Annotated in this window: 54 protein-coding genes and 1 pseudogene (1 of these 55 running past the window's edge); 22 read left to right on the top strand and 33 right to left on the bottom strand. The window is 62.1% G+C overall.

What is annotated here, in order from left to right:
- Positions 1-25 precede the first annotated feature (25 nt).
- The 3 genes and pseudogenes from tusA to AB5Y80_RS05020 all read left to right on the top strand — a co-directional run.
- A complete protein-coding gene (tusA, locus tag AB5Y80_RS05010; protein WP_010672408.1) occupies positions 26-271 on the top strand; it encodes a sulfurtransferase TusA in 246 nt (81 codons plus the stop codon).
- A gap of 18 nt (positions 272-289) precedes the next feature.
- Positions 290-637 carry a RidA family protein gene (locus AB5Y80_RS05015; RefSeq protein WP_270830326.1) on the top strand — a complete coding sequence of 116 codons (348 nt, stop codon included), beginning with the start codon at positions 290-292 and terminating at the stop codon, positions 635-637.
- 28 nt (positions 638-665) lie between these two features.
- Positions 666-755: pseudogene (locus AB5Y80_RS05020) on the top strand (endoribonuclease L-PSP); the annotation flags it as partial.
- A 138-nt stretch (positions 756-893) separates the two neighbouring features.
- Here the strand turns inward: AB5Y80_RS05020 and AB5Y80_RS05025 are convergent.
- Positions 894-1,550 (bottom strand): OmpA family lipoprotein, encoded by a 657-nt coding sequence (locus tag AB5Y80_RS05025; RefSeq protein ID WP_010672405.1) that lies wholly within the window; start codon positions 1,548-1,550, stop codon positions 894-896.
- A 163-nt stretch (positions 1,551-1,713) separates the two neighbouring features.
- Complete coding sequence (locus tag AB5Y80_RS05030) at positions 1,714-1,956, bottom strand: hypothetical protein (RefSeq protein ID WP_041212021.1); 243 nt, start codon at positions 1,954-1,956, stop codon at positions 1,714-1,716.
- A 424-nt stretch (positions 1,957-2,380) separates the two neighbouring features.
- On the opposite strand from AB5Y80_RS05030, the gene AB5Y80_RS05035 reads away from it, so the two are divergent.
- Complete coding sequence (locus AB5Y80_RS05035; RefSeq protein ID WP_368172589.1) at positions 2,381-2,941, top strand: cysteine hydrolase family protein; 561 nt, start codon at positions 2,381-2,383, stop codon at positions 2,939-2,941.
- 55 nt (positions 2,942-2,996) lie between these two features.
- On the opposite strand, the gene AB5Y80_RS05040 is transcribed toward AB5Y80_RS05035, so the two are convergent.
- A complete protein-coding gene (locus tag AB5Y80_RS05040) occupies positions 2,997-3,575 on the bottom strand; it encodes a DNA-3-methyladenine glycosylase I (RefSeq protein ID WP_053288901.1) in 579 nt (192 codons plus the stop codon).
- A 187-nt stretch (positions 3,576-3,762) separates the two neighbouring features.
- Here AB5Y80_RS05040 and glyQ point away from each other — a divergent pair, with 187 nt between their 5' ends.
- Together glyQ and glyS are read left to right on the top strand one after the other, a co-directional pair.
- Complete coding sequence (gene glyQ / locus AB5Y80_RS05045) at positions 3,763-4,686, top strand: glycine--tRNA ligase subunit alpha (protein WP_041212022.1); 924 nt, start codon at positions 3,763-3,765, stop codon at positions 4,684-4,686.
- Positions 4,687-4,695: 9 nt separating this feature from the next.
- A complete protein-coding gene (glyS, locus tag AB5Y80_RS05050) occupies positions 4,696-6,765 on the top strand; it encodes a glycine--tRNA ligase subunit beta (protein ID WP_323882400.1) in 2,070 nt (689 codons plus the stop codon).
- Between the two features lie 147 nt (positions 6,766-6,912).
- On the opposite strand, the gene AB5Y80_RS05055 is transcribed toward glyS, so the two are convergent.
- A complete protein-coding gene (locus tag AB5Y80_RS05055; protein WP_152545692.1) occupies positions 6,913-8,175 on the bottom strand; it encodes a hypothetical protein in 1,263 nt (420 codons plus the stop codon).
- 371 nt (positions 8,176-8,546) lie between these two features.
- On the opposite strand from AB5Y80_RS05055, the gene AB5Y80_RS05060 reads away from it, so the two are divergent.
- The 3 genes from AB5Y80_RS05060 to AB5Y80_RS05070 all read left to right on the top strand — a co-directional run bounded on the left by AB5Y80_RS05060 (position 8,547) and on the right by AB5Y80_RS05070 (position 10,993).
- Positions 8,547-9,311, top strand: coding sequence for an EAL domain-containing protein (locus AB5Y80_RS05060; protein ID WP_201889091.1), 765 nt, complete (start codon positions 8,547-8,549; stop codon positions 9,309-9,311).
- Between the two features lie 165 nt (positions 9,312-9,476).
- Positions 9,477-10,250, top strand: coding sequence for a hypothetical protein (locus tag AB5Y80_RS05065; RefSeq protein ID WP_219596321.1), 774 nt, complete (start codon positions 9,477-9,479; stop codon positions 10,248-10,250).
- A 338-nt stretch (positions 10,251-10,588) separates the two neighbouring features.
- Positions 10,589-10,993: a hypothetical protein gene (locus AB5Y80_RS05070; RefSeq protein WP_010672394.1), complete on the top strand. Its 405-nt coding sequence runs from the start codon at positions 10,589-10,591 to the stop codon at positions 10,991-10,993.
- Positions 10,994-11,086: 93 nt separating this feature from the next.
- Here the strand turns inward: AB5Y80_RS05070 and AB5Y80_RS05075 are convergent, their stop codons facing one another.
- The 8 genes from AB5Y80_RS05075 to norV form a co-directional block, all read right to left on the bottom strand.
- Positions 11,087-12,307 (bottom strand): aromatic amino acid transporter, encoded by a 1,221-nt coding sequence (locus AB5Y80_RS05075; RefSeq protein WP_368172590.1) that lies wholly within the window; start codon positions 12,305-12,307, stop codon positions 11,087-11,089.
- 198 nt (positions 12,308-12,505) lie between these two features.
- Positions 12,506-13,720: an aromatic amino acid transporter gene (locus AB5Y80_RS05080; RefSeq protein ID WP_039041009.1), complete on the bottom strand. Its 1,215-nt coding sequence runs from the start codon at positions 13,718-13,720 to the stop codon at positions 12,506-12,508.
- Positions 13,721-13,790: 70 nt separating this feature from the next.
- A complete protein-coding gene (gene tnaA / locus AB5Y80_RS05085; protein ID WP_368172591.1) occupies positions 13,791-15,257 on the bottom strand; it encodes a tryptophanase in 1,467 nt (488 codons plus the stop codon).
- Positions 15,258-15,460: 203 nt separating this feature from the next.
- Positions 15,461-15,544, bottom strand: coding sequence for a tryptophanase leader peptide (tnaC, locus tag AB5Y80_RS05090; RefSeq protein ID WP_069652909.1), 84 nt, complete (start codon positions 15,542-15,544; stop codon positions 15,461-15,463).
- Between the two features lie 176 nt (positions 15,545-15,720).
- On the bottom strand, positions 15,721-16,938 hold the full coding sequence (locus AB5Y80_RS05095; RefSeq protein ID WP_368172592.1) for a 4Fe-4S binding protein: 1,218 nt from the start codon (positions 16,936-16,938) through the stop codon (positions 15,721-15,723).
- Between the two features lie 122 nt (positions 16,939-17,060).
- On the bottom strand, positions 17,061-17,399 hold the full coding sequence (locus AB5Y80_RS05100) for a DUF1971 domain-containing protein (protein ID WP_368172593.1): 339 nt from the start codon (positions 17,397-17,399) through the stop codon (positions 17,061-17,063).
- A gap of 51 nt (positions 17,400-17,450) precedes the next feature.
- Positions 17,451-18,617: an NADH:flavorubredoxin reductase NorW gene (gene norW / locus AB5Y80_RS05105; protein WP_368172594.1), complete on the bottom strand. Its 1,167-nt coding sequence runs from the start codon at positions 18,615-18,617 to the stop codon at positions 17,451-17,453.
- Positions 18,614-20,098: an anaerobic nitric oxide reductase flavorubredoxin gene (gene norV / locus AB5Y80_RS05110; protein ID WP_368172595.1), complete on the bottom strand. Its 1,485-nt coding sequence runs from the start codon at positions 20,096-20,098 to the stop codon at positions 18,614-18,616. The genes norW and norV overlap by 4 nt, the downstream gene beginning before the upstream one ends.
- Before the next feature lie 170 nt (positions 20,099-20,268).
- Here norV and norR point away from each other — a divergent pair, with 170 nt between their 5' ends.
- Positions 20,269-21,795, top strand: a complete 1,527-nt coding sequence (gene norR / locus AB5Y80_RS05115; RefSeq protein WP_368172596.1) for a nitric oxide reductase transcriptional regulator NorR — start codon at positions 20,269-20,271, stop codon at positions 21,793-21,795.
- An 83-nt stretch (positions 21,796-21,878) separates the two neighbouring features.
- Here the strand turns inward: norR and AB5Y80_RS05120 are convergent, their stop codons facing one another.
- Positions 21,879-22,883: a substrate-binding domain-containing protein gene (locus AB5Y80_RS05120; RefSeq protein WP_042017407.1), complete on the bottom strand. Its 1,005-nt coding sequence runs from the start codon at positions 22,881-22,883 to the stop codon at positions 21,879-21,881.
- A gap of 435 nt (positions 22,884-23,318) precedes the next feature.
- Here AB5Y80_RS05120 and AB5Y80_RS05125 point away from each other — a divergent pair, with 435 nt between their 5' ends.
- From AB5Y80_RS05125 to AB5Y80_RS05150, 6 genes are all read left to right on the top strand, one after another.
- Positions 23,319-24,440, top strand: coding sequence for a branched-chain amino acid ABC transporter substrate-binding protein (locus tag AB5Y80_RS05125; RefSeq protein ID WP_039041003.1), 1,122 nt, complete (start codon positions 23,319-23,321; stop codon positions 24,438-24,440).
- Positions 24,441-24,506: 66 nt separating this feature from the next.
- Positions 24,507-25,433: a high-affinity branched-chain amino acid ABC transporter permease LivH gene (livH, locus tag AB5Y80_RS05130; protein WP_119197145.1), complete on the top strand. Its 927-nt coding sequence runs from the start codon at positions 24,507-24,509 to the stop codon at positions 25,431-25,433.
- Between the two features lie 82 nt (positions 25,434-25,515).
- Complete coding sequence (locus tag AB5Y80_RS05135; protein ID WP_039041002.1) at positions 25,516-26,784, top strand: high-affinity branched-chain amino acid ABC transporter permease LivM; 1,269 nt, start codon at positions 25,516-25,518, stop codon at positions 26,782-26,784.
- Positions 26,781-27,554, top strand: a complete 774-nt coding sequence (gene livG, locus AB5Y80_RS05140) for a high-affinity branched-chain amino acid ABC transporter ATP-binding protein LivG (RefSeq protein ID WP_368172597.1) — start codon at positions 26,781-26,783, stop codon at positions 27,552-27,554. The genes AB5Y80_RS05135 and livG overlap by 4 nt, the downstream gene beginning before the upstream one ends.
- A gap of 10 nt (positions 27,555-27,564) precedes the next feature.
- Positions 27,565-28,266 carry an ABC transporter ATP-binding protein gene (locus tag AB5Y80_RS05145; RefSeq protein WP_010672380.1) on the top strand — a complete coding sequence of 234 codons (702 nt, stop codon included), beginning with the start codon at positions 27,565-27,567 and terminating at the stop codon, positions 28,264-28,266.
- A gap of 82 nt (positions 28,267-28,348) precedes the next feature.
- Positions 28,349-29,194 carry an AraC family transcriptional regulator gene (locus tag AB5Y80_RS05150; RefSeq protein WP_041214153.1) on the top strand — a complete coding sequence of 282 codons (846 nt, stop codon included), beginning with the start codon at positions 28,349-28,351 and terminating at the stop codon, positions 29,192-29,194.
- Here the strand turns inward: AB5Y80_RS05150 and AB5Y80_RS05155 are convergent.
- Entirely contained in the window at positions 29,173-29,766 is a 594-nt protein-coding gene (locus tag AB5Y80_RS05155) for a LysE family translocator (RefSeq protein ID WP_223920168.1), read from the bottom strand. The two genes, AB5Y80_RS05150 and AB5Y80_RS05155, sit on opposite strands and share 22 nt — an antisense overlap.
- Before the next feature lie 163 nt (positions 29,767-29,929).
- Here AB5Y80_RS05155 and glpE point away from each other — a divergent pair, with 163 nt between their 5' ends.
- Together glpE and glpG are read left to right on the top strand one after the other, a co-directional pair.
- Positions 29,930-30,253: a thiosulfate sulfurtransferase GlpE gene (gene glpE, locus AB5Y80_RS05160; protein ID WP_124244180.1), complete on the top strand. Its 324-nt coding sequence runs from the start codon at positions 29,930-29,932 to the stop codon at positions 30,251-30,253.
- A gap of 29 nt (positions 30,254-30,282) precedes the next feature.
- Complete coding sequence (glpG, locus tag AB5Y80_RS05165; protein ID WP_049636383.1) at positions 30,283-31,116, top strand: rhomboid family intramembrane serine protease GlpG; 834 nt, start codon at positions 30,283-30,285, stop codon at positions 31,114-31,116.
- 410 nt (positions 31,117-31,526) lie between these two features.
- Here the strand turns inward: glpG and AB5Y80_RS05170 are convergent, their stop codons facing one another.
- Positions 31,527-33,950, bottom strand: a complete 2,424-nt coding sequence (locus AB5Y80_RS05170) for a VolA/Pla-1 family phospholipase (protein WP_323921207.1) — start codon at positions 33,948-33,950, stop codon at positions 31,527-31,529.
- Positions 33,951-34,251: 301 nt separating this feature from the next.
- On the opposite strand from AB5Y80_RS05170, the gene AB5Y80_RS05175 reads away from it, so the two are divergent.
- A complete protein-coding gene (locus AB5Y80_RS05175; protein ID WP_010672374.1) occupies positions 34,252-34,509 on the top strand; it encodes an accessory factor UbiK family protein in 258 nt (85 codons plus the stop codon).
- Positions 34,510-34,648: 139 nt separating this feature from the next.
- Here the strand turns inward: AB5Y80_RS05175 and fre are convergent, their stop codons facing one another.
- From fre to trxA, 5 genes are all read right to left on the bottom strand, one after another.
- The gene (gene fre, locus AB5Y80_RS05180; protein ID WP_010672373.1) at positions 34,649-35,347 is read right to left on the bottom strand and encodes an NAD(P)H-flavin reductase; all 699 of its coding nucleotides are present in this window, start codon (positions 35,345-35,347) and stop codon (positions 34,649-34,651) included.
- Positions 35,348-35,502: 155 nt separating this feature from the next.
- A complete protein-coding gene (ubiD, locus tag AB5Y80_RS05185) occupies positions 35,503-36,972 on the bottom strand; it encodes a 4-hydroxy-3-polyprenylbenzoate decarboxylase (protein ID WP_010672372.1) in 1,470 nt (489 codons plus the stop codon).
- 33 nt (positions 36,973-37,005) lie between these two features.
- A complete protein-coding gene (locus tag AB5Y80_RS05190) occupies positions 37,006-38,013 on the bottom strand; it encodes a hypothetical protein (protein WP_010672371.1) in 1,008 nt (335 codons plus the stop codon).
- Between the two features lie 106 nt (positions 38,014-38,119).
- A complete protein-coding gene (rho, locus tag AB5Y80_RS05195; protein WP_010672370.1) occupies positions 38,120-39,385 on the bottom strand; it encodes a transcription termination factor Rho in 1,266 nt (421 codons plus the stop codon).
- Positions 39,386-39,592: 207 nt separating this feature from the next.
- Positions 39,593-39,919, bottom strand: a complete 327-nt coding sequence (gene trxA, locus AB5Y80_RS05200) for a thioredoxin TrxA (RefSeq protein ID WP_010672369.1) — start codon at positions 39,917-39,919, stop codon at positions 39,593-39,595.
- Between the two features lie 113 nt (positions 39,920-40,032).
- On the opposite strand from trxA, the gene rhlB reads away from it, so the two are divergent.
- Genes rhlB through AB5Y80_RS05215 form a run of 3 tightly spaced genes read left to right on the top strand, consistent with a single transcriptional unit; the run spans position 40,033 to position 43,099 of the window.
- Positions 40,033-41,322, top strand: a complete 1,290-nt coding sequence (gene rhlB, locus AB5Y80_RS05205) for an ATP-dependent RNA helicase RhlB (RefSeq protein WP_029313424.1) — start codon at positions 40,033-40,035, stop codon at positions 41,320-41,322.
- Between the two features lie 13 nt (positions 41,323-41,335).
- On the top strand, positions 41,336-42,826 hold the full coding sequence (gppA, locus tag AB5Y80_RS05210) for a guanosine-5'-triphosphate,3'-diphosphate diphosphatase (RefSeq protein WP_042017418.1): 1,491 nt from the start codon (positions 41,336-41,338) through the stop codon (positions 42,824-42,826).
- Positions 42,827-42,838: 12 nt separating this feature from the next.
- Positions 42,839-43,099: a Rho-binding antiterminator gene (locus tag AB5Y80_RS05215; protein ID WP_041214156.1), complete on the top strand. Its 261-nt coding sequence runs from the start codon at positions 42,839-42,841 to the stop codon at positions 43,097-43,099.
- Positions 43,100-43,169: 70 nt separating this feature from the next.
- Here the strand turns inward: AB5Y80_RS05215 and AB5Y80_RS05220 are convergent, their stop codons facing one another.
- From AB5Y80_RS05220 to AB5Y80_RS05280, 13 genes are all read right to left on the bottom strand, one after another.
- On the bottom strand, positions 43,170-43,919 hold the full coding sequence (locus tag AB5Y80_RS05220; RefSeq protein ID WP_104453203.1) for a class I SAM-dependent methyltransferase: 750 nt from the start codon (positions 43,917-43,919) through the stop codon (positions 43,170-43,172).
- 60 nt (positions 43,920-43,979) lie between these two features.
- Positions 43,980-46,547: a bifunctional diguanylate cyclase/phosphodiesterase gene (locus AB5Y80_RS05225; RefSeq protein WP_039041083.1), complete on the bottom strand. Its 2,568-nt coding sequence runs from the start codon at positions 46,545-46,547 to the stop codon at positions 43,980-43,982.
- A gap of 233 nt (positions 46,548-46,780) precedes the next feature.
- Positions 46,781-48,823, bottom strand: a complete 2,043-nt coding sequence (gene prlC, locus AB5Y80_RS05230) for an oligopeptidase A (protein WP_182935036.1) — start codon at positions 48,821-48,823, stop codon at positions 46,781-46,783.
- A 221-nt stretch (positions 48,824-49,044) separates the two neighbouring features.
- Positions 49,045-50,064: a porphobilinogen synthase gene (gene hemB, locus AB5Y80_RS05235; protein ID WP_039041081.1), complete on the bottom strand. Its 1,020-nt coding sequence runs from the start codon at positions 50,062-50,064 to the stop codon at positions 49,045-49,047.
- A gap of 3 nt (positions 50,065-50,067) precedes the next feature.
- Positions 50,068-50,853, bottom strand: a complete 786-nt coding sequence (locus AB5Y80_RS05240; RefSeq protein WP_368172598.1) for a TatD family hydrolase — start codon at positions 50,851-50,853, stop codon at positions 50,068-50,070.
- Between the two features lie 111 nt (positions 50,854-50,964).
- The gene (tatC, locus tag AB5Y80_RS05245; protein ID WP_010672360.1) at positions 50,965-51,717 is read right to left on the bottom strand and encodes a twin-arginine translocase subunit TatC; all 753 of its coding nucleotides are present in this window, start codon (positions 51,715-51,717) and stop codon (positions 50,965-50,967) included.
- Positions 51,714-52,172 (bottom strand): Sec-independent protein translocase protein TatB, encoded by a 459-nt coding sequence (gene tatB, locus AB5Y80_RS05250; protein ID WP_010672359.1) that lies wholly within the window; start codon positions 52,170-52,172, stop codon positions 51,714-51,716. Before tatB ends, tatC begins: the two co-directional genes overlap by 4 nt.
- A 3-nt stretch (positions 52,173-52,175) precedes the next feature.
- A complete protein-coding gene (gene tatA, locus AB5Y80_RS05255) occupies positions 52,176-52,424 on the bottom strand; it encodes a Sec-independent protein translocase subunit TatA (RefSeq protein ID WP_239052720.1) in 249 nt (82 codons plus the stop codon).
- A 39-nt stretch (positions 52,425-52,463) separates the two neighbouring features.
- Positions 52,464-54,104, bottom strand: coding sequence for a ubiquinone biosynthesis regulatory protein kinase UbiB (gene ubiB, locus AB5Y80_RS05260; RefSeq protein WP_010672357.1), 1,641 nt, complete (start codon positions 54,102-54,104; stop codon positions 52,464-52,466).
- Positions 54,104-54,712: an SCP2 domain-containing protein gene (locus tag AB5Y80_RS05265; protein ID WP_029313421.1), complete on the bottom strand. Its 609-nt coding sequence runs from the start codon at positions 54,710-54,712 to the stop codon at positions 54,104-54,106. The genes ubiB and AB5Y80_RS05265 overlap by 1 nt, the downstream gene beginning before the upstream one ends.
- 8 nt (positions 54,713-54,720) lie before the next feature.
- The gene (gene ubiE, locus AB5Y80_RS05270) at positions 54,721-55,473 is read right to left on the bottom strand and encodes a bifunctional demethylmenaquinone methyltransferase/2-methoxy-6-polyprenyl-1,4-benzoquinol methylase UbiE (protein ID WP_039041078.1); all 753 of its coding nucleotides are present in this window, start codon (positions 55,471-55,473) and stop codon (positions 54,721-54,723) included.
- A 65-nt stretch (positions 55,474-55,538) separates the two neighbouring features.
- A complete protein-coding gene (crcB, locus tag AB5Y80_RS05275; protein ID WP_010672354.1) occupies positions 55,539-55,916 on the bottom strand; it encodes a fluoride efflux transporter CrcB in 378 nt (125 codons plus the stop codon).
- Positions 55,917-56,003: 87 nt separating this feature from the next.
- A protein-coding gene (locus AB5Y80_RS05280) for a cytosine deaminase (protein WP_368172599.1) crosses the window boundary here: on the bottom strand, positions 56,004-56,105 show its 3' end. 1,164 nt of this gene lie beyond the right edge of the window; only the last 102 of its 1,266 coding nucleotides appear in the window; the start codon falls outside the window, past its right edge; its stop codon occupies positions 56,004-56,006.

Genomic DNA, 56,105 nt, shown 5'->3' on the forward strand with positions numbered 1-56,105 from the left:
AGGTGCGGCTGAAGGTTGATTATTCATGAGTACTGTATTCTGCAATGCGACCCACGAGCTGGACGCAATCGGGCTTCGTTGCCCCGAACCCGTGATGATGGTTCGCAAGAAAGTGCGGCTGATGGCGGATGGGGAGACCCTGCTGGTCAGCGCCGACGACCCCTCCACCACCCGCGACATTCCCAGCTTCTGCCGCTTCATGGACCATACCCTGGTCGCCAGCGAGACTGAGCAGGCCCCTTACCGCTACCTGATCCGCAAGGGTCAATAGCCCTGTACCGGAGCAAACATGACAACCATTACCCGTATCGGGACCACCCAGCGCTGGTCTGATGTGGTCATCCACAACGGCACCCTCTACGTGGTGGAAGTGCCCGCCACCGAGACCGCCGACATCCACCAGCAGACCCGTGAAGTGCTCGAAAGCCTGCAGCGTCTGCTGGAAGCCAACGGCTCCGGCGTCGACAAGATCCTGATGGCCAACATCTATCTCAAGGACATTGAAGACATCGCCGCCTTCAACGCGCAGTGGGATGCCTGGATCCCGGCAGGCACCGCCCCCGTTCGCGCCTGCGTGCAGGCTCGTCTCGCCCACGAAGGCTACAAGGTAGAAGTGCAGCTCACAGCCGCTGTCTAAACAAAGCGGGATGCCTGGCTCCCCTGATGCCGACACAGCCCCGGTCCGCGCCTGCGTACAGGCCCGCCTCGCCCACGAAGGCTACAAGGTGGAAGTGCAGCTGACCGCGGCTATCTAAGAGGCGGTTATCCCCTCATCCCCGACCCTTCTCCCGCAAGGGGAGAAGGGGGCAAGGAGCAAAGGGCACGCACCGGCGCCAATAGAAAGGCCCCGCCATCGCTGGCGGGGCCTTTTTCATGACTGCAACGCAGGCCGCTTAGGCGGTCGGGGTCAGGGTGATGGTCACCCGACGGTTCTGGGCCTTGCCTTCGGCGGTGCTGTTGCTGGCCACCGGCTGATCCGGGCCCACACCACTGATGGCGATGCGGCTGCCGGACACGCCCTGGCCGATCAGCTGGGCGGCGACGGCATCGGCGCGATCCCGGGAGAGCTTCATGTTCAGCTCGCGGGAGCCGGTGCTGTCGGTGTGGCCAACCACGTTCAGACGGGTCTTGTCGAACTCGGCAACCACCAGGGCCACGCCGGACAGGGTGTTGGCACCGGCGGCTTTCAGCTGGGCGCTGGAGCTGTCGAAGGTGACGTTGTTCGGCATGTTGAGGATCAGCTGATCACCGTTGCGGGTCACGCTGACGCCGGTGCCTTGCAGCTTCTCGCGCAGCTTGGCTTCCTGCACATCCATGTAGTAACCGATACCGCCACCCAGGGCCGCACCGGCGGCGACGCCAGTCAGGATGCCCTTTTTGCGGTCGCCCTTGCTGGAGGAGAGCGCCCCCACGGCTGCGCCGGTCGCCGCACCCGCCAACGCGCCCCAGGCGCCCTTGGAGGTCTGGGATTCACCGGTATAGGGGTTGGTGGTACAGCCAGTGATGGCGACGGTCAGGGCAAGTGCAGGAACCAGTTTCTTGAAATGCATGAAAAAACCTCTGAAAAAGAACGACTCTAGCCGATGGCCGCGCATTCTAACCCAGAGAGGCGCCAGAGTGTGACGCGCCCATTGCGAAGATGGGCAGGGGGGCAACACGCCCCCCTGCCCCTAGCGACTTACCCGGTGCAGGCCCTCTTCGGACGGGCCCGCATCAATATTTGATATCCCGGGCCTTGTCTCGCCCCTCCTGCTTGTTGTCACGATGCTCCTGGCGGCAGTCGGCATTGCCCACCAGCCCCTCACGACACTCCTGTTTCGCGTCACGGGACTCCTGACGGGTATCCTGACGCACATCGCGGGCGTCACGGCGCTCCTGGGCCTGCTTGGTGGCCTGTGCAGGCAGGGCGGCCAGCAAGGCGGTGGCGGCAAGCAGCGCCAATACGGACTTCTTCATGATGGCTCCTTCGCCAGACAACCTGAACCGGTCCGGCGTCTTTCAATGATAGGGGAGGGGCAAGATCCCGGTAGCGCAGACTCGGCCCTCGGGGGCGTCGTTTGTGCAGCCTCGGACCTTCTTGCACAGGGCCGGCTTCCCCTCATGTTTGCCCTGACGAGCAACGTCATCCCCAGAGTGCAGCCGATCAGGCCGGGGAAGAGAGGGCGAACGGCGCTCAGTGACACGAGACTCCCTCGTGATGGCGCTCCCGATGGTGAACCCGTGTGACTGTATCCCGGCTGTACCAAGGGGCGAAAAGGCCCCTGGCCCGGCGTAACGGAACATGCTCCCGGAGTCTGGAGTGGTTGCCCCCCAGATGCGGGGTTGTCTCATTAGAGCCCATGGCCCCAGAGTGGGTGACATTTCTCACGGAGCCATGACCATGTCGTCCCTTTCCCGCCCCGCGCTGCTCATCATCGACATCCAGGTGGGCCTCCTTCACGGCCCGGAAGCCCCCCATGCCGGGGCCGAGATCCTGGCCAACATCAATCGCTTGGGCCAGGTGGCCCGCAGTGCCGCTCTCCCTGTGCTGGCGGTGCGCCACACGGGCCCGGCCGGCAGCCCCATCGCCGCCGGCAGTCCGTTCTGGCAGCTTGCGCCTGAGCTGGTCGTCGGCGAGGCCGATCGGGTGTTCGACAAGCAGCGCCCCAGCGCCTTCCATGGCACCGGTCTCGATGGCTGGCTGAAAGAGGACGGCGTGCAGACCCTGATCGTCACCGGCATGAAGACCCAGTACTGCATCGACACCACGTGCCGGGCGGCGGCAGATCTCGGCTACACCGTAGTGCTGGTGAGCGATGCCCACACCTGCATGGACACGCCGCAACTGACCGCCCCCCAGATCATCGCCCATCACAACGCCACCCTGGCCGGCCCCTTCGTGCGGCTGATGAGCAGCGACGAGGTGTGCGAGGCGCTCGACCGCACCCTTGAGCCCTGCTGATTCAGAGCAAAAAAAGAAGGGAGGCTTGAGCCTCCCTTCTTCGTGCATTTCCCCTTCACGTCGCCGCTGCTTGCTGGCACTCGGCGTGGCAGGGGCAGGTCACCAGATGATCGTTCACCATGCCCACCGCCTGCATGAAGGCATAGCAGATGGTGCTGCCGACGAAGGTGAAGCCGCGCTTCTTGAGGGCCTTGGACATGGCATCCGACTCCGGCGAGGTCGCCGGAATGTCGCCGTTGCCCTGACGCTGGTTGACGATGGGGGCGCCGCCCACGAAGCCCCACAGATAATCGACGAAGTCGATGCCTTCCGCCTCCAGCGCCAGATAGGCGCGGGCGTTTTTGATGATCGACTGCACCTTGAGCCGGTTGCGAATGATGCCGGTATCCTGCATCAGCCGTTCCACATCCTGGTCGTCGAACTGCACGATGCGCACCGGATCAAAATCCGCATAGGCGCGATGGTAGCTCTCGGTGCGCTTGAGGATGGTGATCCACGACAGCCCCGCCTGTTGACCATCGAGGCAGAGCTTGGCAAACAACTCGCGGGCGTCATACACCGGCCTGCCCCACTGCTTGTCATGGTATTCGATGTATTCCGGGTCTTTGGTCACCCAGGCGCAGCGCAGTTCCATTTCCTCTCCCCTGTTTTTCATCGGCCATCGGCAGGCCGCTTGCGTCGGCGACATCATAGGGCAAGCGGCAACATAGCCCCACTAATCCCCTGTAATTTCGCCTATTATCCGACCATGCCAGACGGTATACTCCCTCGGTTCACATTCAGCAAATCTTGCTCTGATTTCATTTCGCGCGAAAAACACTATGCAAAAATTCGATGTCAAAACCTTTCAGGGCCTGATCCTGCAGTTGCAGGACTATTGGTCCCGCCAGGGCTGTACCATCATTCAGCCGCTGGATATGGAAGTGGGTGCCGGTACCTCCCACCCCATGACCTGCCTGCGCGCCCTGGGCCCGGAGCCCATCGCCTGCGCCTACGTACAACCGTCCCGCCGTCCGACTGACGGCCGCTACGGTGAGAACCCGAACCGCCTGCAGCACTACTACCAGTTCCAGGTGATCATCAAGCCTTCCCCCGACAACATTCAGGAACTCTATCTGGGCTCCCTGAAAGAACTGGGTATGGATCCTGAAATCCACGACATCCGCTTCGTGGAAGACAACTGGGAAAACCCGACGCTGGGTGCCTGGGGTCTGGGTTGGGAAGTGTGGCTGAACGGCATGGAAGTGACCCAGTTCACCTACTTCCAGCAAGTTGGCGGCCTCGAGTGCAAGCCGGTCACCGGCGAGATCACCTACGGTCTCGAGCGTCTGGCCATGTACATTCAGGGCGTGGACAGCGTCTACGATCTGGTCTGGTCTGACGGCCCGCTGGGCAAGACCACCTACGGCGACGTATTCCACCAGAACGAAGTGGAGCAATCCACCTACAACTTCGAACACGCCGATGTGGAGTTCCTGTTCCACTGCTTCGAGCAGTACGAGAAGGAAGCCCAGAACCTGCTGGCACTGGAAAAACCGCTGCCGCTGCCTGCCTACGAGCGCATCCTCAAAGCCGCTCACTCCTTCAACCTGCTGGATGCCCGCAAGGCCATCTCGGTCACCGAGCGTCAGCGCTACATCCTGCGCATTCGCACCCTGACCAAGGCCGTGGCAGAGGCATACTACGCCTCCCGCGAAGCGCTGGGTTTCCCCATGTGTCAGCGCACAGAGAACAAGCAAGGTTAAGGAACGGACATGGCACAACATACATTTCTGGTAGAGATCGGTACTGCTGAGCTGCCGCCCAAAGCCCTGCGCTCCCTGGCCGAAGCCTTTGCCGACAACTTCAAAGCCGAACTGACCAAGGCCGATCTGGCCTTCGGCGACGTCGAGTGGTTTGCCTCCCCGCGCCGTCTGGCGCTGAAGGTAAGCGAGCTGGCTGGCGAACAGCCGAGCAAGAGCGTCGAGAAGCGCGGCCCGGCCGTGGCTCAGGCGTTCGATGCCGAAGGCAAGCCGACCAAGGCTGCCGAAGGCTGGGCCCGTGGCAACGGCATCACCGTTGAGCAGGCCGAGCGTCTGGTCACCGACAAGGGCGAATGGCTGGTTCACACCGCCAAGGTCGAAGGCCGTCCAGCCAAAGAACTGTTGGGCGAGCTGGTTAGCCAGGCACTGGCCAAACTGCCCATCCCGAAAATGATGCGCTGGGGCGACAAGACCATCCAGTTTGTGCGTCCGGTCTTCACCGTGACCCTGCTGCTGGATGGGGATCTGGTGCCCGCCCACATTCTGGGTATCGACTCTGCCCGCACCATCCGCGGCCACCGCTTTATGGGCGAGAGCGAGTTCACCATCGACAACGCCAGCCAGTACCCGCAGATCCTGCAGGAGCGCGGCATGGTGATTGCCGACTTTATGGCGCGCAAGGCCAAGATCAAGGCTGACGTCGAAGCGGCCGCTGCCGCCTTCGGTGGCGTGGCCGATCTGGACGACGCCCTGCTGGAAGAAGTGACCGCACTGGTCGAGTGGCCTGTGGTGCTGACCGCCAACTTCGAAGAGAAGTTCCTGGCCGTGCCGGCTGAAGCGCTGGTTCACACCATGAAGGGTGACCAGAAGTACTTCCCGGTCTACGACAAGAACGGCAAGCTGCTGCCGAAGTTCATCTTCGTCACCAACATCGAGTCCAAAGACCCGAGCCAGATCATCAGCGGCAACGAGAAGGTGGTTCGCCCCCGTCTCTCTGACGCCGAGTTCTTCTTCAAGACCGACCTCAAGCAGACTCTGGCCTCCCGCCTGCCGCGCCTTGAAACCGTGCTGTTCCAGCAACAGCTGGGCACCGTCAAGGCCAAGGTCGAGCGCATCGAGACCGTCGCCGGCTTTATCGCCGAGCGTATCGGCGCCGACGTGGCTCAGGCCAAGCGTGCCGGTCTGCTCTCCAAGTGTGACCTGATGACCAACATGGTCGGCGAGTTCACCGACACCCAGGGTGTCATGGGGATGCACTACGCCCGTCACGATGGCGAAGACGAAGCAGTGGCTGTGGCCCTCAACGAGCAGTACATGCCGCGCTTTGCCGGTGATGCCCTGCCGTCCGGTCTGGTTGCCTGCGCCGTCGCGCTGGCCGACAAGTTCGACACCCTGGCCGGTATCTTCGGCATCGGCATGCTGCCCAAGGGTGACAAGGACCCGTTCGCCCTGCGTCGCGCCGCCATCGGTGCCCTGCGCATCATGACCGAGAAGCAGCTGGACTTGGATCTGGTTGAACTGGTTGAAGAAGCGGTACGCGTCTACGGCGACAAGCTGACCAACAAAACCGTCGTCACCGACGTGGTCGACTTTATGCTGGGCCGCTTCCGCGCCGCCTATCAGGACGAAGGCATCGGTGCCGACGTGGTGCTGGCCGTACTGGCCCGCCGCCCGACCCGTCCGCTCGACTTCGATCGTCGCGTCAAGGCCGTCAGCCACTTCCGCACGCTGGATGCCGCACTGGCACTGGCTGCCGCCAACAAGCGCGTGAGCAACATTCTGGCCAAGGTCGAGGTTCCATTGCCCACAACCGTCAAACCGGAACTGCTGGTCGATGCCGCCGAGAAGGCGCTGGCCACCCAGGTTGCCGAACTGCAAGCCGAACTGGCCCCGCTGTTCGCCGCCGGTGACTATCAGGCTGCCCTCACCCGTCTGGCCGCCCTGCGCGAGCCGGTCGACACCTTCTTCAACGAAGTGATGGTGATGGCCGACGACGAAGCCCTCAAGGCCAACCGTCTGGCGCTGCTGAACAACCTGCGCAACCTGTTCCTGCAAGTCGCGGATATCTCCCTGCTGCAGTAATGTTGGTTGGGTGGATTGATATTAAAAACGGCGCCGCGAGGCGCCGTTTTTGTTCTTACTGAGATCACGTAGATGTACTGCCTATCGAAAAGCTACATGATAATTACGATAATAGATGTGCCAATTTACTGCTTATATTAATAGCTATTAGAAATTTTCATCATCTAATTTCTCTTCATAACGAGGGTGACCCATAGGGAAAAAATCGCTTCCTAGAAAACATGGATCAATATAAACATAGTTTTCATCAATAATATCACTCAGTACTTCCAACCCTAAATCAACACTATTTAAATTCATATCATGATCGCCACTCTTATATTTTTCACATAGTTTGTCAATGGCTGAATCTTTAAATACACCCCATGAATCAAAGTACATTGGCTCATAATCATCCAATATGTGCGATTTCAAGTTGCTCCAAGAAGTAAATGCTTCAGGAGCTGGCGAACATACACTTCCTAACATTAAACTGGCAGTGTCGAATAATGCATTTAGGCTGGCCCCATGACCTTCAGGGATGTATTCAAGATATGTATCAAGTATTTTCCTTTCAATTAGAGGAAGCTCGGTATAGCTATCAATTTCATTCGAATGCAAAATTCTTTCTATCGACTTAAACGGCGCTACATTTACAACAGTAATAAAATATGGTGAAAGATGGCCGCCACCAGTTAAAAAAGCAAAACCATGTGTATTCATTTTCTCACCTTTTGTTGCTATAGCTGAGATGCTAGATTTTATCAATTGTAATTTCTGATGTAATTTACTTACTGGGGAATGCGTCTGATACATAGCATTATCGTAAAGGCAAATATGGTATCCCCCTAAATGTTCCTCACTAACTTTACTTGGAATGTCTGCTTGGACAAGCACTGGTATATCTATGATTTTAAGATGGATTTCATCATCTATAATGCATGGCTCCAAACAAATAGTTTTTTTGCCTTGCCAGAATATATTGTTATATAAGTGATGCTTTAGGAGGGTTGGCCAAACAGGGGAGATTATTACATTAATTATTTCTCCATCAGAAAGATAGGATAGCGCACTTTTAATTTCGCCTGCATAAGCAGATAATTCGGTGCCGGCCTCTCTCGTCGCCCCTCTCTGGTTTTTTAACTCAATAATAACAATAGATTCTGTTTCCGGGGAAAAAGCAAACATATCAGGATTAAGAGAATCTCCTTTTTCTAAAGATATATTCTCATTTTTTGTTAATAACTCATTCATGTTAAGAGATTCGATGCAATATAAAAATGTTTGTTTTATCTTTTCTTCGGATGAATTTTTAGGTACATAATGTTCTATAGATTCGATATTAGCTATTAATTCAGATAGCCCCTCAATCATAGTGAATTTATTTTCTAACCACTCCTGCATTTCATGTTCACTTGAAAAAACACTCATACCATCCCTCATCGAATGTCTCTGTTAAATGGGTAACATAACCATCAAGTATTCTTTTCGCAATGAATATATCACGTTGTTACTTGCTCTTTTCTCGGACGAGCAAACAAATTAATACTATTATGACTTTATGTCAGCCCGTAGGTTCGATTAGCCGTCAGGCGTAATCGGACGTTCGCGTAAATGGATTCTCCCACCATAACGACCAGCCGAATTTCCAACTCCAACTGGCCAACACTGACTCACAGCAACAACCGCAATCAAAGCCTCTCGATTGTCCGATTACGCTGCGCTAATCGAACCTACAGGGGGGTGATGAGCTGTTATCATTTGAGATAGTGCCCAGCGCCGCCACGCCCAAGAGGAAAGTCATGGATATACCTGCCGCCCCGTCCTCCACCCTCTGCCAGCAGTGTCATGAGCAGGTGGATCTCGACTTCGATTTCACTATGGCCTTCCAGCCCATCGTCGATTGCAGCCAGCGCACCCTCTTCGGTTATGAGGCCCTGGTGCGGGGGCTCAACAACGAGTCGGCGCAGAGCGTGATTGACCGGGTCAACGACGACAACCGCTACCGCTTCGATCAGCTGTGCCGGATCAAGGCCATCGCGCTGGCCGCCCGCCTCGACATGCGGGGCATGCTGAGCATCAACTTCCTGCCCAATGCGGTCTATCGCCCGGAGCGCTGCATCCGCACCACGTTGCAGGCGGCCCGCGAGCATCTCTTTCCCATCGAGCAGATCATGTTCGAGTTCACCGAGGTGGAGCAGGTGCAGGACAACCGCCATATTCGCGGCATCGTCGATCACTATCAGGCCCTTGGCTTCAAGACGGCGATCGACGACTTTGGCGCCGGTTACTCGGGCCTGAGCCTGCTGGCCGATTTTCGCCCCGACATCATCAAACTCGATATGCACCTGCTGCGCGGCATCGACCAGGACCCGATCCGTCAGGCCATAGTGCGCCACTGTCTGGCGCTGTTTACGGAGTTGCAGATCACCCCGCTGGCGGAGGGGGTCGAGACCCGCGAAGAGATGGCCTGCCTGCGGGAGATGGGCGTCAGCCTGATGCAGGGCTATCTGTTTGCCCGCCCCGGCTTCGAAACCCTGCCCGAGGTGGATTTCGCCAGCCTGTGAGCGGCGCTGGCCGTCTCCCTTGGTTGACGTTCATTCGGGCAAGGCGGGACGGGAGGCGGCCCGGAGGGTATCCACGGGCGGACGGCAGAAAGCGCTGGACCGGGCAACCCCCTGGGCTAGGATAGGACTGTCACCCTTTGCAACCACCGCTCTGACAGGGACACCATGGCGCAGGTTTCAGGATACCGCTTCTTCGCTCTTTCACTGCTCTTGCTGCTGGCCTTCCAGGTATGGGGGGCGCAAGGCAGGGGCAACATCACACTGGTGAGCTCCCTTGAAACCAGGGAGTCCCCCTATGGTCGCTGGCTCGATCTCATCTATCGGGATGCGTTCGCCCGCCTGGGCTATGACTTCCAGTACCAGGGCTACCCCGGGGGACGGGCCCCCCTGCTGGCAGAGCAGGGACAGGTCGATGGCGAGATCCACCGCGCCGCCAGCTACCAGCAGCAGACCCGCACCCTCCAGCGCGTGCCCGAGCCCCATTTCGCCGTCTCCTATCAGGCCTATGCCCACCAGCCCGGGATCCAGTTGCAGGGGTGGCACAGCCTGCAGGGTACCGGTTATCGGGTCGAGTTTCGCCGTGGCGCCAAGCTGCCGGAGATGATGCTGGGCAAGGTGGTGGCACCGGACCGGCTCTTTGCCATCGCCACCGCCGAGCAGGGGATGGGCAAGCTGCTCAAGGGGCGCAGTGACCTCTATGTGGAGCAGACCCTGATTGCCAGCCAGGCCCTCGCCGCCCTGACGCGCCAGGACCCGGGCTATGCCGGCATCTACTCCGCCGGGGTGATGGAGCTGGCCGATTCTTACGTCTATCTGCACGAACGGCATCAGGATCTGCTGGCCCCCCTTGCCGGCGTGATCCGGCAAATGAAGCAGGACGGCACGGTGGCGCGCTATGAGCAGCAGGCCATGGCGGCTGAGGGCACCAGCCAACCTTAACGTCCTCTTTTTCCGCACGCCCTCCCGCGCCCTGACCATGCAGGAGACCCGGGGCGATCAATTCTGTCGCAGAGTCATGGCCGCAGCGGGCACCCTGTTCGTCAACACCACGTTGACAAAAACGCCCCCTGTATCAGGGAACTCGCCATATAAAACCCCATCGACCTTGTGTTCATCTGACTTGCGGCCAAAAGGCACCATGTCCGTCTGTGCATACCCCAAATCTTGCAACATCCCCCGCTCCGACCGTCCCATCATTTCGATGGAGTCCCGTCATCGTTCAGGCATATCTTCCCCTCGAGGCCCGTGCCAGGGCCCGATCACAGGAGCAATACATAATGAAAAAAGCAGTAACGGCCGCCTTGCTGGCCATGATGATGGCGGCCTCGGTTCAGGCGGCAGACAAGGTGACCACGGTGCCGGTGCACTTCGCCAAAGGCGCGCACAGCGCCAAGGTTGACGGCACCTTCTCCGGTTATGACACCATCAACTACACCCTGGGCGCCAAAGAAGGCCAGACCATGACGGTCGCCATCACCGGCAGCACCAATGCCAACTTCAACGTCTTCGCACCGGGCGCCATCCCGGGTCAGGCCGAGGCACTGGGCGGCGGCAACGTGGACACAAAATGGCAAGGTACCCTGCCCAAGTCGGGCAAGTACCTGATCCAGGTCTACCAGATGCGCGCCACCGCCCGTAAAGGCGCCAAGGTCCCCCACTCCCTGTCGGTCGGCATTCAGTAACCGACGCCAATATTGCCTGTGTGACAAGCAAGAAGGAGCCCATGAGGCTCCTTCTTTGTCATTGTGTGCTGGCACTGCGACCCGGGTAACGGCTCAGCCCTTGTAGGCGGGCAGCAGGTCCACCATGTTGAGCAGGTGGAAGGCGGCGGTCAGCACGCCGAACAGGATCACCAGGACGATCATGAAGAGGCCGCCGGGGGCGCGGAAGCCCTCGCCACCTTCTTCGCGCCGGGCCGCCCGCACCTTCCAGGCCAGCAGGGGCGGGATGATGCAGGTCCACAGGGTCGCCACGGCGCCCGCATAGCCGATGGCCACCAGGAAGCCGAACGGGAACAGCAAGGAGAGCACCAGGGGCGGCAGGAAGGTCACCGCCCAGGACTTGGCGCGGCCACCCCGGCTATTGTCGAACTTGAACAGATCCGCCAGGTAGTCGAACACCCCGAGCCCCACCCCGATGAAGGAGGAGAGGATGGCCGCCATGGAGAAGGCGTTGAGGGCGCTGGCCACCGCCTTGGACTCGATCACCGAACCGAGAGCCTTGAGCAGGGCATCCACGTTGCCATCCTGCGCGATCACCGGGCCGAACTCGCTGCGCGGCAGGTTGCCGAACACGCTGGCGAGCCAGATGAGGTAGAAGGCGAGCGCGATGACGGTGCCACCGAGGATGGCGCGGCTGGCACGGCGCTCTTCACCGTAGTAGGCGCGCATGGAGGAGACCGAATGGTGGTAGCCGAACGAGGTGAGCGCCACCGGCAGCATCACCAGGGCATAGGGGGCGTAGCTCACTTCGCTGCCCACCCGGTCGAGCAGCAGATCGAGGCGCACGTTCATCGACAGGCCCGAGATGCCGAAGGCAAAGCTCAGCCCCATCAGGATCACCAGCAGCACCGAGATGCGGTCCACCGCCCGGGTGGAGTGCCACACCAGCAGGGAGAAGGCCAGGGTAAAGAGCACGGACGCCCACTGGCTGCCCATCCCCGTCATGCCGTCGATGATGAGACCGGCCGAGGTGATGTAGGCATAGAGCAGGATGCCGCCGACGAAATAAACGCTGAGATTGTTGAGGGCGTTGACCTTCTCCCCCAGCAGATCCCGGGTCACGGTATCGAAGGAGACGCGCAGGGGATAGCCCCGATAGGACTCCAGCAGCATCCAGCCGGAGACCGTCATCACCACCATGGTCAGTGCTACCGCGAGCATGGACCAGAGGGTCCAGGCGCCCGCCCCCGCACTCGGCAGTCCCAGCATGCCGGCCCCCACACAGACGCCGGCAATGATGCATGCCCCGCCCACCAACGATGGTTTCTGTTCCATTACTCCCCCAAACGGATTGTCGACTGGTCACGGCACACCGCCGTGCTTCTCCTGCGTTCGCCACTGCTGGCGCCGGGGGACTTTACCCTGCATGCCTTCGGGTATCAAATCCGGAGGGAAAATGGGGGGAAACGGGCCGGATCCTGCGCCCCATCCGTGGAATATGCTCGGGATGGGGCCAGGTTCAGCACACCAGGGTCAGCCGGTGTAGACGGGCAGCAGACCCGCCATGGCCATCAGGTGGAAGATGGCGGTAAGCACCCCGAAGACGATGACGGCCACCACCATGGGCTGGCCGCCGGGAGCCTTGAACCCCGCCTCGTCCGGGGCCAGCTCCCGGGACTTCTTCGCCAGCAGGGCCGGGATGATGCAGGCCCAGACGGTCGCCGCGGCCCCGGCATAGCCGATGGCCACCACGAAGCCGAACGGGAACATCAGGGAGAGCGCCAGGGGGGGCAGGAAGGTCACCGCCCAGGACTTGGTGCGACCGGCGCGGCTGTTGTCGAACCGGAACAGATCCGCCAGATAGTCGAACACCCCGAGCCCCACCCCGATGAAGGAGGAGAGGATGGCCGCCATGGAGAAGAGGTTGATGGCCTGGGAGACCTGCCTGGACTCGATCACCGAGGCCAGCGCCCCCAGTAGCACATCCACGTCGCCCCCCTTGGCGATGACGGGGCCGAAGGCGGGACGAGGCAGGTTGCCGAAGATGCTGAGCAGCCACAGCAGATAGAGCGCGAGGGCGATCAGGGTCCCCCCCAGGATCGCCTGCCTGGCTTTCTGCTCCTCGCCGTAATAGGCGCGCATCGATGCCACCGAGTGGTGGTAGCCAAACGAGGTGAGCGCCACCGGCAACATGGCCAGGGCGTAAGGGGCGCGGCCCAGCTCTTCGGCAAAGGAGTTGAACAGCTTGGCGGTGTCGACCTTGCTGGCAAGCCCGGAGACCCCGAACACGAAGCTCAGCACCATAAAGACGATCAGGACGACCGAAATCCTGTCCACCGCCCGGGTCGAATGCCAGACAAACCAGGAGAACACCAGCACAAACAACACCGAGGCCAGCTGGCTATTGATGCCCAGCAGGCCGCCCAGGATGAGACCCGACGAGGTGATGTAGGCATAGAGCAAAATGCCGCCCACGAAATAGACGGTGAGGTTGTTGAAGAGATTGATCCTGCGACCGAGCAGATCCTTGGTCACCGAGTTGAAGGAGGCAGTCAATGCGTAGGGTTTCAGGGCTTCCAGCAGCATCCAGCCTGAAACCGTCATGATGACCATGGTGAGAATGATGGCGAGGGTTGACCAGCTGGTCCAGGCCCCGGCTCCCGCGCTCGGCAGCCCCAGCATGCCGGCACCGACACAGACGCTGGCAATGATGCAGGCCCCTCCGATGACGGACGGTGTTGATGTCATGTGTGTCACTCCAAATCTTTCACAGAGCAGTGAAAAAAAAGGGCACAGAAAAATCTGTGCCCCTGACTCGTTATGCTTCTATCAATTTTTTCTGCGTCTTGCCGGCTGACGGGTCGTTATGCTCGACCTCTTTCAGCCTGGCGGTGAAGTGGCGCAGCACGGCCGGCTCGTAAATGAAGTCGAGCCCCTTCACCCGGTGGGCGTTCTTCTTCACCTCGCCGAAGGCCTCGATGACAAAGTCCATGTGGGTCTGGGTATAGGTGGCACGGGGGATGGTCAGGCGCAGCAGCTCCGCCGGGCAGGGGTGCTGCTTGCCGGTGGCGGGGTCGCGCCCCAGCAGCAGGGAACCTATCTCCACCGCGCGGATGCCGGCGACCTTGTAGAGCTCGCAGGCCAGGGCGTGGGCCGGGAACTGATCCGCCGGGATATGGGGCAGCAGCTTGCCCGCATCCACGAAGGCCGCATGGCCCCCTGCCTGCTGGCACACCACGCCGATGGCCTCCAGCCCATCCACCAGGTACTGCACCTGGCCGATGCGATAGGCCAGCCAGTCCTGGCGCATGCCGTCCCGCAGGCCCACCGCCAGGCGCTCCATGGCGCCCCCTTCCAGGCCGCCATAGGTCGGGAAGCCCTCCTGCACCACGCACAGGGTGCGGCACTCGGTGTAGACATCCAGCATGCTGTCATCCTTGAAGCACAGCAGCCCCCCCATCTGCACCATGGCATCCTTCTTCGCTGACATGGCGAGGCCGTCGGCGTACTTGTAGGACTCCCTGGTGATCTCCTCGATGGTCCAGTTCGCGTAGCCGGGCTCCCGCTGCTGGATGAAGTAGGCGTTCTCGGCGAAGCGGGCGGAGTCCATGATGACCGGGATGTCGTACTTTCTGGCGATCTCGTACACCGCCTTCAGGTTGGCAATGGAGACCGGCTGCCCCCCGGCGGAGTTGCAGGTGATGGTGCTGACGATGTAGGGCACGTTGACGGGGCCCGCCTCCAGGATGGCCTCTTCCAGCTTCACCAGATCGAAGTTGCCCTTGAAGTCGGCGGTGACCGAGGTATCGAACGCCTCCCTGGTGTAGACGTTCTTCGCCACGCAGCAGTTGATCTGGGTGTGGCCCTGGGTGGTGTCGAAGAAGTAGTTGGAGAGGGCCACCATCTTCTTGCGATCCAGCCCCTTCTCCTGCTCCCGCTTCTTGATGAGCACGGGGATGTAAATCTGCTCGGCGCCGCGCCCCTGGTGAGTGGGGATGGTCAGGGAGTAGCCGAAGATCTCCTGCACCGCCAGTTGCAGGGCATAGTAGCTGCGGCTGCCGCTGTAGGCCTCGTCACCGCGCAGCATGGCGGCCTGCATGTCCTGGGTGATGGCGCCGGTGCCGCTGTCGGTCAGCAGGTCGATGAAGACGTCTTCGCTGTCCAGCAGGAAGGGGTTCATGCCCGCCCGGACAATGGCCTCTTCCCGATAGGCACGGGTGGTGCGCTTGACCGGCTCGATGACACGAATACGGAAGGGTTCGGGCAGATGCTTGAAGTTTTCCATAATATAAACACCCCAGATTTAAATATTCAAAATGAGTCTCTTCCCCCGCCGAAAATAAAATGTCAGGCAGGTGGGAAATATTGGGAAATGGGTGCACGACATCGCCTCGCCAGAATAAACAGGCGAAGACGGGTGCAGCTATTTCAGTTCAGGAATGGAGGCGGGCTCGTGGCATGGCAGGCATGCCGCGCCGCCGAGGGGAATTACAGCGGGAAGAAGAACGCGATCTTATGGTCCAGGGTAAACCACTTGGGATAGCTGACCTTGATATTCATGTTGTTGCTCATCCAATTGATATTAACAACGCCAAATAACAGCACCCATTATGGTGGGGAGCGCTATATGATCAATTGCAATATGAGCAAAGTGGGATGGCGCTAACAATTTGGCGGGGGATTTTTATACAGCTTATTATCGCCAATCCGAAAGATCCCCCCATCATCCACCTTTTGCCCTTTCCCCCTCAGTGGGTCAACCAGGGCAGCCGCTGCAACAACTCGTAGCGGTCAGGGATCGGTGTCTGGCTGACCCAGAGATCCAGCAAGCCGTAGGAGAGCAGCGGCAACACCAGCAGCAACAGACAGAGCAGTCCCAGCAGTTGGCGGGGGGCGAGTCGCTGCCCTTGCGTGCCAAGATGCAGGGCATCGGCCCGCTTGGGGCAGGCGGCCACGCAGCTCTGGCAACTGGTGCACTCGAGGCTCTGCACCGCGATGAGCTGGTGCACCTGGATGCGCGAGGGGCAAACCCGGCTGCACTTGTCACAATCGTGGCCCAGGCTTCGCAGGCAGCGGGCCGGGTCGCGGCGAATGCGCAATGGGGTCAGCAGGCCGAGCAGGGCGAACCAGGCGCCATAGGGGCAGAGGTAGCGGCAGAACCCTTGCCGGAAGGTGGCGGTGAGCAGCAGCACCCAGCCAAGGCACAGGCCCGAGATCAGGGTCAGGTTGAAGAAGAAGGCCCCCATCTTCATGTCCGCCGCCTGATGGTAGGGGCTGGCGAGGTAGCCGGGCAGGGCGGCGGCGGGTACCGCCAGCAATATGATGAAGAGCAGAAAGCCGAGCACCAGAAACTTCTGGCCGCGCAACACGGCATCGAGCCAGCGCGGCGGGGTCCACTCCCCCGGCAACAGGCGTGCGCGCAGGCCGTGCAGCCACTCCCCCACCAGCCCGAGCGGGCAGAACCAGGCACAAAACGCCCGACCCAGCAGCAGGGCCGACAGGGAGAGCACCAGCACGGTGACGGTGGCCGCCGGGTGGTGGGGGTCTGCCAGCCCCTGCCCGAGCCAGGCCCGCAGCCCGAGACCACCGGCGATGGGCAGGAAACCGTCCACCACGTCAGGGCGTACCAGCCAGGGGGTCATCCCCAGCCCCAACTGTCCGATATGAACAACATATTGAACCGCCACCAACACCCAACACAGCAGCAATACCTGCCTGGTGGCCGTTCTGAGACGTTGACTGTCTATGTGGGCCAGCATGAGTAGGGGGCGATAGCGCAGCCAGAGCGCCAGGGTCGTGGCTACCAGCCCCAGTGCGAGCCAGAGTACCGAATCCGCCACCAGCAGCCAGAGCGCGGCGGCCAACAGCAGAGAGAGCGTCCAGCCCCAACCGCTGCGGCCCTGCCACAACAACAGAACCAGATAGACCAGACCCGAGGTCATGGTCAGGGCTTCCAACAGGCTCATGTTTCCCTCACTGTGCTCATCCGAATCGAGGGGGCAGGATAACCAACATCTGAGTTGATGATTTTGATCTGCATGGGCAGAGGGGGCATTTGCCCGCTCCGCCCCCTCAGCCTTAAACCCCGTTATTTGTGGCTGTGGAACAGCGGCTGGTCGGATTCGGCCTGCTCGGCCCAGAAGTGGATGTTGAAGCGGGCATCCTCCGACAGCTCAACCCTGTGCCAGTACTGGGGCGGGCTGGTGGCAAACTCCCCGGCCCGGATCACCAGGCTCACCTCGGGCTCCTCGGCCTGTTCGTCGGCAAAGCCGTGATAGGTGACGGTGCCCTCCATCACGCAGAGCTGGCCGAACACCCCGGCCGCGGTGTTGTGGTGGGTGAGCAGGGCCTGGGGCACATTCTCGCGGGTGAAAAAGGGGGTGGAGCGGCGCACCACCCAGTGAGACGGGATCAGTTGCATGGCCATATCAATTCTCCTCGAGTGGCCGGGTCAGCCCGGCCTTCGGTTATCAATGGTTCAACGGGGCAGCTGACGCAGCAGCGGGAAGGCGGCGCTCATCTGGTCGCCCCCCACCACGAAGCCGCACAGCTCGCCGGCTTGGTCGCGCGCCTCGGCCACCATGCCGTGGCTGTTCCAGCGGCACTGCCAGGCGAGATCTTCACCCCGGGTAAGACCCGCCAGTTGCAGCGGGTAGCGCGGCGTCTTCACCTTCACCAGCATGGGCGGCAGGGCCAGCAGGGTCGGCGTGCCGAGCAGGGTGCGCGCCAGCGCATTGGCCCCCAGCACTATGGGTTGCAGGAAGGGGAGCAACTGACCCTGCCACTGCATGCAATCCCCCAGCGCGAAGATATGGGGATCGCTGGTCTGCAGCCGATCATCGACCAGGATGCCGCGCTCCACTGCCAGCCCGGCCCCCCGGGCCAGGGCCTGATTCGGCCGCAGGCCGATCGCGGCGATCACCAGATCCTGCTCGCTGATGCGCCCGTCGGTCAGGGTGACGCGCCAGCCATCCCCCGGCTGGGCATCTATCCTAGCGAGACCCGTCCCGAACTGCAGGCTGACCCCCTGGCTGCGCAGCGCCTGTTGCAGCGGCTCGGTCAGGGCGGCGGGCAGCAGGGCGCTTAAGGGGCTGTCGGCCAGATCCACCAGCGTCACCTCTTTTCCTGCGCTCGCCATGTCCATCGCCAGCTCGCAGCCGATGAACCCCGCCCCCAGCACCAGGATGCGGCGGGCCTGGCGCAGTTGCGCCTCGATGGCGGCGTACTCCTGCTGGCTGTTGAGGGTGACCAGGTGTTCGCTGCCCGGCAGATCGGGGCGCACCGCGCTCGCCCCGGTGGCCAGCACCAGCTTGCCGTAGGGGAATTCCCCCTGCTCGGTCAGCACCAACCGCCGGGCTGGATCGATGCCGAGCACCGGGCTGTGGGGCAGCAGCGCGATGCGCTGCTGCTCGGCAAAGTCGCTGCCGCTAAGACGGGTCATGGCTGCGGCGGCGCAGCCCCGGCTCACCACATGGCTCAAGTCCGGCTTGTTGTACTCGTCGCCGCTGTCGGCGGTGATGAGGCGGATGGGCTGATCCCAGTCCAGCTTGCGCAGGCTCTTGACCAGCTGCTGGGCAGCGAAGCCGCTGCCGATCACCACTATCTCCCGGCTGATGCCAGCGTCACTCTGCGTTGCTGCGCTCATACACAGGCCTCCACGGCGCAGGGTTCGAATACCTCCTTGCCGATGCCGCAACCCGGGCAGAGGAAGCTGTCAGGTACCTGAGCCCAGGGAGTGCCCGGCGCCACCAGCTGATCCGGCTCACCCAGCGCCGGGTCATAGACCCACTGGCAGACGGTGCAGAGCATGGCCTGATCATCGTCCCATTCGGCGGCGGCCGCTGCGGCTTGCGGCTCAACAGCAGGCATCGCGGGGACGGGTACCACCGCCGCATGAGTAGCGGTGATCGGGCGGGGCGCGTCCAGAGGGTGTAACGCCCACTGACGGGCGAGCTGGCGGCCATGCTCGCGGCATTCGGCCAGCGCCGAACCATCCGGGCGCCACTTGGCCTTGAGGGAGATGCTGATGTCGAAACCTGCGTCCATCAATCGGGTCTGGATCCGGTCCACCGCACCGCCGGTCCAGCCGTAGCTGCCGAAGGCCGAGGCGCGCTTGTTGCGAAAACGCAGGCCGGTGATCTCTTCGAGCATGCCCGCCACCTTGGGCATCATGACGTTGTTCATGGTGGAGGAGCCCACCAGTATCCCCTTGGAGCGGAACACCTGGGTCAGGATCTCGTTCTTGTCGTGGCGGGCCACGTTGTAGATCTTCACCGCCACGCCGGGGTCCACCTGGTGGATGCCCTGGGCGATGGCGTCGGCCATCATGCGGGTGTTGTTGGACATGGAGTCGTAGAACAAGGTGATGCGGTCTTCCTGATAGTGGTCGGCCCACTCCAGGTATTTCAGGATGATCTGGGTAGGGTCCTCGCGCCAGACGATGCCGTGGGAGGTGGCCACCATGCTCACCGGCAGGTTGAAGCCCAGCACTTCCTTGATCTTGGCGGTCACCAGGGGGCTGAAGGGGGTGAGGATATTGGCGTAGTAGCGCTGGCACTGCTCCATCAGCTCGGTCTGGTCCACCTCGTCGTTGAACAGGTGCTCGTCGCAGTAGTGCTGACCGAAGGCGTCGTTGGAGAACAGCACCGCATCCTCGGTCATATAGGTCATCATGCTGTCGGGCCAGTGCAGCATGGGGGTCTCGATGAATACCAGCTGCTTGCCGTTGCCGATGTCCAGGCTGTCCCCTGTCTTGACCGGGTGGAAGTTCCACTCCGGGTGGTGATGATGGCCGGTGATGGAGTCGATGGCGTTGTGGGTGCAGTAGATGGGGGTGCCGGGGATGCGGGCCATCAGCTCGGTCAGGGCACCGGCGTGATCCTCCTCGGCGTGGTTGATCACCACGTAGTCGATGGCGGCGAGATCGATCTGTGCCGCCAGGTTCTGCACGAACTCCCGGCTGAACTTGTGATCGACGGTATCGATCAGCACATTCTTCCCTTCGCGGATGAGATAGCTGTTGTAGCTGGTGCCCTTGTGGGTCTTGTACTCGGTGCCGTGGAAGTCGCGTACCTCCCAGTCCCGTTGGCCGACCCAGTGGATGTTGTTCTTGACGTGAATGCTCATCAGGCAGTTCCTCGAATGCAATAGTGGATGTTCAACTGAACTAGCTATTGCAGCGGACGTGCCAATATGTAACTTGTTGTTTTTAATGAATACACATATCTATCATTGTCATTTAGACAGCCTCTCTTTATAGTCAAAATCACAAACACACTGTCATTTGGACAATCATCGTGATCTCGACCGACAGCCTGGCGCGCATCGCCCTCGACCTGCAACTCGGCATCTCCCATCAGGACCGCTTCCACCGCCTGATCCAGAGCGTGCGCAGCCTGCTGAACTCGGATGCCTCGGCCCTGCTGCGCTACGAGGGGGGCCAGTTCATCCCGCTGGCCATCGACGGCCTGATGCAGGACGTGCTGGGGCGCCGCTTCGCCCTCAAGGATCATCCGCGCCTCGAGGCCATCGCCCGCGCCGGGGATGTGGTGCGCTTCCCTGCTGACAGCGCCCTGCCCGACCCCTATGACGGCCTGCTGCCTGATCACGACGACTTCAAGGTGCACGCCTGTGTCGGCCTGCCGCTCTTCTCGGATCAGGCGCTGATCGGCGCCCTGACCATAGACGGCATGAACCCGACCCAGTTCGACGGCATCAGCGACGAGGAGCTGCGTCTGGTGGGGGCCCTGGCCGCCGCCGCCCTCGACAACGCGCTGCTGCTGGAGCGGCTCGCCCGCCAAAGCAGCGAGCCCCTGGTCCCCGGCACCCGGCCCGGCCCCGAGCAGCCAGAGATGGTAGGGCACTCCCCCGCCATGGCCCGGTTGCGCCACGAGATAGACGTGGTGGCAAGCTCCGAGCTGAACGTGCTGATTTTGGGGGAGACCGGGGTCGGCAAGGAGCTGATCGCCAAGGCGGTGCATGGCGGCTCGCCCCGCGCCCATGCCCCCCTGGTCTATCTCAACTGCGCCGCCCTGCCGGAGTCGGTGGCCGAGAGCGAGCTGTTCGGCCACGTGAAGGGGGCCTTTACCGGCGCCATCCACAATCGGGCAGGCAAGTTCGAGCTGGCGGACAAGGGCACTCTGTTTCTCGACGAGATAGGGGAGCTGTCGCTTGCGCTGCAGGCCAAGCTGCTGCGGGTGCTGCAATACGGCGATCTGCAGCGGATCGGTGACGACACCCCGCTCAAGGTGAATGTGCGCATCCTGGCGGCCACCAACCGGGATCTGAAACAGGCGGTGGTCGAGGGGCAGTTTCGGGCCGACCTCTACCACCGGCTGAGCGTGTTCCCGATCCACGCCCCTGCACTGCGGGAACGCCCAGGCGACATTCCCCTGCTGACCGGTTACTTTTGCGAGCGCTGCCGGCTCGGCCTGGGGCTGGAGCAGCTGCGTATCCAGCCACAGGCGCTGCAACTGCTCGAGCGTCACGACTGGCCCGGCAACGTGCGCGAGCTGGAGCACGCCATCCACCGCGCCGCCGTGCTGGCCAGGGCCGAGCAGGGCAGCCCCTCGCCGACCCTGGAACCCCACCACTTCAACCTGGGGCCGACGGGCTCATCCCTGCCCGCCGACACCGTCAGCCAGCCCGCCTCTCCGGCCATTGCCGGCCTCGGCCTTCGCGCCGCCACCGATCTGTTCCAGCGCCAGCTCATCGAGCAGACCCTGACCGCCCATGACGGCAACTGGGCCGCCACCGCCCGGGCGCTGGATCTGGATGGCGGCAACCTGCACCGCCTCGCCAGGCGGCTCGGCCTCAAGGCCTGACGCCCCCAGATACGAGAGGGGCCCCAAAACAGAAACCCCCTCGCTGGCGAGGGGGTTTCTTGTTCATGGCACCCGTGGCGCTGTCAGCGCAGGGACTTGACCGAGCGGCGGACGATAAGCTCGGGCTGCACCGTCATGGACTCCACTTCCAGCTCCTTGTTGCGGATCCGGCTCACCAGTTGCTGCACCGCCAGCAGACCGAGCTCGGCCTTGGGGTGGCGGATGGTGGTGAGCGGCGGGCTGGAGAAGCGCGCCATCTCCACGTCGTCATAGCCGATCATGGAGATATCGTCCGGCACCTTGACCCCGGCCTCCCAGGCGGCGCAGATGGCACCGATGGCCATGGGGTCGTCGAAGGCAAAGACCGCGGTCGGGCGAGGGGTGAGGGCCAGGATGCGCTGCATGGCATCGAAGCCGCTCTGGCTCTCGTAGTCCCCTTCGAAGATCTGCTCTTCTTTCAGGGTCATCCCCTGTTCAGCCAGGGCATCGCGCACCCCGTCCAGCCGCTGCTGGGTGGTCGGCTTGGCGAGATGGCCGGTGATGCAGACGATGTTGGTGTGGCCCTGCTCCAGCAGATGGCGCACCGCCAGACGCGCGCCGATGCGGGCGTTGTCGTTGATCACGTTGGCGAAATCGCACTCGTTGCCCCAGTCCAGCACCACCTGCGGCACCTTCTTGTGGATGCGCAGCATGTCCCTGAACTGGGTGTCGATATCGGTCCCCAGCACCAGCAGACCGTCCACCCGCTTTTCCATCAGCATGCGCAGATAGTGCTGCTGGCGTGGCGGCTGGTTCTCGGTGTTGCACAAGATCAGGCTGTAACCCTGCTCGAAGCAGTAGGCTTCCACCCCCTGTACCACTTCCGCGAAGAAGGGGTTGGCACTGGTGGTCACCAGCATGCCAATGGTCTTGGTCGAATTGATCTTGAGACTGCGCGCCACCGAGTTGGGCGCGTAGTTCAGCTCTGCCACCGCCTCAAGCACTTTCTGGGTTGCGTCTTCGCTGACCCGACGGGTGTGATTGAGTACATGTGAGACGGTGGAGATGGATACGCCTGCGCGCGAGGCGACATCCTTGATAGTTGCCATCTCTGTCTCCTGAATAACAAAGGCGGAACAGTAGCAGATTTCCCGAATAAAGGCTTGGTTTTAACGGGCGCTGCCAGTGAATTATCAATGCTGGCTAATCTATGCGGTCATTTCTTTTTGCGCAAACGGATTTTGGTCAAAATGAGAGCAGACGCAGAATGAAATATCGTCAGTTTTTTACTCTGGAAATTGTCACCATGACAATTTGTTATCTGTATGTTGCACCATCACAGCGACATTAAACTCCAGTCAAAAGCAAAAAACTGCGTGTTAGTTTCACAAAACCCCTCTCGCGCCTGCTCCGGTTAGTATCTTTAACATCTTGTTATTGCCCGGCGAGGAATGATAGAACCTTATCTATCGCCGGGCTGGCGGGACACAGGCTCGGAATGACGTGCATAAAATGAAACAATTCACTGATTAAGGGACGAATCAATGCATAACTTCAGCAAAATGGCAGTCAGAGCAGCGGTTTCTTTGGCTCTGTTTGGATCAGTTTCCATGGCCAATGCGGCCGATACCATCAAGATCGGCATCGCCGGCCCCCTGACCGGCCCGGTCGCCCAGTACGGTGACATGCAGTTCACCGGCGGCAAGATGGCGGTCGAGCAGATCAACAAGGCGGGCGGCATCAAGGGCAAGCAGATCGAAGCCGTCATCTATGACGATGCCTGCGATCCCAAGCAGGCTGTGGCCATCGCCAACAAGGTGATCAACGACGGCGTCAAGTTCGTGGTCGGCCACCTCTGCTCCGACAACACCCTGCCCGCCTCCGACATCTATGAAGATGAAGGGGTCCTGATGGTCACCCCCGCCTCCACCAACCCCAAGATCACCGAGCGCGGTTACCAGCTGACCCTGCGCACCATCGGTCTGGACAGCGACCAGGGCCCGACCGCCGCCAAGTACATCATCGAGCAGGTCAAACCCCAGCGCGTGGCCGTCATCCACGACAAGAAACAGTACGGTGAAGGCATCGCCTCCAGCGTGAAAGCCGCGCTGGACAAGGCAGGCGTCAAGGTCGTGGCCTATGAGGGCATCACCGCCGGCGACAAGGACTTCTCCGCCCTGATCGCCAAGCTGCAAAAAGAGAACGTCGACTTCGTCTACTACGGCGGCTACCACCCCGAGCTGGGTCTGATCCTGCGCCAGGCTGGCGAGAAGGGTCTGAAGGCCAAGTTCATGGGTCCGGAAGGCGTGGGCAACAAGGACATCTCCGCCATCGGCGGCCCGGCTTCCGAAGGCCTGCTGGTGACCCTGCCGAACAAATATGACCTGGTGCCGGCCAACGCCCCCATCGTGGAAGCGTTCAAGGCCAAGGGTCAGGACTCCTCCGGTCCGTTCGTCTGGACCACCTATGCCGCCATGCAGGCCCTGGCGGCCGGTATCGCCAAGGCGGGCGAGGATGATCCGGCTGCCGTCGCTGCCGCCATCAAGGCCGCACCGATCGACACCGTGATGGGCCCCCTGACCTGGGCACCGAACGGTGACCTGAAAGGCTTCGAATTCGGTGTGTTCCAGTGGCATGCCGACGGTACCTCCACTCAACTCAAATAATCTGCCGGTCGGGGTGACGTGAGTCACCCCTCCTTTCTTTGCGGGCAAGTACACAGGGAACGCGGTATGTCCGAACACCTTCTTTATCTGGTTCAGCAGTTGCTGAACGGATTGACCATAGGCAGCACCTATGCGTTGATCGCCATCGGCTACACCATGGTCTACGGCATCATCGGCATGATCAACTTCGCCCACGGCGAGGTCTACATGATCGGCTCCTATGTCGCCTTCATGGTGATGGCCGGGCTCATGATGATGGGCATCGACAGCACCGTGCTGCTGCTGGGGGGCGCCTTCCTGGTCAGCATCATCATCACCGGCAGCTATGGCTGGTCCATAGAACGGGTGGCCTATCGTCCACTGCGGGGCGGCAACCGCCTGATCCCCCTCATCTCCGCCATCGGCATGTCGATCTTCCTGCAGAACATGATGCGGATGGCCCAGGGCTCGCGTGACATCGCCATGCCCACTCTGATCTCCGGGGGCTGGACCCTCGGCGGCGAGGATGGCTTCCAGGCCAGCCTCTCCTACATGCAGCTCATCATCTTCGTGGTGACCTTCATCACCATGCTGGCGTTGACCCAGTTCATCGGCCGCTCCCGCATGGGGCGTGCCTGCCGTGCCTGTTCCGAAGACATCAAGATGGCCAACCTGTTAGGGATAGACACCCACGTGGTCATCTCCATCACCTTCGTGCTGGGGGCCGCCCTGGCCGCCGTCGCGGGGGTGCTGCTCGGCATGTACTACGGTGTCATCAACCCCTATCTCGGCTTCATGGCGGGCTTGAAGGCCTTCACCGCTGCGGTATTGGGCGGCATCGGCAGCATTCCCGGTGCCGTACTGGGCGGCCTGCTGCTCGGCGTGGTGGAAGCGCTCACCGCGGGCTATCTCAGCACCGAGTACAAGGATGTGATGGCGTTCGCCCTGCTCATCTTCGTGTTGCTCTTCATGCCCACCGGCATCCTGGGTCGTCCGGAGGTCGAGAAGGTATGAAAAACCAATCTATGCATGCCCTCGTGCTGCTGTTCATGACCATCACTGGCATTCTCGGCCGTCCGGAAGTGGAGAAAGTCTGATGAAACGTCAATTTATCCATGCCTGCATCGCCAGCCTGGTGCTGCTGGTGCTCTCCTTCTGGCTGCTCGGCTTCAAGCTGGAGACCGATGGCTCCCGCCTGCTGGTGGTGAGCCGCCTCGATGTGTCGCTGGCCTGGCTGCTGGGGGGCGCCACCATCGTCTTCTGGTTCCAGATGCTGCGCGGCCAGATAAGCCGGCTGTTCCAGGCTTCCATCAGCGGCTTCTCCGTCGGTTTCACCAAGCTGGTGCTGCCAAGCCCCGAAGAGGCCCCCAAGCTCTATAACCTCACCGCCGTGCTGGTGCTGCTGTTTGCGGTGAGCTGGCCCTTCATGGCCTCTCGCGGCGCCATCGATCTGGCCACTCTCACCCTGATTTACATCATGCTGGGGCTGGGACTGAACGTGGTGGTGGGCCTCGCCGGTCTGCTCGACCTCGGCTATGTCGGCTTCTATGCGGTCGGCGCCTACAGCTACGCCCTGCTCAACACCTACTTCGGTCTGAGCTTCTGGGAGTGTCTGCCCATCGCCGGTCTGCTGGCGGCCACCTTCGGCTTCCTGCTCGGGTTCCCGGTGCTGCGGCTGCGGGGGGACTACCTGGCCATCGTCACCCTGGGCTTTGGCGAGATCATCCGCATCCTGCTCAACAACATGACCACCCTGACCGGCGGTCCGAACGGGATCTCCGGCATTCCGAAACCGACCCTGGGGGGGCTCGAGTTCAACCGCACCGTCAAGGATGGGGGCTTTGGCACCTTCCACGACTTCTTCGGCATCGCCTACAACGCCAACCACAAGGTGATCTTCCTCTACCTGATGGCCCTGGTGCTGGTAGTAGCGACCCTGTTCGTCATCAACCGCCTGCTGCGCATGCCGCTCGGCCGTGCCTGGGAGGCGCTGCGGGAAGACGAGATCGCCTGCAAGTCCCTGGGGCTCAACCCCACCATCATCAAGCTGACCGCCTTCACCATAGGCGCCTGCTTCGCGGGCTTTGCCGGTAGCTTCTTCGCCTCGCGCCAGGGCTTCATCAGCCCGGAATCCTTCGTCTTCATCGAGTCGGCCATCGTCCTTGCGATTGTGGTGCTGGGGGGCATGGGATCCCAGATCGGGGTGGTGCTGGCGGCCATCGTGATGACGGTGCTGCCGGAGCTCGCCCGCGAGTTCAACGAATATCGCATGCTGATGTTCGGTCTCTTGATGGTATTCATGATGATCTGGCGGCCGCAGGGACTGCTGCCCATGAGTCGACCCCATATGGAGCTGCGTAAATGAGCAACAATCAACTATTGTTGGATGTCTCAGATCTGTCGATGCGCTTTGGCGGCCTGCTCGCGGTCAACGGCGTCAAGCTGGATGTGGAAAAGGGGGAGGTGATCTCCATCATCGGCCCCAACGGGGCGGGCAAGACCACCATCTTCAACTGCCTGACCGGCTTCTATCGCCCGAGTGGCGGTGTCATTCGCTACAAGGGTGAGGAGATCCAGGGGTTGCCCGGCCACCTCATCGCCCGCAAGGGCATTGTGCGGACTTTCCAGCACGTGCGCCTGTTCAAGGAGATGACGGCGGTGGAAAACCTGCTGGTGGCCCAGCACAGGCATCTCAATACCGGCTTCATCGCCGGCCTGTTCAAGACCCCCTCCTTCCGCCGTGCCGAGAAAGAGGGGCTGGAGCAGTCCGCCTTCTGGCTGGAAAAGGTGGGCCTCAAGGATCTCGCCAACCGCGCCGCGGGCAACCTGGCTTACGGCCAGCAGCGCCGGCTCGAGATCGCCCGCTGCATGGCGACCCGGCCCGAACTGCTGATGCTGGATGAACCGGCCGCAGGCCTCAACCCCAAGGAGACCGACGAGCTCAACGAGCTCATCTCCAACCTGAGGGACGAGTTCGGGGTCTCGGTGCTGCTGATCGAGCACGACATGAAGCTGGTGATGGAGATCTCCAACCGCATCTTCGTGGTCAACCAGGGCACCCCGCTGGCCCACGGCAAACCGGACGAAATCCGCAGCAATCCGGCGGTGATCAAGGCCTATCTGGGCGAGTCGTAAGGACAAAAAGATGTTAGAACTTCGCAACGTATCGACCCACTACGGCAAAATTCAGGCGCTGCACGACGTCAGCGTCGAGGTGAAAGAGGGGGAAATCGTCACCCTGATCGGCGCCAACGGCGCCGGCAAGACCACTCTGCTGATGACCCTGTGTGGCGAGCCCAAGCCCAGCAGCGGTTCCATCTGGTTCGAGGGGGAGCAGATAGACTCCCTCACCACCGCCCGCATCATGCGCAAGGACATCGCCGTGGTGCCGGAGGGGCGCCGCATCTTCGCCCGCCTCACGGTGGAGGAGAACCTGCTGATGGGGGCCTTCTTCGTCGACAAGGCGGAGCAGCGCGGCCTGCTGGATCAGATTTTTACCCTGTTCCCCCGCCTGCACGAGCGGCTGGAGCAGCGGGCAGGCACCATGTCCGGCGGCGAGCAGCAGATGCTGGCCATCGGCCGCGCCCTGATGAGCAAGCCGCGCCTGCTGCTGCTGGATGAACCCTCCCTGGGACTCGCGCCCATCGTCATCCAGCAGATCTTCGACACCATAGAGCAACTGCGCCAGAAGGGGATGACCATCTTCCTGGTGGAGCAGAACGCGAACCAGGCGCTCAAGCTGGCGGATCGCGGCTATGTGCTGGAGAACGGCCGGGTGGTGCTGCAAGACACGGGAGAGGCCCTGCTGGCCAACCCCGCCGTCCGCCAGGCCTATCTCGGCGGCTGAGGATGCAGCAACCATCGTCACCCTTCCCCTGCCGCGCTCCCCGAGCCCGGCAGGGGAACAGCCCCCCGCCGAGGAGCACATCGTGAGCCGTGCGCGGGCGACGCAGGATCAGCACCACTTCTGGCACGATCCTGCCCTGCCCTTCATCGAGGCGAGGGCGGTGCAGGATGGCCGGCGCGTCTGCTACGACAAGCACAGCCACCCCCACTTCTCCATCGGCGCCATCACCGGCGGCCACAGCCACTACCTCAACCAGCGCAGCCTGCAAGAGGTCGGCCGCGGCAGCCTGGTGCTGATGAACCCGGAAGAGGTGCACGCCTGCAATCCCGTCGCGGACCAGCCCTGGTCCTATCTGATGTTCTACATCGACAACCTCTGGTTGCAGCGCCAGCAGGAGGAGGCCGGGCTCGGCAACGCGTTTCGCCCCTTCGACATGACCGCAAGCCGGGATCCCCTGCTCTACCAGGGGCTCTGCCGGCTTCATCGGCAACTGGTGGAGGAGCCGGATCCCCTGGCTCGCGAAGTGGCCTGCCACCTCTTCAGCCGCCAGCTTCTGGCCAGGCTCACCCCGGCCAAGTGGGATGATCGCCCTCCCCAGCACCTGCAGCGAGCCGCCGAGCTGATGCAGGACGAGAGTGCCTGCGCCCTCACCCTGGCACAGCTGAGTGCGGTGGCCGGGCTTACCCCTTCCCACTTCGTGCGCGCCTTCAGCCGCCACTACGGCATGACGCCCCACGCCTACCTGCTCGATCAGCGCATTCGCCACGCCCGCACCCTGCTGCGCCAGGGGCAGCCCCTGGCGGAAGTGGCCCTTGCCAGCGGTTTTGCCGATCAGGCCCACTTCCAGCGCCAGTTCAAACGCCGGGTGGCCGCCACCCCGGGCCAGTACAGAGCGCAGCTCGCCCCTCAGGACGAGCGCACCAGATAGGCGGCGCTGAGCAGCAGCAAGAGCGCCATGGCCCGATTGAACCAGCGCAACCGGCGAGGAGAGACCAGCCACCCCTGCAATCGGCTGCCCGCATAGGCCCAGCAGGCGATGGAGCCGAGGCAGATCACCAGATAGATGCCGGTAAAGAGGGCGATCTGGCTCATGCCGCCCGCGATCCCATAGGCTCCCATCCCCATGCTGGCGGCGAGCCAGGCCTTGGGATTGAGCCACTGCATCAAGGCCCCGTACCAGAAGGCGGGGGGCACGCCCTCCACTTCCTCCACCTCGCCGCTGTCCATCAGCAACTGCCAGGCCATCCAGCCGAGAAAGAGCACGCCGCCCCAGTGAATGGCCCCCAGCGCCACAGGCCAGCGGGACAGGGCGCCGCCAAGACCCAGCCCCATCAGCAGGAGCAGCAGGATGAAGCCGAGGGTGGCCCCCACCACGTGGCGCAGGCTGGCCGTGAAACCGTACCGGGCGCCGGTGCCAAGGGCGACCAGATTGACCGGCCCCGGGGAGATGGACATGGCCAGGGCAAACCCGGCCATGGATAACAGCAGACTGAATTCCATGGATGATGCTCGTTCAATTGAGGGAAGTCCGAGCCTACCCGGCCCGGGCGGCCCGATATTGAAGAAAATTGCGATCCCCTGGATGCCGCCCCCATTGCACACTTAGCGCAAACCGCCGCTTGCGGTAAACTGCCCTTCAACCCTCCATTATCAGGACATCTCAATGGACCAGTTTGCCCATATCAGCGCCCATGATGCCCACCAGAAGCTGAGCGCAGGCGAAGCCCGTCTCGTGGACATTCGCGATCCCCAATCCTTCGAGACGGCCCACGCGGTCGGCGCCTTCCACCTCACCAACGGCACCCTGGTTCGCTTTATGAACGAGGTGGACTTCGATACCCCTGTCATCGTGATGTGCTATCACGGCAACAGCAGCCAGGGGGTGGCCCAGTACCTGCTGCAACAGGGCTATGACGAGGTCTATAGCCTGGATGGCGGTTTCGAGGCCTGGCGCAGGGAGTTCCCCATCCAGGCGGGGGACGCATGACAGAGGCGGGTCGCTCCTCCTCCACCGGCATGATCCAGCTGCTGGTGCTGGGCGACGCCCGCATGGCCCAGGCGCTGGTGGATTATCTCGCCACCCTGGGCATTCCGTGCGAGCTGACCCAGTCAGAGCTCGGCGTCTCGGTCTGGCTGGCGGACGAGCGGCGCCTCGCCCAGGCCCAGCAGGAGGTCAAGCGCTTCCTGAGCGAACCCAATCACCCCCGCTACATGGAGGCCTCCTGGCAATCCGGCCATGCCGATGCCCGGATCGACTACAGCAAGGGGATGACGGATCCGGTCACCGACTTCCTCCACCAGGCGGGCCCCCTGACCCTGGTGGTCATCATCGCCTGCCTGGCCATCTACGCTCTGGATGCCATCGGCCTGCCCATCTTCGACGAGCTCGCCTTCCATCCCACCCTGGCCCAGTTCACCGATTGGCAGGCCTGGCGCTACGTCACCCCGGCCTTCATCCACTTCTCGGTGCTGCACCTGGTGTTCAACCTGTTGTGGTGGTGGTATCTCGGTGGCCAGATAGAGCAGCGCCTCGGCAGCGGCAAGCTGTTCATCCTGCTTATCGTCGGGGCTGCCCTGCCCAATATCGCCGAGTTCTTTGCCAGCGGCCCGCGCTTTGGCGGCCTCTCCGGGGTGGTCTATGCCCTGCTCGGCTACAGCTGGCTGCGAACCAGGCTTCAACCGGATTGCGGCCTCGCCATGCCGCCAGCCCTGATGGGCTTCATGCTGGTCTGGCTGGTGCTCGGCTTCCTGGACATGCTCGGCACCCCCACCGCCAACATGGCCCATTTGGTCGGCCTGCTGGTCGGCCTTGCCCAGGGCTGGCTGGACAGGCACCACAGGCCGGGGTGAGGCCTGGTTGTCGGCAATTGCTCGGCAACCAAAGCGACCACCAACATGGCTCACCTGGCGGGCCTGCTGATCGGCCTTGCCCAGGGCTGGCTGGACAGACACCACAGGCCGGGGTGACGCCTGGTTGCCGGCAACGGCTCGGCAACCATAGCGACCACCAACATGGCTCACCTGGCAGGCCTGCTGGTCGGCCTTGCCCAGGGCTGGCTGGACAGACACCACAGGCCGGGGTGAGGCCTGGTTGTCGGCAATTGCTCGGCAACCAAAGCGACCACCAACATGGCTCACCTGGCAGGCCTGCTGGTCGGCCTTGCCCAAGGCTGGCTGGACAGGCGCCACAGGCCAGCCTGAGCCGATTTGCCATAAAAAAACGCCGCCCCAAGGGGCGGCGTTTTTATTGGTCGGCCGGCTTACTGCTTGAGCAGGCTGGCGTCGGTCACCTTGACCGCGGTACCGCCACTTGCGAAGAAGCTGCCGAACTGGGTCTGCATCTCGGTGGTGACGGCGCCGGTCGGATCGAAGTTCTCGTCCGGTGCCAGCAGCGAGCTGTGACCCCCGGCCACGAAGCGGGCCGCTCTGTGGTTGGCGGCGCCGGTGGCGGTCAGCGGTTGCAGGGCCAGGACCTTGAACAGCGGCTCGGTGCCACCCAGCGGGGCGGTGGCGATGCTGTTCGGGATCACTCGATCCGACAGGCTCAGGGCGCCGTCGCCGACGATTTCGGTGGCAAACAGCGGGAAGTCCGCCGCGATACCGCTCCCCAGGTTGATGGGGTCTGCCGAATCCAGCACCGACTGCGCCGCGAAGCTGTAGCTCTGCAGGGTGCTGGCCGCCGTGGCCTGGGTGGCCGCATCCTGGCTCGGCAGGAACTCGTTGACGAAGCAGGTCGGTACTGCCGTCTTGCAGTTCGGGGCGTAGGCGGTGAAGGCTGCCTTCAGGGCCGCACTGCCAGCGGTCAGCACGCTCATCTGGATGGTCGGGCCGAAGGTCGGCGAGTTCAGCAGCAGCGGCGCTATGCCGCCACCCGGCATGGCCAGGCCGCCAGTGTCGAACTTGAACAGGGCGTCTGCCGTCGGGTTGCCAACAGACTGGTTGGCCACCGCCAACAGGTTGGCCCCCGCGATGGCACCCAGGGAGTGACCCAGGAAGTGCACCTTGAGACCTACCCCTCCGATCTGGGTTCCCAACCCCTTGGCATTGGCCAGACCGACAGCCAGACGCAGGCCCAGCAGATCCGCCACACTCTGTTTCAGGTTGTCGCGGGCCACGGTCAGGTAGCTCAGGTTCAGGTAGGGGGTCGGGTTGTCGGAGGTGGTCACCGAGTCCATGCTGCCGGTCAGGGCGAAGCCGCGTTCACCGTGCAGGGGATGATCGATCACCACCACGGCCACGTTCTTGCTCGCCTGGGCACCGGCACCAATCTGGCCAAGGGCCAGGGCGTAGGCGTTCTCCTTCACGGAGGTGACGCCGTGCTGATAGATGATCACGTCGGTGATGTTCGCCAGCGGTGCGGCGGCGAAGATCCGCATCGGGACGGACTGCACCTCTTCCAATGCCGGCAGCGGGTTGAAGCGCCCGATATTCATCTCGGGATCCAGCGCCTTGCCGCCGGAGGTGAGGGTCACCCCGATCAACTTGCTCGCCTCCGCCAGCAGCTCGGCCTGACGGCTCGGATCGGCGATGAGTTCGCCCAGCAGGGCCGGATCCACGCCCGCCCCCACCAGGCCGCCGATCACTTCGGCATCCTGGGCCTTCAGGGCGTTCGCGATGGCGTAGAGGCTGGGGATGGCACCGTGCCAGGACTGGGTCTTCGCCTTGTCCCAGGAGCCGGCGGTGGCCGGGGAGGAGAGGAAGTAGGGCAGCTTGACGGTACCGCTGTAGACGGTGGTACCCAAGGCCAGATTGTGGAGTGGAGTGCCGTCACCAAAAGCGGCGGCAATCGCATCCTTCTGCTCCTGGGGCAGGAAGTTCTCGGCATCCAGCTGGGTCAGGAAGGGGCTGCCGCCGCTCACCGACAGGGTATAGGTGCCAGGCAGGCTGGTATTGCCCAGGGCGTCCTGCTTCCACAGAGCGGCGGCGTCCAGGGTCGGGCTCTTGAGCACGGATGCGGCCGCCCCTTTCACCGCCACCAGCACGTCGGCGCCGGACTGGGTACCGAACCAGTCGGAGAAGATCACGTGGTCGCTGGTGATACCGGTGGCAGCCTTGAACAGACCTTCCTGCAGCGCAATCAGGCCGCTGATGGTCTGCTCCTGGGTGTTGCTGCCGGTGCTGGTCTTGTAGTTGCTGTAGTCGCTACCCGGTCGCAGGGGGGCACCCGTGCTGTCTTTGAGGGTATCGGTCGCCACTATCATGTAGTAGGAAGAGGGGTTGAGCGGCTTGAGCGGCACCAGATTCAGCTTGCCGGTCGTCTCGGCCACCACGAAGTCCACCCCGTAGGTCAGCACCTTTTTCACACCGCTCGGACGCAGGGCCGCACTGTCAAACTCCAGCTCCATCAGGTAGAGGGGTGCCACGGAGGCTGCGAATTCAGCAGCGGCCGGCGCCTTTACCTGGATGCCGGAGGCCGTCACCGGCACAATCTGGATCGCCTGGGTAGTCGACCAGCCATCCAGGGTGGAGAGGGCGGACACCGGGTTGGAGAGATCCGCCGTTTCCGTGGAGAATTTCAGGGTACCGTCGGTCGCACGGGCTGCCAGGGCGCTGGGTCGGACTGCATTGGAGCCGCTCAGCAGATAATCGAGATAGCTTGAGGTATCGCCTGTGTTGTCGTCACTGCCACCACAACCGCTCAGCAGCGCACTGACGACGGCCGCGTAAATTAGCTTTTTCTTCATATCCTTATCTCTTTTATGTTGTTATCCATGATGAGCCTGACGGGGTAGGGTTCAAACCCGACCGAATCATATTAACAGCAACGCAACAATTAATAAGCCTCTGGTCAGTCATCTGATCTGATTTTTTTGTGTACACCATCAAGGAATTGGAATTGATTCCCGGTGTCACAGGGTAGCAGCCAGGGTGCATCAACCAGACCCGACCAGAGCCCGATAGGATCCATGGCGCAAAAAGCCGCCCCGATCTCGGCAAAGGGGACGATTTGTCGGTAGAATGGCGCCATTGCTTAAGGAGACCCCCATGATCGACCCGAAAAAACTGGAAGAGATCGCCAAACAGATACACAACGCCCTGCCCCCCGGCATTCGCAGCATGGGTGAAGAGGTGGAGAAAAAGACCCGTCAGGTCTTGCAGGCCCAGCTCAACAAGCTGGATCTGGTGAGCCGCGAGGAGTTCGACGTGCAGACCAAGGTGCTGCTGCGCACCCGGGAGAAGCTGACCGCCCTCGAGGCCAAGCTGGCCCAGCTCGAGCAGCAGCTCGCTGCCAAGGGCGAATGATCCGGCGTGACCCGCCGTAGATAGCACAAACCCCAGCCAGGCTGGGGTTTGTCGTTTTTATGGGGACAACGAGTTTCTCATCCCCCCTTCTCTCGCAAGACGATAAGGGGGCAGATCGACGCTCTGCGGTTGGCCGTGGTCAGATAAACTCGTAGGCATCGCCGAAGATGCGCTCGGGCTCGGCGCCCAGCACCTTGAACTCTTCCCGCGCTGCACCGGCCATCTCGAAGCGGCCCGCCACATAGATGTCGTAGTCATGCAGGCTGACGAAGTCATCCATGATGGCCTTGTGCACCAGCCCGGTCCTGCCGGTCCAGTCGCTCTCGGGCTCCTGCACCACGGGAATGAAGGTCAGCGGCGCATAGTCGCGCTCCCACTGCTGCATCTGCTCCAGCTCGTAGAGCCAGTGCGCCTGGCGTACCCCCCAGTAGAGGAACACCGGACGCTTGCTGCCACTGCCGATCAGGTATTCCAGGATGGCGCGGGCATAGGAGAAGCCGGTGCCGCCCGCCATCAGGATCAGCGGTCGGGGGGATTCGTCGCGCAGGAACGCTTTGCCGGCGGCCAGCTCGACCTCGATCTCTCCCTGCTCGCGCATGCGGGCCAGCACCTGACCGGCATAGGCATTCTCGGGAGTGGCACCGATCTGCAGCTCCAGCACGCCGGAGCGGGTCGGCGAGTTGGCGATGGAGAAGGGGCGCTTGTCCGAATCGCTCATCACCACCAGCAGATACTGGCCCGGCTTGAAGCTCACCTCCTGCTGCGGCGCCAGCGCCACGTGCCAGATGGTGTCGACATATTCGCGCAGTTCCTCTACGCGGCACTTGATACGTTGCATTCTTGTCCTTGTGAGGGGCCTGCCCGGCCCGCTTCGCTCATGGTTTCACTGTTTTTATGGCGACCAGTTGGTGGTCAGGTCCGTCGAGCATACCCAATTCGGCACGGCAATACCGCACTTTTGCGTCACAATGGCCGCGCCGCATCGGGGATCCCTCAGTCGAGGATCTTCAGCTCGTCCCAGATGGCATCGATCTTCTGCTTTACCGCCTCGTCCTGGACGATGGGCTGCCCCCACTCCCGGTTGCTCTCCCCCGGCCACTTGTTGGTGGCATCCAGCCCCATCTTGGAGCCGAGCCCGGAGACCGGCGAGGCGAAGTCTAGGTAGTCGATGGGGGTGTGCTCGATCAGGGTGGTGTCCCTGGCCGGATCCATCCGGGTGGTGATGGCCCAGATCACGTCCTTCCAGTCCCGGGCGTTGATGTCGTCATCGCAGACGATCACGAACTTGGTGTACATGAACTGGCGCAGGAAGGACCAGACCCCCAGCATCACCCGCTTGGCGTGGCCGGGGTAGCGCTTCTTGATGGTCACCACCGCCATCCGGTAGGAGCACCCCTCCGGCGGCAGGTAGAAATCCACTATCTCGGGGAACTGCTTCTGCAACAGCGGCACGAACACCTCGTTGAGCGCCACCCCGAGCACCGCCGGCTCATCGGGCGGACGGCCGGTGTAGGTGCTGTGGTAGATGGCATCCCGGCGCATGGTCATGTGGGTGATGGTGAAGACCGGGAACTCGTCCACTTCGTTGTAGTAGCCGGTGTGATCGCCGTAAGGCCCTTCGGGGGCCATCTCCCCCGGCTCCAGATAGCCTTCCAGCACGATCTCGGCGCTGGCTGGCACTTCCAGATCGCAGCTCAGCGCCTTCACCACCTCGGTACGGCTGCCCCGCAGCAGACCGGCAAAGGCGTATTCGGAGAGGCTGTCCGGGACCGGCGTCACCGCGCCCAGGATGGTCGCCGGATCGGCGCCCAGCGCCACCGCCACCGGGAAGCGTTCGCCCGGGTGGGCCTCCTGCCACTCGCGAAAATCGATAGCGCCGCCCCGATGATCCAGCCAGCGCATGATCAGCTTGTTCTTGCCGATTTTCTGCTGGCGATAGATGCCGAGGTTCTGCCGCTTCTTGTAGGGACCGCGGGTGATGGTCAGACCCCAGGTGACCAGGGGCGCCACATCCCCGGGCCAGCAGTGCTGGATGGGGATCTGATCCAGATCCACCGCGTCCCCTTCCAGCACCACCTGCTGACAGGGGGCCGAAGAGAGCCGCTTGGTCGGCATGTTGAGCACCTGCTTGAAAATGGGCAGCTTCTCCATCAGCTCCTTGAGCCCGCGAGGCGGCTCCGGCTCTTTCAGGTAGGAGAGCCAGGTCCCCACCTGGCGCAGGGCGCTGACGTTGGGCTGGCCCATGCCCATGGCAACCCGGTCCGGCGTGCCGAACAGGTTGGTCAACACCGGCATGGTGTAGCCCTTGGGATTTTCAAACAGCAGGGCAGGCCCGCCCGCCCGCAGGGTGCGGTCGCTGATCTCGGTCATCTCCAGATAGGGGTCTATCTCGCGACTGATGCGCCTGAGCTGTCCGTTTTGTTCCAACTGCGCGATAAAATCACGCAAGTCCTTGTATTTCATGCAAGTACCCCAGCGGGATCAGGTGGTCCCGCATTATAACCCTGGCGGCGTATCCGGTGTACCCGTATCGGACCTCATGACGGACGAGGCGTGTCGCCGCTCCTGAAGCGTCAGCCGGTTTGCCAATTGACCCAGGAGCCTGGGCTCGTCCATCTGCAACAACAGGCCGGCCACCAGCCCGCCATACTGGTGCTTGCCGAGTTCGGCCAGGAGGAACTGCTGGGCTCCGTCCGGCAAGGGGGAGAGGCGGCTGAGCTGGTGCAGGGCGGGGACCATCAGGCGGCTGTTCTGGCTGGCGGCGATCAGCAGATCGCTCGCCTCCTGCCCTGAATAAAAGCGGGAAATGGTGTGCAGTGCAGTCAGGCTGTCGTGATCCACTGGCTGACGCCACAGCTTGAGGTAGAGTGCCGTCTCCCCGGTCTGTTCGATGAAGTGCAGCAGCAACTGGTTGTCCGGCAGGAAGAGATTGAGGGCGGCAAGCCGCTGCGCCTCCCGGCGCAACACGGATACCGGCTGCCGATCGAGCACCGCCAGCAGGGCCTGCTGCTGCTGTGCCAGCTCGGGATTGCGGCTGTAGTAGACCTGCTTGAAGTCGAAGCGATCCTGCTCCAGCAACTGGCGATAGTTGTCCTGCCAGGCCAGCTGCTGCCAGTGGCTCAGCACCAGCCGGGCCTCGGCGGGGAAGTCATAGGCGGGTAGCTGCACCAGGAAACCGTCCACCTTCCCTTCCACCAGCCATTGTGGCGCCTTGGCCGCTTGTGCCCGCACCCAGGCCAGCAGCGCCGGGCTCGGTGCGCCCGATGACTTGAGCTCACCCAGCAACTGGAACAACAGGAACTCCCGCTGCCCCACCGACAGGGTCTCGAGCAACGAGTCCATGGCATCAAACTGCCCGAGCGCCATGCGGCCGTCCAGGTACGCCCGATGCCCCTCCAGTCCCTCGTCCGCCACCAGGGGAGCCTGCAATTGCGGCGGGGAATCGGCATGCACCGGGGCCGCCAGCCACAACCAACCCATCCATATGAACAACACCAGCTTCATGACGTCCCTTTCCTTGTGACATCGAGGCTTCATACTACTAAGCCAGCCGTGAAATAGATAAACAAAAACCGCGACCTGGGCCGCGGTTTTGTCATTGAAGAGACTGTTACTTCTGTTGACGCTTCATGGAGTCGAAGAACTCGTCGTTGGTCTTGGTCGCAGCCAGCTTGTCGATGAGGAACTCGATGCTGTCGATCTCGCCCATGGGGTGAATGATCTTGCGCAGGATCCACATCTTCTGCAGCTCGTCCGGGGCGGTCAGCAGCTCTTCCTTGCGGGTGCCGGAGCGGGTGATGTCGATGGCCGGGTAGACGCGCTTCTCGGCAATCTTGCGCGAGAGGTGCAGTTCCATGTTGCCGGTACCCTTGAACTCTTCGTAGATGACTTCATCCATCTTGGAGCCGGTATCGATCAGCGCGGTGGCGATGATGGTCAGGCTGCCGCCCTCTTCGACGTTGCGCGCCGCACCGAAGAAACGTTTCGGGCGGTGCAGGGCGTTGGCGTCCACACCACCGGTCAGCACCTTGCCGGAAGACGGGATGACGGTGTTGTAGGCGCGGGCCAGACGGGTGATGGAGTCCAGCAGGATCACCACATCCTTCTTGTGCTCGACCAGACGCTTGGCCTTCTCGATCACCATTTCGGCGACCTGGACGTGACGGGAGGCCGGCTCGTCGAAGGTGGAGGCGATGACTTCGCCCTTCACCATCCGCTGCATCTCGGTCACTTCTTCCGGACGCTCGTCAATCAGCAGCACGATCAGCTCACAATCCGGGTGGTTGTAGGCGATGCTCTGGGCGATGTTCTGCAGCAGCATGGTCTTACCGGCCTTGGGCGGTGCAACGATGAGACCGCGCTGGCCCTTGCCGATCGGGGATGCCAGATCCAGTACACGGGCGGTGATGTCTTCGGTGGAACCGTTGCCACGCTCCATGCGCAGACGCTCGTTGGCGTGCAGGGGAGTGAGGTTTTCAAACAGGATCTTGTTGCGGGAGTTTTCCGGACGGTCGTAGTTGACGTCGTTGACCTTGAGCAGGGCGAAATAGCGCTCGCCCTCTTTCGGCGGCCGGATCTTGCCGGAAATAGTATCGCCGGTACGCAGGTTGAAGCGGCGGATCTGGCTCGGGGAGACATAGATGTCATCCGGACCAGCGAGATAAGAGCCGTCTGCACTGCGCAGGAAACCGAAACCGTCGGTCAGGATTTCCAGCACACCGTCGCCAAAGATATCCTCGCCGCCCTTGGCGTGCGCCTTGAGGATTGCAAAGATAATGTCTTTCTTGTGCGCCCGAGCCAGATTTTCCAACCCCATGGATTCGCCAAGCTGGACCAGCTCGGACACAGGAGTGTTCTTAAGTTCAGTCAGATTCATAGTGGTGAAAGTCTGTAAGCAAGGATTGAAATGAGGAGACAGTCTGCTGGATTGATGCTGATCGGATTTGACTTGCCAGGCTGGTAGTTAAGCAAAGAGTCAGGCAAAAAGGTTAGCAAACGAGCGATAAACTAGCACCAATCAGGGTGAGCGTCTAGGTGATAAAACACAAGGAGCGCATTATTGCAATGCGCTCCTTCTTGATTATTACAGGTTGCCGTCCAGGAACTCTTTCAGTTGGGTCTTGGACAGGGCGCCGACCTTGGTCGCTGCCACTTCACCATTCTTGAACAGCAGCAGGGTCGGGATACCACGAATGCCGTACTTGGGCGGAGTGTCGGCGTTATGATCGATGTTCAATTTCGCCACGGTCACGCGACCTTCATATTCCTGAGCAACTTCGTTCAGGATCGGGGCAATCATCTTGCACGGTCCACACCATTCGGCCCAGAAATCGACCAGAACAGGGCTGTCGGCGTTGATTACATCGGCCTCGAAGCTGGCATCGCTCAGCTGAACAATCTTGTCACTCATCTCCAACTCCAGTCAGTAATTAAGGCTTTATTGATGGTTCAACAAAGGCAATAGTTGCCCTATTTGAAATGATCCTGTTTATTATTGCAAGCCTAACCTGATAACCTACCGCCATGAGCAAAACACATCTAACGACCGAAAAATTCGCCCAAATGGGCCTCGAACCCGAAGTTCTGGCTGGTCTGGAATCAAAGGGATTTCACTATTGTACGCCCATCCAGGCACTCTCCCTGCCCCTGCTGGTTGAAGGTCATGACCTCGCCGGTCAGGCCCAGACGGGGACCGGTAAAACCCTGGCTTTCCTGGCGGCGACATTCAACTATTTGCTGACCCATCCGCTGACCAGGCCGCGCCTCGTCAACCAGCCCCGCGCCATCATCATGGCCCCGACCCGGGAGCTGGCCGTCCAGATCTATAACGATGCAGAGAGCATGTCCGCCTCCACCGGGCTCAAGCTCGGTCTCGCCTATGGTGGCGAAGGCTACGACAAGCAGCTGGCCGTGCTGGAACAGGGCGTCGACATCCTGATCGGCACCACGGGTCGCATCATCGACTACTTCAAGTCCAAGGTCATCGATCTCGGCAACATCCAGGTCGTGGTTCTGGACGAAGCGGATCGCATGTTCGATCTGGGCTTCATCAAGGACATCCGTTTCCTGTTCCGCCGCATGCCCCCCGCTACCGAGCGTCTGAGCATGCTGTTCTCCGCCACCCTCTCCCTGCGGGTGCAGGAGCTGGCCTATGAACACATGAACCACCCGGAACATGTACAGGTCGAACCGGAACAGATGACCGGCGTGCGGATCAAGGAGGAGCTCTTCTACCCCTCCAACGAAGACAAGATGTTGCTGCTGCTCTCCCTGATGGAAGAGGAGTGGCCCGAGAAAGCCATCGTCTTCGCCAACACCAAGCACGTCTGTGAAGACGTTCACGCCTGGCTGGAGAACGACGGCCACCGCGTCGGCCTGCTGACCGGCGACGTGCCGCAGAAGAAGCGGATGAAGATCCTGGAAGAGTTCACCAAGGGTACCCTGGATATCCTGGTCGCCACCGACGTGGCCGCCCGTGGTCTGCACATCCCCGACGTGACCCACGTCTTCAACTACGACCTGCCCGATGATGCCGAAGACTATGTCCACCGCATCGGTCGTACCGGCCGCGCCGGCAGAAGCGGTCACTCCATCAGCCTGGCCTGTGAAGACTATGCCTTCAACCTGCCGGCCATCGAGGAGTACATCCACCACCCCATCCCGGTCAGCAAGTATGACCGCGAGGCGCTGCTGGATGACGTCACCGCGCCAAAACGGGTGTTCCGCAACCGCCAGCCGGTGAACCGCAACATGCGGGATCGCCAGGGCGGTGGCAACAGCAACAACCGTCGTCGTCCCCCCCGCAAGAACTGAGGGATCGGCCAAGTTGCACAACTCGCCTCTCTATGCCGCCATCGACCTCGGCTCCAACAGCTTTCACATGCTGGTGGTGCGCGAGGTCGCCGGTGCCCTGCGCACCGTCACCAAGGTCAAGCGCAAGGTACGCCTCGCCGCGGGCCTCGATGCCGATTTTCGCCTCAACCGTGCCGCCATGGAGCGGGGCTGGGATTGTCTGCGCCTCTTCTCCGAGCAGTTGCAGGACATCCCGTCCGACAACATCCGGGTAGTGGGCACCGCCACCCTGCGCCTGGCCACCAACGTCGACGAATTCATCAGCGAAGCGGAACGGGTGCTCAACCACAGCATCGAGATCATCTCGGGTGAGGAAGAAGCCAAGACCATCTATGAAGGTGTCTCCTGGACGTCGGCAGGGGAAGGCAACCGGCTGGTGATCGACATCGGCGGCGCCAGCACCGAGCTGGTGATCGGCGAGCAGAGCGAAGCCAAGCTGCTCAACAGCCTGCACATGGGCTGCGTCACCTGGCTCAACAACCACTTCGGTGATGGCGAGCTCTCCGAGGCCCGCTTCAACCAGGCCATTGCCGCCGCCAAGGCGGTACTGGAGAAAGTGGCTGCGGACTACCGCGTCCTCGGCTGGCGCACCTGCGTCGGCGCCTCCGGCACCGTCCAGGCGCTGCAGGAGATCATGCTGGCCCAGGGCAAGAGCGAGCGGGTCACCCTGCCCAAGTTGCAAGAGCTGATGGGTCAGGCCATCGCCTGCGGCAGACTCGATAAGTTGCAGCTCGAAGGACTGGCGGCCGAACGGCTGACTGTGTTCCCCTCCGGTCTCGCCATCCTGATCGCCATCTTCGAGACCCTCGACATCGAGAGCATGACCCTGGCGGGTGGTGCCCTGCGTGAAGGGCTCATCTACGGCCTGCTCGGCAACAACCATGATTGTGATGCCCGGGATCGCACCGCCGACAGCCTGATCAGCCGCTACCAGCTCGACAAGGAGCACGCCGAGCGGGTCCGCGACACCGCCATCGAAGCGTTCACCCAGTTGCAGCCGGCCTGGCGCCTCTCCAAGCGCTACGGTCGCCCGATCCTGCGCTACGCGGCCCTGCTGCACGAAATCGGTCTGTGCATCGAGTACAAGAAGGCGCCGCAGCACGCCGCCTACATCATCGACAACATCGACATGCCGGGCTTCACCCCCGCGCAGAAGAAGCTGCTGTCGGCCCTGCTGTTCAACCAGCGGGATGAATTCAAGCTGGAGCCGCTGGAGAAACAGGGCGCCGTCACCGGTCGCCAGGCGATCCGGCTGGCTCGCATCCTGCGCATCTCCCTCATCCTCTGCATGCGCCGGACCCAGGGCACTGTGCCCAGGTTCATGCTGCAAGCCGATGAAGATGCCCTGACCCTGACCCTGCCCAAGGGGTGGCTGGACGAGCACTACCTGCGCGCCAGCGAGCTGCGCCTCGAGGTGGAGCGCCAGCAGAAGATGGGCTGGTCCACCCGGCTGCTGGAAGCCTGAGCCGCACACCCCATGGCCGATTACCAACCCGTCAGCTGTGACCTGTACGACTGGCTGGAGATTGCCGCCAGCTGGCAGCTGCCCGTCACGATCACCGACCGGGATGGACGAACCTGGGCGGACAGGATCCGCACCATAGAAGCCAGCGACGGAGTGGAGTATCTGCTGCTGGAGCGCGCTGAGCGCCTCAGCCTGGCGGACCTGGCGACCCTGGAACTCGTCTGGCAAGGGGAAGAAAAGCGGATCCACTTCGCCCCACCCCGCAGCCAATGAATAGCAAAAGGGCCAACCTGATCAGGTTGGCCCTCTTCGTTTGACGCTCAGACTCCCTGCCAGTCGCCACTCAACTTGCCAGCGCCGCCATCACATAGACGTCGAAGCGGTTGCTCTTGGTCTCGATGGCCATGCTGGGCTTGTGCTCGTTGAGCCAGCCCGCATAGTCGGGCCGCTTCACCACCACCCGCTTGTCAGCCATCCTGAGCGCAGCCGGCAGCAGGGCATCCGCGTCGAGATCCGCCCCCACTAGGGACTGGAACACCCGCATCTCTTTTTTCACCAGCGCCGACTTCTGCTTGTGGGGGAACATGGGATCCAGGTAGATGACCTCCGGCCGCTCGGTCAGCGCCAGCAGGGTCTCTACCGCCGGGCCTTGCAGCAGTTGCATCCGCTCGCGCACCCAGGGGCCTATCTCGGGATCCTGCCCCGCCCGGGTCAGACCGTCCTGGAGCAGGGCCGCCACCACGGGGCTGCGTTCGATCAGGGTCACCTTGCAGCCGAGGGAGGCGAGCACGAAGGCATCGCGCCCGAGCCCGGCGGTGGCATCCACCACGGTCGGCATGGCTCCCGACTTCAATCCCACCGCCTTGGCGATGGACTGGCCGCGCCCGCCACCGAACTTGCGCCTGTGGGCCACCGCCCCTTCCACGAAGTCCACATAGACGGCCCCCAGCTTGGGCTCGTCCAGCTTGCGCAGCTCCAACCGCGATGCGGTCAGCACCAGGGCGAAGGGAGCGGGAAACGCCACGTCGGCAAGGCGCTGGCGCAGGGCGTCGAGCTCGCCATCGCGGGCGGGCACTTCACTGAAAACCTGAATATGGGGCATAACATGGACTCATCACGGCGCAGAAGCCGGCATGATAGCAGAAGCGGGGGGTCAGCTCACCGTGGTCAGATTCGCCAGGTTCATGCCCTGACGGTTGAGACTCAGGTACTCGGTCAGATCGTCGAAGGGCAGCGGGCGGCTGAGCAGATACCCCTGGGTGAAGGCGCACCCCTTCTGGCAGAGGAAATTGAGCTGCTCCCGGGTCTCCACCCCTTCGATCACCACCTGCATGCCGAGGTTGTGCACGATGTTGATGATGCCGTCGAGCAGCAGACGGTCCTGCTCGTTGAAGGGAATATGGCGCACGAAGGAGCGATCGATCTTCACCAGATCCACCGGGAAGGTACGCAGGTAGTTCAGTGCCGAATAGCCGGTGCCGAAGTCGTCGATGGCCAACTTGCAGCCCGCCTCGCGCAGGGCATCGATCCGCACCCTGTGCTGATCGCTGGTCTCCATCAGCAGGGATTCGGTGATCTCGATGATGATGTCCGCCGGATCCAGCTCGAAGTGGCGGATCACCCTGAGCCACTCGTTGGCCTCCGGGTCTATGGTCTGGAACTCCAGGGTGGAGCGGTTGATGGACATCTGCAGATCCGGGAAGCCGGACTGCTGCAATCTGGCCAGATCCCGGCAAGACTGCCACAGCACCAGGGCACCCAGCCCCTGGATGAGCCCCGCCTCTTCCGCCAGCGGGATGAAATCCGCCGGTGAGACCTGACCCCAGTGGGGGTGATACCAGCGCACCAGGGCCTCCAGCTTGGCGACCCGGCCGCTGCGGTTGTCCCAGATGGGCTGGTAGGCCATGGTCAGCTGGCCCAGCTTGATGGCCTCCGCCAGATCGTGCTGCATCTGGTGGCGCTGGCTCACCTCTTCCCGCATGGAGGCGTTGTAGGTGCCGAGGGGACGTCCCTGGCGCTTGGCGACGAACAGGGCCTGCTCGGCATTGCGCAAGAGCTCGTCGCTGTCGCCGCCGTCATTGGGACAGAGGGTGATCCCCAGGGTGGCGGTCACATAGAGGTGCTGGTTGGCCAGCATGAAGGGACGGGCAAAGCCGCCGATCACCTGCTTGGCAAACACCTCGGCCTGACGGCGGTTGACGATGCCGGGCACCAGGAAGGCAAACTCGTCGCCGCCGATGCGGGCCACCAGGTCCTCGGTGCGCACCCGGCTCACCAGCCGATCCGATACCTCCCGCAGCAGGGCGTCGCCCACATGGTGATCCATGCTGTTGTTGACCGCCTTGAAGTTGTTGAGGTCGAGCACCATGAGGGCGAAGCGCTCCCCCCGCTCGCAGAAGCGGGCCAGACAGCGACCGAACAGCCAGCGGTTGGGCAGGCCGGTGAGGTTGTCGTAGTTGGCCTGGGCGGCGATCTTCTGCTCCGCCAGCTTGGTCTGGGAAAGATCGCTGAAGATGGCGATGTACTGACTGATCTTGCCCCCTTCCCGCACGGCGCTGATCATCAGCTGCTGGGGATAGAGCTTGCCGTTCTTGCGCTTGTTCCACACCTCCCCACGCCAGATCCCCACCCGCTCCAGGGCGTGGTACATGTCCGCATAGAAGGTCTGATCGTGCAGTCCGGACTTGAGCATGCTGGGCCGCTGGCCGCACGCTTCCTCCTCGCTGTAACCGGTGATCTTCTCGAAGGCCGGATTGACCGAGATGATGCGACTGTCGGCATCGCACACCAGAATGGCTTCGGATAGGTTGTCATAGACCCGGTGGGAGAGCTTGAGCTGCTCCGCATGGCGCCTGATGGGATCGATGTTCTCCAGCACCACCATGAGATAGTCGGGGTGCATCTGCTCGTTGCGGATCAGGGTCACCGTCACCCGTCCCCACAGGACGGTCCCATCCCGATGGAGATAACGCTTCTCCTGAGTAAACGCGGGACGCTCTCCCCGCTTGAGGGCGTCGTAGAGCGCAATGCTGGTCTGCCAGTCGTCCGGATGGTTGATTTCGGCGACGGTGAGCTGTTGCAGCTCCTCCTGGCTGTAGCCGAGCATCTTCTCGATGGCCGGGTTCGCCCAGAGGATCTTGCCGCCCAGATCCACCTTGCCGATGCCCACGGGCGCATGGGACATCATGGTGTCCAGGAAGTGGTGATGTTCCGGTTGCGCCGGCTGCTCCTGGCTCTGGCGCTGCTGATACATCAGCGCCAGTTCACGACCGGCGAGCGGGGCCAGCAGACGCAGCAGGCCCACTATCTTCTCCATTCTCGGCATGGCCCGCTTGAACATGACGCTGCACAGGCCGATGGTCTCTCCCTCGGCGTTCTTGAGCGCGACGCCGGCATAGGCTCTCACCTCGCAGCGCTCCAGCACGGCAGCGTGGGGGAACAGCTGACGGGTGCGATCGCTGAACCAGGCTTCACCCTGTTGCATGGCGATCTCCCCCGGAGTGTCGGCGAGGGGGAAGCTGTAGGCGTTGATGTCGAGGGAGGCGGGATAGGCGGCATGCACGGTAAAGAACAGACCCGCCTGATCCTTGCCGGACACCAGGACGAAGTCAGCCCCCACCGCGTTGGCGATTTCACTCACAAAGGCATCAAAATATCCCTGACCACTCGAATGAGACAGGCTGGAGATGATTTGATAGACAGACTCGAGTGCTCGCCTCATGGCAAGGTTCTTTCTCTCCCTGGAAGGTAGAACCCGACTCTACTGAAGAGGCGGGGACAGTGCAAACATGCACTCCGCAAGATATTAAAAAGGCTTGGAAAAAGGGACCAAAAGGTCCCTTTTTCTATCAAAAATCACGTTTCGATCCCACTATGCCGCAAATGTGTACCTGCTTGAAGCTCCCGCAGTGGCGCGGCAGCTCATCCAATCGAGGCTCACTGTGGCGGCGGGCCTCACGCGGCGATACCGCTGTGACGCAGCAGCGCATCCACCTGGGGCTCCCGGCCACGGAAGGCACGGAACAGCTCCATCGGCTCCCTGGAGCCGCCCTTTTCCAGAATGTTCTTCAGGAAGGAGTGGCCCGTGGCCGGGTTGAAGATCCCCTCCTCCTCGAAGCGGGAGAAGGCGTCGGCAGAGAGTACCTCGGCCCATTTGTAGCTGTAGTAGCCCGCCGCGTAGCCGCCCGCGAAGATGTGGGAGAAGCTGTGCTGGAAGCGGTTGAACGCCGGAGGCGTCATCACGGCGACCTGGCTGCGCACCTCATCCAGCAGCGCAGGGATCTGATCCGCTCTGGCCGGGTCAAAGGTCTGGTGCAGACGGAAGTCGAACAGGGCGAACTCCAGCTGGCGCAGCATCTGCATCGCCGCCTGGAAGTTGCGGGCGGTCAGCATCTTCTCCAGCAGATCGGCGGGCAGCGGCTCCCCGGTCTCGTAATGGCCGGAGATGAAGGCCAGCGCCTCGGATTCCCAGCACCAGTTCTCGAGGAACTGGCTCGGCAGCTCCACCGCATCCCAGGCCACGCCGTTGATGCCGGCCACGCCGGCCACATCGATGCGGGTCAGCATGTGGTGAATGCCGTGGCCGAACTCATGGAACAGGGTGACCACTTCGTTGTGGGTGAACAGGGCCGGTTTGCCGTCCACCGGGCCGTTGAAGTTGCAGGTCAGGTAGGCCACCGGCTTTTGCAGGGAGCCGTCCTGACGGTAGCGGCGACCCAGGCAGACATCCATCCAGGCGCCGCCCTGCTTGTGCTCGCGGGCATAGAGATCCAGGTAGAAGCTGCCGCGCAGCTCGTCATCGGCGTCAAAGATGTCGTAGAAGCGCACGTCCGGGTGCCAGGTGTCGATGCCGAGACGCTCGCGCACCTTCATGCCGAACACCCGCTTGACCACCTCGAACAGCCCCTTCACGACCCGACCGGCGGGGAAATAAGGACGCAACTGCTCATCAGAGACCGAAAACTTGTGCTGTTTGAGCTTTTCTGCGTAATAGGCAAGATCCCAGGCCGCCAGTTCGTCCTGACCGTGCTGCTCGGCGGCAAAGGCGCGGATCTCCTCCAGCTCCGCCTTGCCTTGGGGCAGGGACTTGGCAGCCAGGTCGGTGAGGAAGTCCACCACCTGCTCCGGCTTGTCCGCCATCTTGGTCGCGAGGGAGAGCTCGGCATAGTTGGCAAAGCCCAGCAGTCGGGCCAGCTCCCGGCGCAGGGTGAGCAACTCGGTCATGATGGCGGAGTTGTCCCACTTGCCGGCGTTGGGGCCCTGGTCGGAGGCGCGGGTGGTGAAGGCCTCATACAGCTCGGCACGCAGGGCGCGGCTGTCGGCGTACATCATCACCGGCAGGTAGGAGGGGATGTCCAGGGTGAACAGCCACCCCTCCTTGCCCTTGAGTTCAGCCATCTGGCGCGCGGCAGCCTGGGCGCTCGCGGGCAGACCGGCCAGCTCGGCCTCGTCGGTCACCAGCTTGTGCCAGCCCTGGGTCGCGTCCAGCACGTTGTTGCTGAAACGGGAGGCGAGCTCCGAGAGGCGGGCCTGGATCTCGCCGTAACGCTGCTGCGCCTCGGCAGGCAGACCGATGCCGGAGAGGCGGAAATCGCGCAGGGTGTTCAGGATTTCCTTGCGCTGGGCATCATCCAGCCGGGGGAAGTCATCGCTCTCGGAGAGGGCCAGATAGGCTTGATAGAGCCCTTCATGCTGACCGACATAGGTCTGGAATTCGGACAGCAGCGGCAGGCAGGCATCGTGAGCCGCTCGCAGCGCCTCGCTGTTCTGCACGGCGTTGAGGTGGCTGATGGGGGACCAGATCCGGGAGAGGCGGTCGTTGACCTCTTCCAGCGGGGCGATCAGGCTGTCCCAGGTGTGAGGCTCCTTCTGGGCCAGCACGTCCTCAATCTTCTGTTTGCAATCGGCGATGGCCTGCGTCACGGCAGGTTGCACCTGATCGGGCTGGATCTGGCTGAAGGGAGGCAGCGAGTCCATTGTCAGCAAAGGGTTAGTCATCTGCGGTACCTCTAAATGCTCTGCAGCCCCTGCCGTCCAGAAGCCTGCTTGGACCATCTAAGATGTAGGCAGAAACCCCATTTATCAAGCCTTTGCCGCCAAGAGACGGGCTTGTTGCCCACTTTTTCAGGCATTTTGTTCATAAAACCAGCACTTCATCTGCCAGAGACGACAATGCCGGCCCGAGGGCCGGCATTGTGAGGGCATGGACACTCCCCGCCTCAGCGTCGGGCGTCCTCTTTCAACCACTGGGCGACCCGCTTGGCGAAGTAGGTGAGGATGCCATCGGCCCCGGCCCGCTTGAAGCAGAGCAGGGATTCCATCACGCACTCCTTCTCCTTGAGCCAGCCGTTCTGGATCGCCGCCATGTGCATGGCGTACTCGCCGCTCACCTGATAGGCGAAGGTCGGCACGCCGAACTGATCCTTCACCCGGCGGATGATGTCCAGGTAGGGCATGCCCGGCTTGACCATGACGCTGTCCGCCCCTTCGGCGATGTCGAGGGCCACCTCGTGCAGGGCTTCGTTGCCGTTGGCCGGGTCCATCTGGTAGGTGGCCTTGTTGCTCTTGCCGAGGTTGGCGGCGGAGCCCACCGCATCGCGGAACGGGCCGTAGTAGTGGGAGGCGTACTTGGCGGAGTAGGCCATGATCTGCACGTTGACGAAGCCGTTCTCCTCCAGCGCCGCGCGGATGGCACCGATGCGGCCGTCCATCATGTCGGACGGGGCCACCATGTCGGCCCCGGCGGCGGCATGGGAGAGCGCCTGCTTCACCAGGATCTCGGTGGTGATGTCGTTCTGCACATAGCCTTCGTCATCGATGATGCCGTCCTGGCCATGGGTGGTGAAGGGGTCGAGCGCCACATCGGTGATGACCCCGAGCTCCGGGAAGCGCGCCTTGAGGGCACGGGTCGCCCGCTGGGCCAGGGCATCCGGGTTGTAGGCCTCTTCCGCCATCAGACTCTTTCTCTCCAGCGGCGTCACCGGGAACAGGGCCACCGCCGGCACACCCAGGGCCACCAGTTCGGCGGCCTCTTCGAGCAGCAGATCGATGGAGAGTCTGTCCACCCCCGGCATGGAGGCAACGGCCTCTCGCTGACCCTCCCCCTCCAGCACGAACACGGGATAGATGAGATCGTCGACGGTCAGTACGTTTTCGCGCACCAGGCGGCGGCTGAAGTCATGTTTGCGCACCCGGCGCAGGCGACGGCCCGGGAAGGCCCCCGGAAGAGTTGTGGCCATGAATCACTCCAAAAGCGGAAGTTGGAAGAATGCGGCGGAGGTGGCCCGGGTATGGGCCAGCAAGGCCTCGGGCGCTTCACCACGGCAGGCCGCCACCACCTGGGCGATGTGCGGCAAAAAAGCGGGTTCGTTGCGTCTGGGCCTGGGTTTCAGATCCCGCGGCACCAGGTAGGGGGCGTCCGTCTCTATCATCAGGCGACCCGCTGGAATGCGGGCCACCTGCTCGCGCAGCAGCTGGCCACGGCGCTCGTCACAGAGCCAGCCGGTCACCCCGATATGCAGCCCCAGCGCCAGGCACTCGTCCAGCTCGGTGTCGGAGCCGGTGAAGCAGTGCAGCACGGCCCCCGGCAGGCGGGGCAACCAGGGGCGCAGGATCTCGACGAATTTGTCATGGGCATCGCGGCAGTGCAGAAACACCGGCATCCCGAGCTCGGCGGCGAGCGCAAGCTGGGCGTCAAACACCGCGTCCTGCACCGGACGGGGGGAGAAGTCCCGGTTGTAGTCGAGACCGCATTCGCCGATGGCCACCACCTGGGGCAGGGCCGCCAGTTCGCGCAGGGCGGGCAGGGTCGCCTCATCGACGCTTTTGGCATCGTGGGGATGGACCCCGGCGGTGGAGAAGCAGTAACCGGGCCAGCGGGCGGCCAATGCGGCGCTCTCGCGGCTGCCGGCCAGATCGGTGCCGGTCAGGATCAGGGCTTCCACCCCGGCGGCGCGCGCGCGTTCCACCAGGTCGGCCTGTTCGCCTGCGAACTGGCTGCTGGTCAGGTTCAAACCGATGTCGATCATGGAGTCAGGGGTTCCGGGCAAACGAGGTGCATATCAGGCATTTGAAAACCATCTACTCGATGGGGCCTTACCATACGCCTCGAACGGATGCATGAAAAGAGGAAGGGAGCCTCAGCTCCCCTCTTCCGTTTGTTGCTGCTCCTCGTCCTCTTTCTTCACGTAAAAGCGGGCGAAGAACAGACCTATCTCCCACAGGCCCCACATGGGGATCGCGAGCAGGGTCTGGGAGAAGACATCGGGCGGCGTCAGCAACATACCGACCACGAAGACCCCGACGATGACGTAGGGGCGCTTCTCCTTCAGGCTCCTGGGGGTGGTCACCCCGGTCCAGCAGAGCAGTATGGTGGCCACCGGGATCTCGAACGCCACCCCGAACGCGAAGAACAGGGTCAGCACGAAGTCCAGGTAGCTGGCGATGTCAGTCGCCACCGTCACCCCGGCGGGGGCGGTACTGGTGAAGAAGCCGAACACCAGGGGGAACACCACGTAGTAGGCGAACGCCATCCCCGCGTAGAACAGCACGGCGCTGGAGGCCACCAGAGGCAGGATCAGCCGCCGTTCGTGCTGGTACAGACCGGGTGCGATGAAAGCCCAGGCCTGATAGAGCAGATAGGGGATCGCCACGAAGAAGGAGACCACCAGGGTCAGCTTGATGGGCGTGATGAAGGGCGTCGCCACATCCGTCGCTATCATGCTGGTGCCTGCCGGCAACTGGCTGAGCAGCGGCTGGGCCACGAAGTCGTAGATGTTGTTGGAGAAGTAGATGAGCGCGATGAACACCAGCAGGATGGCGGAGATCGCGCGCAGCAGACGGGTTCTCAGCTCCACCAGATGGCTGATGAGGGGTTGTTCTGCCTGACTCATGGCTTCACCTCCCCTTTGGCTGCGGACTCGCTGGCGGGCACAGGCTCGCTCTCTCGCTGGCTGTTGACCGGTGGCACCTCTGGGGTCGCGGGCACCGAGGCAGCCACCGGAGTGGCTGGCTCAGCCTGGGCGGGCTCCCGAGGCGGGCGGATCTCGTTCTCCCCCTGATAGGGACGATTCACCGACTGGGCGGCCGCTTTCAACTGCTCGATGGACTCCTGCAGCTCGGGGCTCAGGTTGTTCATCTGCAACCGTTCGGCCTTCTTCAGGTCGTTGTGCAGATCCTGCAACTTGAGCTCCTGCTCCAGCTCGGCCTTGACCGAGTTGGCGGTGCTGCGGATCAGCCTTATCCAGTGGCTGGCGGTGCGGATCGCGACCGGCAACCGCTCGGGACCCAGCACCACCAGGGCGACGACGCCGATGACGACCAGTTCCCAAAAACCGATGTCGAACATGGCTTAGGCCTGATCTTTGTCTTTCTGCTTGGCGGCTTCGGCGTTGCTGGCCGTCTCGTTCAACTGCTTGGTCGGGAACTCGGCATCTTTCTGCTCGGGTTTGGTGTCGGCCGACTCATCGGAGAGCGCCTTCTTGAACCCCTTGACCGCCGCGCCCAGATCGCCACCGATACCGCGCAATTTTTTGGTGCCAAACAACAGCACGACGATGACTGCGATGATCAACAACTGCCAAATACTGATACCACCCATGACTTTCTCTCCGGATAGGCGCCCGATGGCGCAGGTTATTTAATGGGAACGGGTTCGCAACCAACCCAGCAGCCAGCATAACCCGGCGCCGGCGAGGCTGATTTGTCCCCACTCAATGTGTTGTTTCTGGGTCAGCAAGAATACACCCGCGAGCAGCAGGCTGGCTCCAACCCCTAAGAGGTAGCGAGCCTGCCCCTGACGGCGACTGTGGCGACGGAAATCGGCAAACATCTGGTCGAAGTGGTGCTGCTGATGGCGGGCCTGACGCAGGGTCTCGTAGACCAGCTCCGGCAGCTCCGGCAGTTTCTCCGCCCAGAACGGCGCCTTCTCCTTGATGGCATTCCACACCGCCTTGGGGCCGACCTGCTCGTGCATCCAGTTTTCCAGATAGGGCTTGGCGGTCTGCCATAAATCCAGCTGGGGATAGAGCTGGCGACCCAGCCCTTCCACATAGAGCAGGGTCTTTTGCAGCAGCACCAGCTGCGGCTGCACCTGCATGTTGAAGCGACGGGCGGTGTTGAACAGATTGAGCAGCACATGGCCGAAGGAGATCTCGGAGAGCGGTTTCTCGAAGATGGGCTCCAGCACGGTGCGGATGGCGAACTCGAACTCGTCCACCTTGGTATCGGGTGGCACCCAGCCGGACTCCACGTGCAGCTCGGCCACACGGCGGTAGTCGCGGTTGAAGAAGGCGAGGAAGTTCTCCGCCAGGTAGCGCTTGTCTTCCCGGTTGAGGGTGCCGACGATGCCGCAGTCGATGCCGATCCAGAGCGGATTCTCGGGGTGTTCGAAAGAGACGAAGATGTTGCCCGGGTGCATGTCGGCGTGGAAGAAGCTGTCGCGGAACACCTGGGTGAAGAACACCTCCACTCCGCGCTCGGCCAGCAGCTTCATGTTGGTGCCGTTGGCTTCCAGCGCGGCAATGTCGGAGACCGGAATGCCGTAGATCCGCTCCATCACCAGCACCTGCTCACGGCAATGGTCCGTGAACACCTCGGGCACATAGAGCGCCTCGGAACCGGTGAAGTTGCGGCGCAACTGGATGGCGTTGGCCGCTTCGCGCATCAGGTTGAGCTCGTCGAGTATGGTCTTGCGATACTCCTCCACCACCTCGACGGGGCGCAGTCGTCCGCTCTGGGGCACGAAACGGGCCACCAGACGGGCTAGGGCCTGCATCAGGCGCAGGTCGGCCTCAATGACCGGCTCGATATCGGGACGGATCACCTTGATGACGATCTCGCGGCCGTTCTCCTTCAACCGGGCGGTGTGCACCTGGGCGATGGAGGCGGATGCCAGCGGCGTCTCGTCGAAGTCATCGAACAGAGTCTCGACGGGGCAACCCAGGCTCTCTTCTATCTGGCGACGGGCGGCCTGACCACAGAAGGGAGGCACCCTGTCCTGCAGCAGGGCCAGCTCTTCGGCAATGTCAGGGGGCAGCAGGTCTCGGCGGGTCGAGAGCATCTGGCCGAACTTGATGAAGATGGGACCGAGGGCCTCGAAGGCGAGGCGAATGCGGGCGCCACGGCTCATGCCTTGTTGCTTGTTCTTGAGCCAGAACAGACTGCGACGGGCCAGACGGCCAGGCCAGGGCTGATAACGGGCGGGCACCAGCTCGTCGATGCCCTGTTCCAGCAGGATGCTGACGATGCGATAGAGGCGTTTGAACTCCTTTGGGGTCATCAGCTCACCTGCTGTTCGAGGCGGGCAAGCCGCAACTCGATCGCCTTCATCTGTTGGGCCAGCTCTTCGACATCGTCATTGAAGCTCGCCACTTCCAGCGGACCCGGGGCAAGCCTCGCCTCCTCGGTCAAATACTCAGCCACTTGACGCTGGGAACGGCACAACTCTCGCCCCACAAAACGGCGAGCCTGACGGGCACCACTGCACAGGGTGTGGGCCACCACATCGCCGGTGTAGCGGGACAGCTCCTCTTCCCAGTCGATATCGAGCTCGCCAAGCAGGGCGCTGAATGCCTGCACCAGCTGGGGGTCACCGCTCAGGTCCAGCTTCTCCTCGCGGATGTAGCGGGTCAGGGCGGAAGGCTCTTTGAGCAGGCCGAGGGCGGTCAGGGAGAGGCTCAGCACCGCATCCGCCTCCCCTTCAAACCTGGCCAGCACATCCAGACGGCGCTCCGAGAAGACAAACCAGAGCGGCTTGAGCTCGCGCAGCTCCAGTTTGAGTACCTTGCCCGTCAGCTTGCGCAACCGCTCCGGGCTCTGTTTGTCCAAGGCCAGCAACTGGTTGAGGCTGGTTTCGATCACCGCGGTGACCATGGCATCCATCGGCATAGGCGACCTTAAAACTTGTAACCGCGGTGCAGGGCGACCACGCCCTGGGTCAGGTTGTAAAACTCGACCTGTTCGAACCCGACATTCTCCATCATGCCTGCCAGGGTCTGCTGATCCGGGTGCATGCGGATGGATTCCGCCAGGTATTTGTAACTTTCGCTGTCGTTCGCGACGATTTCGCCCATTTTTGGCAGCAATTTGAAGGAGTAGAGATCATAAAGCTTGGCGATCACTTCGCTCACCGGCTTGGAGAACTCCAGCACCAGCAGGCGGCCACCCGGCTTGAGCACCCGGAACATGGAGGCGAGCGCCTTGTCCTTGTCGGTGACGTTGCGCAGGCCGAAGCCGATGGTGATGACGTCGAAATGGTTGTCAGGGAACGGGAGCGCCTCGGCATTGGCCTGCACATAGGAGACGTTGTTGGCCACCCCCAGGTTACGCAGTTTGTCGCGGCCCACTTTCAGCATGGAGTCGTTGATGTCCGCCAGGACCACCTGGCCGGTCTCACCCACGATGCGGGAGAACTTGGCGGTCAGATCCCCTGTGCCGCCAGCCAGATCCAGCACCTTCTGTCCTTTGCGGACACCGGAGCAGTCGATGGTAAAGCGCTTCCAGAGGCGATGGATGCCGAACGACATCAGATCGTTCATCAGATCATACTTGGCCGCTACCGAATGAAAGACACCGGCGACCAGGGTTTCCTTCTCGGTCGCTGCCACGGTTTTATAGCCAAAATGCGTAGTAGTAGTCTGTTCCGACATCCCTCAAATACCCATAGAGCAAAGAATGGCCGCCAGTTTACCAGAGCCGATGGCGTGCGGACACCTCAAACCCGGCTTGCGACCAACTGCATCCCCAGCACGACCATGGCCAGACAGAGGAACAGATTGAGACCGATATTGAGCAGCGCCTTCAGATAGGCCCCTTGCTGGGCCAGCACGACTGTGTCGAGGGCAAAGGAGGAGAAGGTGGTCAGGGCACCGAGGATACCCACCATCAGCAATGGCTTCATCGGGTGTTCCACCACGTGACCATGGCTGATCAGGGCATAAGCAATCCCCATGATGAAGGAACCCACCACGTTGACCACCAGGGTGCCATAGGGAAAGTGGCGTCCCAGCAGCCAGGCCATCAGCTCGGCGATGCCAAAACGCAGGCAGGCACCGAAGGCGCCTCCGGCAGCGACAAATAACCAGGTTTGCATCAAGCAGGCTCCAAGAGTGTCAGGTTGGCATTATGCAAAATCTCGACAGCAGGGGACAGCCGGGCAATTAATCGACCCGGCAAGACCCTAGCGGCGAAAGTCTACCGGTTCTGGATTCACAAGATGGAGGGTCGTCTCGGCCGGGCGAGTATCGGCGATGACTCTGCCATGACGGATGGAATAACGTAC

The organism is Aeromonas sp. R2-1 (assembly GCF_040908425.1).
GTDB classification, from domain to species: Bacteria; Pseudomonadota; Gammaproteobacteria; order Enterobacterales; family Aeromonadaceae; genus Aeromonas; species Aeromonas caviae.

Excerpts from the sequence above, each read along its gene's own strand:
- tusA (WP_010672408.1), top strand. The coding sequence starts at position 26 with ATGAGTACTGTATTCTGCAATGCGACCCACGAGCTGGACGCAATCGGG.
- AB5Y80_RS05015 (WP_270830326.1), top strand. The coding sequence starts at position 290 with ATGACAACCATTACCCGTATCGGGACCACCCAGCGCTGGTCTGATGTG.
- AB5Y80_RS05025 (WP_010672405.1), bottom strand. The coding sequence starts at position 1,550 with ATGCATTTCAAGAAACTGGTTCCTGCACTTGCCCTGACCGTCGCCATC.
- AB5Y80_RS05030 (WP_041212021.1), bottom strand. The coding sequence starts at position 1,956 with ATGAAGAAGTCCGTATTGGCGCTGCTTGCCGCCACCGCCTTGCTGGCC.
- AB5Y80_RS05035 (WP_368172589.1), top strand. The coding sequence starts at position 2,381 with ATGTCGTCCCTTTCCCGCCCCGCGCTGCTCATCATCGACATCCAGGTG.
- AB5Y80_RS05040 (WP_053288901.1), bottom strand. The coding sequence starts at position 3,575 with ATGGAACTGCGCTGCGCCTGGGTGACCAAAGACCCGGAATACATCGAA.
- glyQ (WP_041212022.1), top strand. The coding sequence starts at position 3,763 with ATGCAAAAATTCGATGTCAAAACCTTTCAGGGCCTGATCCTGCAGTTG.
- glyS (WP_323882400.1), top strand. The coding sequence starts at position 4,696 with ATGGCACAACATACATTTCTGGTAGAGATCGGTACTGCTGAGCTGCCG.
- AB5Y80_RS05055 (WP_152545692.1), bottom strand. The coding sequence starts at position 8,175 with ATGAGTGTTTTTTCAAGTGAACATGAAATGCAGGAGTGGTTAGAAAAT.
- AB5Y80_RS05060 (WP_201889091.1), top strand. The coding sequence starts at position 8,547 with ATGGATATACCTGCCGCCCCGTCCTCCACCCTCTGCCAGCAGTGTCAT.
- AB5Y80_RS05065 (WP_219596321.1), top strand. The coding sequence starts at position 9,477 with ATGGCGCAGGTTTCAGGATACCGCTTCTTCGCTCTTTCACTGCTCTTG.
- AB5Y80_RS05070 (WP_010672394.1), top strand. The coding sequence starts at position 10,589 with ATGAAAAAAGCAGTAACGGCCGCCTTGCTGGCCATGATGATGGCGGCC.
- AB5Y80_RS05075 (WP_368172590.1), bottom strand. The coding sequence starts at position 12,307 with ATGGAACAGAAACCATCGTTGGTGGGCGGGGCATGCATCATTGCCGGC.
- AB5Y80_RS05080 (WP_039041009.1), bottom strand. The coding sequence starts at position 13,720 with ATGACATCAACACCGTCCGTCATCGGAGGGGCCTGCATCATTGCCAGC.
- tnaA (WP_368172591.1), bottom strand. The coding sequence starts at position 15,257 with ATGGAAAACTTCAAGCATCTGCCCGAACCCTTCCGTATTCGTGTCATC.
- tnaC (WP_069652909.1), bottom strand. The coding sequence starts at position 15,544 with ATGAGCAACAACATGAATATCAAGGTCAGCTATCCCAAGTGGTTTACC.
- AB5Y80_RS05095 (WP_368172592.1), bottom strand. The coding sequence starts at position 16,938 with ATGAGCCTGTTGGAAGCCCTGACCATGACCTCGGGTCTGGTCTATCTG.
- AB5Y80_RS05100 (WP_368172593.1), bottom strand. The coding sequence starts at position 17,399 with ATGGCCATGCAACTGATCCCGTCTCACTGGGTGGTGCGCCGCTCCACC.
- norW (WP_368172594.1), bottom strand. The coding sequence starts at position 18,617 with ATGAGCGCAGCAACGCAGAGTGACGCTGGCATCAGCCGGGAGATAGTG.
- norV (WP_368172595.1), bottom strand. The coding sequence starts at position 20,098 with ATGAGCATTCACGTCAAGAACAACATCCACTGGGTCGGCCAACGGGAC.
- AB5Y80_RS05120 (WP_042017407.1), bottom strand. The coding sequence starts at position 22,883 with ATGGCAACTATCAAGGATGTCGCCTCGCGCGCAGGCGTATCCATCTCC.
- AB5Y80_RS05125 (WP_039041003.1), top strand. The coding sequence starts at position 23,319 with ATGCATAACTTCAGCAAAATGGCAGTCAGAGCAGCGGTTTCTTTGGCT.
- livH (WP_119197145.1), top strand. The coding sequence starts at position 24,507 with ATGTCCGAACACCTTCTTTATCTGGTTCAGCAGTTGCTGAACGGATTG.
- AB5Y80_RS05135 (WP_039041002.1), top strand. The coding sequence starts at position 25,516 with ATGAAACGTCAATTTATCCATGCCTGCATCGCCAGCCTGGTGCTGCTG.
- livG (WP_368172597.1), top strand. The coding sequence starts at position 26,781 with ATGAGCAACAATCAACTATTGTTGGATGTCTCAGATCTGTCGATGCGC.
- AB5Y80_RS05145 (WP_010672380.1), top strand. The coding sequence starts at position 27,565 with ATGTTAGAACTTCGCAACGTATCGACCCACTACGGCAAAATTCAGGCG.
- AB5Y80_RS05155 (WP_223920168.1), bottom strand. The coding sequence starts at position 29,766 with ATGGAATTCAGTCTGCTGTTATCCATGGCCGGGTTTGCCCTGGCCATG.
- glpE (WP_124244180.1), top strand. The coding sequence starts at position 29,930 with ATGGACCAGTTTGCCCATATCAGCGCCCATGATGCCCACCAGAAGCTG.
- glpG (WP_049636383.1), top strand. The coding sequence starts at position 30,283 with ATGATCCAGCTGCTGGTGCTGGGCGACGCCCGCATGGCCCAGGCGCTG.
- AB5Y80_RS05170 (WP_323921207.1), bottom strand. The coding sequence starts at position 33,950 with ATGAAGAAAAAGCTAATTTACGCGGCCGTCGTCAGTGCGCTGCTGAGC.
- AB5Y80_RS05175 (WP_010672374.1), top strand. The coding sequence starts at position 34,252 with ATGATCGACCCGAAAAAACTGGAAGAGATCGCCAAACAGATACACAAC.
- fre (WP_010672373.1), bottom strand. The coding sequence starts at position 35,347 with ATGCAACGTATCAAGTGCCGCGTAGAGGAACTGCGCGAATATGTCGAC.
- ubiD (WP_010672372.1), bottom strand. The coding sequence starts at position 36,972 with ATGAAATACAAGGACTTGCGTGATTTTATCGCGCAGTTGGAACAAAAC.
- AB5Y80_RS05190 (WP_010672371.1), bottom strand. The coding sequence starts at position 38,013 with ATGAAGCTGGTGTTGTTCATATGGATGGGTTGGTTGTGGCTGGCGGCC.
- rho (WP_010672370.1), bottom strand. The coding sequence starts at position 39,385 with ATGAATCTGACTGAACTTAAGAACACTCCTGTGTCCGAGCTGGTCCAG.
- trxA (WP_010672369.1), bottom strand. The coding sequence starts at position 39,919 with ATGAGTGACAAGATTGTTCAGCTGAGCGATGCCAGCTTCGAGGCCGAT.
- rhlB (WP_029313424.1), top strand. The coding sequence starts at position 40,033 with ATGAGCAAAACACATCTAACGACCGAAAAATTCGCCCAAATGGGCCTC.
- AB5Y80_RS05215 (WP_041214156.1), top strand. The coding sequence starts at position 42,839 with ATGGCCGATTACCAACCCGTCAGCTGTGACCTGTACGACTGGCTGGAG.
- AB5Y80_RS05225 (WP_039041083.1), bottom strand. The coding sequence starts at position 46,547 with ATGAGGCGAGCACTCGAGTCTGTCTATCAAATCATCTCCAGCCTGTCT.
- prlC (WP_182935036.1), bottom strand. The coding sequence starts at position 48,823 with ATGACTAACCCTTTGCTGACAATGGACTCGCTGCCTCCCTTCAGCCAG.
- hemB (WP_039041081.1), bottom strand. The coding sequence starts at position 50,064 with ATGGCCACAACTCTTCCGGGGGCCTTCCCGGGCCGTCGCCTGCGCCGG.
- AB5Y80_RS05240 (WP_368172598.1), bottom strand. The coding sequence starts at position 50,853 with ATGATCGACATCGGTTTGAACCTGACCAGCAGCCAGTTCGCAGGCGAA.
- tatC (WP_010672360.1), bottom strand. The coding sequence starts at position 51,717 with ATGAGTCAGGCAGAACAACCCCTCATCAGCCATCTGGTGGAGCTGAGA.
- tatB (WP_010672359.1), bottom strand. The coding sequence starts at position 52,172 with ATGTTCGACATCGGTTTTTGGGAACTGGTCGTCATCGGCGTCGTCGCC.
- tatA (WP_239052720.1), bottom strand. The coding sequence starts at position 52,424 with ATGGGTGGTATCAGTATTTGGCAGTTGTTGATCATCGCAGTCATCGTC.
- ubiB (WP_010672357.1), bottom strand. The coding sequence starts at position 54,104 with ATGACCCCAAAGGAGTTCAAACGCCTCTATCGCATCGTCAGCATCCTG.
- AB5Y80_RS05265 (WP_029313421.1), bottom strand. The coding sequence starts at position 54,712 with ATGCCGATGGATGCCATGGTCACCGCGGTGATCGAAACCAGCCTCAAC.
- ubiE (WP_039041078.1), bottom strand. The coding sequence starts at position 55,473 with ATGTCGGAACAGACTACTACTACGCATTTTGGCTATAAAACCGTGGCA.
- crcB (WP_010672354.1), bottom strand. The coding sequence starts at position 55,916 with ATGCAAACCTGGTTATTTGTCGCTGCCGGAGGCGCCTTCGGTGCCTGC.